Below are 57,671 nucleotides of genomic sequence, written 5' to 3' on the forward strand. Positions count from 1 at the left end.
TTTTACGGCGGAACCAGACACAGCTTCACCAATGCCGGGGCCGACGCGTTCGGAATGGAAGCATTGAAATACGACCCTAAGGCGGATCGCCGATCATGGGGGCACATGAAGCAGTTTTTCGAAGAGATTTTCGAAACGCCGTGAAACGGGGTGATTGAATTCCGGGAGCATCGTTCCTCTTACCCTCGTGCTTTGACTTTTCGTGCAGGCGGTTACCTGAAAAAATAGGGTATTCGCCTGATTCCTTTAACGGAAGATCCATGAGAACATTCGTATACTGCCCATGATCGAAAGTTCCCTTTCCGGTAAAGGAGGAGTGATTACCGATGATATGCGGCACGATGAGGCACGGGATCGGAAAAGCGGACATCTGTGAAAGCGTCGGCGTCGGCTCTGCGCATGCGTCTTTCAGCGATGGTTCGGATACGGGAAAAAGGATGTTCGAAGTGGGAGCGGCCCTTCTGGCCGCCCTCTCGCCTTACCAACGATCGAAAACCCTTTTGCCCGCCGCCAGCGAAGAGCGAACGCACTGGGACTACCGGCCGGGTCAAAGGATCGGTCTTCCACTCAAAGAAATGGAGAGCAGCCAGCAGAAGCGGGCGCTCTCGCTGCTCGCAAGCGGCATGAGCCGCGACGGCTACCGGAAAGCGCTCGCCATCATGAGTCACGAGAAGCTGCTGGGTGAAGTGGAAGGCGCAACTGGTTATCATGTCCGTGACCCCGATCTGTACTTCGTAGTTTTCTTCGGAGAGCCTTCCCTTGAATCCCCCTGGGCATGGAGGATGGAAGGCCACCATGTCTCGGTGAACTTTTTCGTCATGAACACCGGAGAGATCGCTCCCACACCGAATTTCCTGGGAGCGAATCCGGCACGGGTCTTCAATGGTCCGCTCGCGGGCCTGCGAATACTCGCGGCTGAAGAAGACCTGGCCCGCGGACTGGTCAATTCCTTTGAGGGGAATCTTCGTGCACGGGCCCTGGTGGATACCGAAGCTCCGGCGGACATCATCACGGAATGGAAACCCCGAGTGAAACCGGATCTGCCCATAGGATTACCCCTGGCAGAGATGACCGCAGATCAACGGGAATCACTCATGAACCTGGTGTGGCTGTACGTCACCCGATTGCCGGAGGATGTCGCGGATGTTCAGATGAACCGCATCGAAAAGGAAGGGCGCGGCCTCATTCATTTTGCATGGGCCGGATCCACCGCCCCCGGTGAGCCACACTATTACAGAATGCATGGCCCCCGTTTCCTTGTGGAATATGACAATACGCAAAATCACGCCAACCACATTCACACGGTGTGGCGGGATCTCACCAACGATTGGGGCGACGATCTGCTGGAAACTCATTACGCTCGTTCTCACGTTACGAACTGACTATATGTATCCGTCTACGGGATGCTTGGAGAATCCCAGTCGAGAGGAGTTCTTCAAGCATCTCATCCGAATTTTCAGGATGGCGGCCGGACAGGGAGATCAGATCCGAGGAGTTCATCTATGTCGGAATTCACGATAAAGCGTCTTACTGAGGATTCGGTGGAACTCCGATTGGTCGGTCCGGTGAAAGAGGCGCGGGCGGTGCGCGACTTCGCGGAGAAGAACGGATTCGTCTCCGGGGTGCGCGTCATAGACAAGGATTGACTCAGATCCAACTTGCCGCGTTGACCGGGATTCCGCAAAGGCACATTTCGGAGATGGAGAACGGCAAGCGCTCCATCGGCAAAGCGCGCGCCAGAACCCTGGGGAAGGCATTGAACCTGAGTTATCGGGTGTTGTTGTAGCTCACTCCCCCGCATACTGCACCACCGCGTCCTCCAGTACACGCCGGCGAAAATACCGGCTCAGGTCCTCCGGCGTGCGAAGATCGACTTTTCTCCCACCAAGCAAGACTGAAAGTTCGCGTTCCATGCGAGCTATTCCGAAAAGGCCGGGTGTGTGATCCGGTTCGAACTCGACCAGCAGATCGATGTCGCTGTCGTTTCGGAAATCGGATCGAAGCGCCGAGCCGAAGACGGCCAGCCGCCGAATATGATGCTCTCGGCAAAACGAGGCGATCGGTTCTTTGGGGATGTAAAAATCAGTCTTCATTGATTGTGCCGGCTGATCAACTTCTTTCCTATTCCGTTGTGATGAAACGGCGCTCTGCTTCAGGAGCATCAATAATTTCCAGAATAGCATAAATAGTATTTCGTCGCAAAATCGCTAAAATATCTGTTAACGCACGGTGCGCTATCCCATCATTAAAGAGAGGAGGGCAGCCTCTTGTCTTTCATGCTCGGACAGCCGGTCAACCGAGCCGTCCGTTCACCGACTCGCCGTCGTGCGGGCCTTCTCCCCCCCTGTAAACTCGGGGTCCACGGCAGCGGTCGAGGGAGAAGAACCCTCATCCCGGCCGTCTCTCAGAGGGAGAAGGAGTCCGATCCCGGACTCTCGGGCGGACGGATTCGGTTGTTCGACACGGGCGCCCCCTCGTTTAATAGTTCAGCTGGTCGAAGGATGCGGTGAGGGCGACGAACGCGTCGATATCGAGGGATTCGGCCCGGACGCGTCCGTCGATGCCGGCCTGATCGAGGGCTCTCGCGATCCTGTCGGGGTGGGGTGATAGATACGGGCTGTTCATCAGGGCGTTCTTGATCATTTTTCTGCGGCTGCTGAAGGCGCCTTTTACTACGTGTTTGAACAGGGGCTCGTTGCCGCTTCTGCTCGGGTGGGGCCGGCGGAAATCCAGCTGAATCACGGTCGAGTAGACCTTGGGTTTAGGGTAAAAGGCCTCCGGTGGAATGGTCAACAGGCGTTTCGGCGTGGCATGGTATTGCATGAGCACGCTCAGTACGCCATAGGACTTGGTATTGGGATCGGCCAGCACGCGATCCGCCACCTCCTGCTGCACCATTAATGTGGCGTTACGGATCAGAGGTGCGGATTCGATCAGTTTGTACAGAATGGGAGCGGACAGATTATAGGGTATGTTCCCCATCAGGATCAGCCCCTCGGAATCCGACGCAAGAAGGTCCTGCAGATTCAGTTTCAGGAAATCCTTTTGAACCAGGGACAGATTGGACACCCGGGACAGGCGATCTTCGAGGTATTGAATCAGGTCCCGGTCGATCTCGACGGCGGTAACGAAGCGGACCCGCTCACAGAGGCAGGCGGTGAGGGCGCCCTTTCCGGGTCCGATCTCGATGACATGGTCTTCCGGTCCGACGCCACTGCGATCGACAATGGAGCGTATGATACTTCCATCCCTGAGGAAGTGCTGGCCCCACCGTTTCCGTGGCCTGTGCAGCATGGCGGGCGCCGGTTTGCATGGGTCTGTCGACGTCATTTCAGTCCCGTTCAAGGAGTTTCCAGAGAGCCGGAGTCGAAACCGGAATCCTGCGCCTCCCGCGGGATGACGGAGGCTGAAAAGGTTTTGGAAGGGGGGACCCGTGAATGATCCGCATCAAAGGCGCCCCACGGCGCCCCGCGAAGGCATACGCGAATAGGCGTCCATGTCCAGGTCGGAACGTACGCCCCGGCTCAGGAGATGAAATCCCATGGCCGCAACGCCCGCGGCGTTGTCCGTGCACAGTTTCATCTCGGGGATGAACAACCGGATTCCGGCTTCCCGCGTGGCGGTTTGGATCTTCTGTCGAAGACGGCTGTTTGCGGCTACGCCGCCGGCCAGGACCAGGGACCCGGTTCGGTTCATCTCAGCCGCGCGGAGGGATTTGCCCACCAGAACATCCACCACCGCTTCCTGAAACGAGGCCACGAGGTCCGCGGTGCGGCGATCCGCATCCGGACCGTCCAGGGGATGTTTGTTGAGATGAGTGATGACCGCCGTCTTGAGCCCGCTGAAACTGAAGTCCAGGCTGTCCGCGTCCATCATGGCCCTGGGAAAGGCGATGGCCTCCGGGTCGCCCCCCCGGGCCATATGATCGATAATGATGCCGCCCGGGTAGCCCAGACCGAGCAATTTAGCCGTCTTATCAAAAGCTTCGCCCGCGGCGTCGTCCCGGGTCTGGCGCAACAGCATAAAATCGAGGTAGTCCTTGACCAGATACAGGTTGGTGTGCCCGCCGGATACGACCAGGGCCGTAAAAGGGAATGACGGCGGTTCGTTCGAAAGAAAGTTCACGATGACATGCGCTTCTAGTTGTTACTCCGGGCCCCTGGGTGACGGCGATGCCGTGCAGGTCTCTCAGTTCGACTCCCGCCCGTTCCAGAGCCCGATCCAACACGGGCACGATGGCCTTTATGTGGGCCCGGGACGCCAGTTCAGGAACCACGCCGCCGTAAGCGGAGTGGATCTCGTCCTGGCTTGAAACCACGCCGGACAGGACGCGTCCGCCGTCTTCCACCACGGCCGCCGCCGTTTCGTCACATGACGTTTCTATACCCAGTATCAACATAGGCTTTCAGGTCCGAGGAGCGGGAAGGTCAGCGTTTCCCTTGAACGAATTCTTCCGCTTCCAGTACGTCTAATTTGCTTCCGATGTAGATCGGCACCCGCTGGTGAATGCTTTGGGGCTCGAAGTCCAACAATCGGCCTTCCCCGGTGCTGGCGTAACCACCGGCCTGTTCCACTACAAAGGCCAATGGAGCGCATTCGTACAGATATCTCAGCTTTCCGAAGGCCTTTTTGGGGTCTTTCGTGTCCGAAGGGTACATGAAAATACCGCCCTTGAGGAGATTCCGGTGAAAATCGGCCACCAAAGAGCCAACGTACCGGGAAGAGTAGGCTTTTCCTATAGCGTTCTTGGTTCCCTTGAGATAATCGATGTACCCGCGAACGCCTTCGCTCCAATAATTCCAATTCCCTTCATTCACGCTGTATACCTTTGCCCGTTCGGGTGTCTGGATGTTCGGATGCGAGAGGAAGAATTCGCCCACACTGGGGTCCAACGTGAATCCGTTCGCTCCGTTGCCCGTGGTATAGACCAGCATGGTGCTGGAACCGTAAAGAAAGTAGCCGGCGGCCACCTGTTCGTTTCCCCTCTGGAGAAAGTCACTGGTCAGCGGAGCGTTACCATCAGAGCACTTCCGGATCACGGAGAAGATGGTCCCGATGCTGATGTTCACATCGATGTTGGACGAGCCGTCCAACGGATCGAACAAAAGGAGATAATCGCCCGTATCGAAGCGTTCTGGAATCTCCATGATGTCCGCCACTTCCTCGGAGGCCATGCCGCATAGGACGCCGCACCGTTCCAAACGCCTGCAAATCAGGTTGTTGGCGAATTGATCGAGTTTTTGAACTTCTTCACCCTGTATGTTTACGTCGCCCGTGTAACCCATGGATTCGGCGAGTCCGGCCTGATTGACTTCGCGGGAGATGATCTTGGCGGCTACGACAAGTTCATTGATCAGTTTGGTGAAAGCGCCTCTGGCTTCCGGTTTGAGTTTTTCCTGCTCGTGAATGTGTTGCGTTAGTGTCATTCCCCTCTGTGCGGGCATGGCCTGTCCTCCTTTCGTCCTCAAGGTTCCCACGAGAAATTTCGCGGGTGGGATTATTCCAATAATAATCATCCTATCACAACAGGCGCACTTAAAAAAGAGGTCCTTCAGGGGAGGCGGAGCCGTGTTTTGCAGACGGATTCGAACCGTTTCTCATCCGGGGCCGCTGGAACGCACCCGAAACCCGAGGGCCGCCCGGACTCGCTTCGGGTGTTTTTGCTTGACTCAACCTCACAACTTCTAGTAATTAAAAGAAAAATAAAAAATCGAGCCGGAGTTCGGCTCGAAATATTGGGAGTGTCTCGAAGCTCATGGGTAGCATTGCCGCTAATTTTCTATTTGCCCTCGCCAAAGTGCTCGATACCGTGCTCTTTCTCTATATGATCATCGTCATAGCGCGTGCGGTTATTTCCTGGGTGAATCCGGACCCGTACAACCCCATTGTGCGCTTTCTCCATGCGGCCACGGAACCGGTGTTGTATCGCATACGAAGATGGCTGCCGTTCAATTTGGGAGTGATCGATATTTCTCCCATCATTGTGTTTTTGATCATCATATTCCTTCAACATTTTGTAGTTTCCTCGCTTATGGCTCTGGCCGTTCAGATGGGGCAAGGGCCGGTGATTCAGTGAGCAGAGTGGGGAGGACACGATGAGAGACATCACTCCTGAAGTGGTCCGAAGTCATAGATTCAGGACGCGATTCCGCGGCTTCGACGTGAAAGAAGTGCGGACCCTCGTTGAAGAGGTCTGTGACGAAATGGACCGATTGTTCGTGGAGAACAGGGACCTGCACACCCAATGGGCGGAGAAGAATAAGAAACTGGAAGAGATTTCGGAGCACAATCGGAAGCTGAATGCGACTCTGTCCGAAATGAGGGAGACCGCCAAGTCCGTGGAGGAACGAGCCCAAAACCACGCGGACCTCATCATTTCCAAAGCCGAGCTTACCGCAGAAAAAATACTGAACAATGCGCACATGCGAGTGGCCCAGCTCCACGACGATCTGGCGGAACTCAAGAGGCAGAGAACCCATTTCGAGGTGAAGTTGAGATCGTTTATAGAGGCGCACCTCAAATTTCTGGATATGGAGAAAGAGAGTCATCGCCAGGCCGACGAACTGGACGGCAAGCTCCGGTTCTTGAATAAAGGATAGTGGGGCGCCGGGTGTGGAAAACGACAGAGCCGTTTCGCGAGAGGAGATGGGCGAATGTCCGATAAGCAGCTGGATGCCAGGTTGAAGTCGCTCGACGACGTCGTTGTTTCGCAGGTATATCTGGTGGAGGCGATGTTGTTGTTGCTGGAGGAAAAAGGGATCCTGACCACCAAAGAAGTAACGGAAAAGGTAGAAGAAATAAAGAAGAAGCGCTCGGCGTGAATCCGGTGCGCGACCGGATGCCTGCCGTTTGTCCGCCTAGCCGATTCCCCGGAGGGCGTTCGGAGATGGAAAGAGAAGGAACATTTTTTCCAAGGGCCCTGTCCGCACGATCCCGCGGTGGGTGAGCGCCTCCAATAGAAGGACGGACCGAGAACCGGGATCCCCGGAATGTCGGCCCGCCTGCAGCCGGTATGAAGCAAGACCCATCCTCATGTCTGTCCCCATCTCCGGAAGGAACTTCGGTCAAGCTAGTGGTCCATCCGAAGAGTTCGCGAAACTCGATCGACTCCATTCAAGGGAACGCACTGAAGATACATATTACGGCTCCGCCGGTCGAGGGTGCGGCCAATGAAGCCGTCGTTTCATTTCTTGCCAAGACCTGGCGTATTCCCAAGAAGGACGTGAGCCTCGTCCAGGGACTCAAATCCAGGCACAAAGTGATCTTTCTACCCTATGATTTGGACCGGGTCGTGGAACTGATCGAAAAGGCCCTGGACACCCCGCATCGCGGCAAGAGATGATGGCATCCGACACACTCGGCCGTGCGTGTCGGGATAGGCTCTCTCCGTTCGCCAATGCAACCTTCGCGCCGGTGACGCACCATCTCCTCCCGGAGGAGCGCCGGGACGAGGGCATGTCATGCTGCCATTCGGTATCGTATAAGGTATGCCGATGATCGAGGCCTTCCTCGCCGGCGCTCTACTCCTCAAGCCGCGCCCTCATACTGTGCGTCTCATGGCTCCCCGCTTTCGACGCGGCTTACGCGCCACCAATAGGCTCTTCGGCGCGGCGACGCTCGTCATCCTGCTGCTTGCGACCGCCTTTGCGGATTCCGGTCCGTACGTCTCCCTGGAGACACCTCATTTCAAGATCAGATACACTCTCCCTGACCGTAAGACCGCTTTGTACCTGCAAAAGAGGGTCGAACGGGTCGCCACCGAGGTGACTGAAAAAACGGGACTTACGCCGCCCGAGATGACGACCGTGTTGCTGGCTCCGGATTTGGGCGGTTTTCGCGATGCGGTTCCAGGTGAGAGCGCTGTTCCGTATTGGGCCGACGGACTTGCGGTCCCATCCTTGGATCTCATCGTGCTCAAGTCTCCAAAAATACTGCCCAACTCGGACCCTCTCGAGATCTTCATCCATGAATACGTTCATATCCTACTATCATATCATTCCGGAGGAGACGAGATACCAACCTGGCTCAACGAAGGTCTGGCCATGTACCTGTCCGGCGAGTGGGGCTGGTCGCGTTCGATCTATATGACACGAGCGGTGTTGTCGGGCAAAGTGATGCCCCTCCAGGAACTGGAGAGGGGCTTTCCGTCGGACGTCGAGAGAGCTCGAACCGCCTACGCGGAGAGCTACTATGTCATCGCGTTCTTGAGAGAAAACTTCGGAGTGAAAGGGCTGCACGTGTTCATCCGTTTCTATCAGAAGGGTTTCGGTTTTGGAAACGCACTTCACCGGGCCACTGGCCTGCGTTTCGAAGAACTGGAAAACAGGTGGGAACGCTTCCTCAAGTTGAGATTTTCCGTTCTTCCGCTTCTGACCAGTGGCGGCACCCTCTGGTTCGTCATGGCCCTGCTTTTTCTGCTGGCGTATCGAAGAAAACGAAGACGCGCCCGCGCCCTTCTCGATGAGTGGGATAGGGAGGAGATGATGGAGAGGAGGGAATAGCGTTTTCCTGAATCCTGCCCGTCCGCCGAACGTTTCTTCCCCCGGAATTAGGCTGATGAGAGCGCTGTTCAGGCCTTATTCATACAGCAGGCGGTAAGATGGGTAGAACTCTTCTTCTGAGAACGGGACGTTGGTGTACCTGCTCTTGGCGATGGCGCAGTTGATGTTCAGAGCGCACCTGTTGATGCAAACGGCGTCTTGCTGGTCGAAATCTCCGAAACAGTTCAGCCTTCCTTCCATTTCATCTTCCGTAAGAAGCGGCAACATCTTTCTCCTTTTCTCTTTCTAATGACAACTTTTCCGACATCTGTGCATGAATGCGGCCATTGCTGGCCATCGTCCGTCCACCCAAGAGGTCCACGGGATTGCCGTGGAAATCGCTGACCCTTCCGCCGGCCTCTTCCACCAGAAGAATCCCGGCGGCAATATCCCACGGTTTCAACAACTGTTCCCAGAACCCATCGAGCGCACCTGACGCCACGTAGGCGAGATCAAGCGCCGCCGATCCGGCTCTCCGTATGCCTTGACTCGACGAGAGCATGTTCTCGAAACGCCGGATGACCTCGGAGCGGACCGATTCCAGGTCGTAAGGAAAACCGGTGGCAATCAAGGACTTGCGAAGATCGGATGCTTCACTCACGCGGATGCGCCTGTTGTTGAGATAGGCTCCGCAGCCCCTCTCGGCCCAAAAGAACTCATTCAGCATGGGATTATATATCACACCTATATCAATTACATCTTCTTTGAGATGCGCGATGGACACGCATACAAAGGGAAACCGGTGGGCGAAATTGGTGGTCCCGTCCAACGGGTCTATCATCCAAAGATCGTCGCCCCTCTCCTCGGAGAGACCTTCCTCTTCGGCGAGAATCGAATGATCGGGGAATGCGCCACGGATCTCCGCCACGATGATGCGCTGGGATTCCAGATCCGTTTCCGTGACCAGATCCACAGCGCCCTTGAATTGCACGTCATGAACCCGACCCCAGCTCTTCCGTATGCAATCACCGCCTTTTTGAGCGGCCCGACGGGCTACGTCGAGAGCAGAGTTCATAGTGTGCGGGCGCCTCTGTTTTGAAATCTCCGTCGCTTGTTCCCGTGCAAGTGGAACCGCGATCCGGTAGTGACACGTGAAGCCCTCAATGGGAGGGTGTTATTCGTCTTTCCGTTTTGCATCGGTTATTCCATGGAACCACTTAACCATACGTTTTGATGAATTTTCGGAAAGATCGGTCGTATGTACGCTCCACCTCGGGTGGAAACGCGCAAGCGGGAAGCTCTTGATGGGAGAGATGATACTCCAGACATTGGCAGCAGAGACCATGCCGGGGGCAACCGGAATACGTGCAATTGCATTTCGTCAGGTTGGAAGTTCTGCTGGGACATTGTTCGCTGATCTTTTTAAGATCGGCCATGCTTCACTCCTTGCTGGTTTGGTCGGATTGATAGCCCATTTGAGGGGGGCTGTCAACCTCACTAGGCGCTTCGCCGGGAGCCCCGCTCACCATGTCGCCGGCGCGACCTCGCGCCGGAAAGAAGAAGCCCGTCTTGACAGGGTTACGCTTTTGAAGTAGGTTTGAAGTCGTTCATAGAAATACCAACTGTTTCAATCAGTTGCCCGTGATCCCACTGCACGACTGGAGAAACGTTCATGTTGAAACCCGTGTTTGCGAAAGCCAGGGACATCCCGGACGTATGGTTTCGACTGGTGCGCGCCGCCGTTCTCGAGGGCCGCGAGTATCAGGTGACCAAAGGCAGCACCCCCACCAAGCGGTGGGAGTTGGACTTCGTGTCGGCCCACATTCTCTATCCCGGAACACGGCCGTTAGAGCCCGAGATTCCGGTGGGAATCTGCATTCCAAACCCGGTCGAGCCGGGCTATATTGAACAGTACCTGCCCTATTACATGACGGATGTGGCTCAGCCGGGAGAGCATTACACTTATGGAGAAGATCTGAGCTGGCAGATAGAATGGGTGATCAATTACTACCGGGAGCACGGGCCGGGAACCAAGCATTGTTACATGACCGTGGGGCGTCCCGAGAGCCTGTATTTCTATGATACGACCGTAGACGCCGTGGAAACCATAGACGTTCAGGGCCGCGCCGACGGAAAGCGCATCCGGCGTCGCGAGATCGGAAACGCATTCAACAAGAAACAGCCGGGGACCACCCAGTGTCTGAGAGGGGTGGATACGGCCATCAAATACGGCAAGCTTCACTTCAGCATACATTTCAGAAGCTGGAATCTATGGAACGGACTTCCGGCCAACTTGGGCTGTCTTCAGATGGTGAAAGAATACATGGCGTCGCAGATCGGAGTTGAAGACGGCGAGATGTTCATCACCTGTCTGAAATTGGGGCTGGCGGAATCCTACTTCGATATTGCAAAGCTGCGGCTGTATCTCGAGTCAAGGGAGGGTGAACGCGACTGATGACTTCCATCGGCATGCGCCCTGAATGGGACGAATATTTTATGGTCATTGCGAAGATCGTAAGCACGCGATCGACGTGCAACTCCCGTCCCACAGGGGCCGTGGTGGTCCGGGACAAGCATATCCTGACTACGGGGTACAACGGTTCGATGCCCGGAGCGCCCCATTGCAGCGACGAACCTCCGGTCAATGGGAGACCTTTCTGTTATCGGCGGCACATGAACATAGGAGAATACGACAAATACAATTACTGCCGATCCTCGCACGCCGAGGCCAATGCCATTGCCCAGGCGGCCCGCTTCGGCATTTCCCTCGAAGGGGCCACCCTCTATACCACTCTGGCGCCGTGTTATGTCTGCCTGAAACTGGTCGCCGGAGCCCGAATCAGGGCCGTATTTTTTGAATATGCCTACGAATCCTCGGATCCCGAAAGGGACGAGTTCTGGAAGACGGCCGCAAGAGAAGCCAAATTGGAGACGTTCAAACAGCTACAGGTCAGCGACGAGGCGATTGCACGGGTCATCTCGAGCCTCGTATTCCCGACGTCCCGCCGCATGTTGGCTTCCACACTTCCCGACCTGCCTTGCTCCCCCTAACCCCCTAATTGGATGAATGCGGGGCTGCGCCGCCGGTCGCTTGGACGGCGCCCGGAGACGCAAACCATCGGTAAAATCCGACCGTCTGAGGGGTTCCTCCGCCAACGGACAGGACGCCGGACCCCTGCTCGGGATCGGGAAACGTGCATTCCAGCCGGCTGTCGCCACTGATGGAATCCACATTGACGCCGTCCGTTTTATCCGTATCGAAGAACACCTCGAAGGCGCGCGCATCCGATGAAAGGATGGCAACGACGGCCGTATCGTAAGTCTGGGTGTACAGGCTCATGCCGGCGGCCGCATCTCCGGGCGGCGCATTCTTGAAAATGCCCTGATAAACGTCCGCCGGCGCGTAGGCGAACCAGCGATACAGATTGAAATTCCGTACGGATTGTCCCGCGAGGGAGAGCGCCGCCGTACCTTGGCTCTCGTCGATGAAGGTGACGGTGAGGTGGTGACCCTGACTGCCGATATCGTCGACGTCCACTCCGTTGGAGAGGTCCGGATCCAGAAATGCATAGGCGGTTATGCCGTCCGGAGAGACGATGACCAGTATCGAGCCGGCTAGGTAGGTCTGAACGTAGAAATTCATCAACTCCGAAGATCCCGGCATGGGACCGTCTTTCCATATGCCGTCGGGAATTCCGGCGGGAGGGTTCGGGCCCGTGCTTGCCTGCCAGGCGTTCAGGAACACGTTCCCGTACACGATGCTGTTGATGGTCTGTTTGGTTTCGGTATAGAGGAGTGCGTCGTCCTCGAAGAACGGATCCCGGATTCCGGTACGGAACAGTTGCGCCGCCCAATCGAGGTAATGTGGCGTTTCGGTAAGCAGATAGGCATAAGCCAAGGCGTCGGCGCCCAGAAGGAGCCAGTTGTTGATGGAAGGTTCGCTGTTGTCGGCCCGGCCGTCGAACCACCACATATACGGGTAGGCGGCGCGTTCGCCACTACTGATGGAGGTGAGGGGCAGCCACGGGTACTGGTGCAGCCAATCGGCGAATTCCCGAAAGCTGTTTCCGGCGCTGTAGGTATCCGGCAGCCCGAACTCGGATCGCATGTCCAGGTAGGTCGCCAAGGCGCGAAGGTACATGTTGAGCAACCATGGACGCATCTCTTCAGCCTCGCCTGTAATCCCATTGATATAGGGTTGCGAGGCCGACCGGGCCCAATCGACCAGAGCGTCCGCAACGGCCAGATACCTCGAATCGGCTGTTGCCCGATAAGCGGCAACGGCAATGACCAGGCTGTTGGCCGCCAGCCGTTCGCCCGCGGCGTACAAACCTCCCATTAGAGCGTAGCCTTCGCCGCTGCAGTCGGGAAATGCGGAACAGAGTTCACTGTCGTTTCGAAGACGGTACTCCACGCAATCGCTCAATTCCAGGGCGGATTCCAGCGCCTTTTCATAGCCGGTCAGATAGTAGGCGGTCAGCATACCCGGAACACCATAGGCCGTGTCCGTGGATCCGCTGTTCCTGTTCCGGTGGGGGTTGAGGAAACCGGGTTCGTCGTGCTCGCTATGACCGAAAGCAATGCCGTCTCCCCAGTGGCGCGGGGAATGGAGGTTGTGGAGGATGTCGATGTCGGCGAAATGCCGGTCCGCGGCTTCAGCCAGACGGAACCATCTTGCGTCGCCGGAACGGGCCCACTGAATCCACATGCCCAAGTCGTAGTCGTATTTGCAGTTCAGCGGGGCGACTTCGTAACCTTCGTAGTCTATGGGCCAGTCGCCGTAATCGAAGATGCCGTAAAAGTCCGATTGTTCGATGGCGTCGGTTAAGTTCCGGAAATAATGGGACCAATTATCGTCGTGGTCGGGAGAAGTATCCAACTGGTAATCGATGTATTGCTCATGGTCGGGCCAGTCGGCGCCGTTGGGCAGGGCGGTGCGACCGAATCCGCCGCTGTCCACGTACCATTTGGCGGGTGCAAGAGCAAAAAGGGGCTCCAACGCGGCGGGCGCTCCCGACGATCCGAAGGCCAGCCAGAGTTCGTGCGTCTTATGCTCTCCGGCCCGCAAATTGAACGAGTACCCCGAGCCTCCGAACTCGTCAGGGAAAAGACCCAATTCCAGGGTTCCATCCGGGGCGGCGCGCAGGGCTTTGGGAAAGTTGCGCCAGAAATCCCGGACGCCGATGGCGCAGGAACCGCCGCTCCCGGTGACGCTCAACCATCCTGCGGCCTGATCGCCGTTGTTCACCAGAGAACCGCCGGACGTTATACGGTAACCTTTGAAGCTGACATAGGACTGCATTCGAGGTCGTGTGTCCAGAGGGTTCGCGTCCCAATCCGTCATCGTGGGATAACGATTCCAGGAATCCGTGCCGCTGGAGTCCTGATACAGCAGGACGTTCCCAACGAGGTTTCCGGAGACCGGATCTCCCTGTCCGCCCGCCTGATAAGTCAGGCCGGTACCCAGGCTTGCAGGGAAAACGAGTGAGAGATCCTCCAGATCTATGCTTCCGCCGGATCCAATATCAAAACAGGTGAGTTGCTCGTATTCTCCCAGAGGACAGAGGTTGTTGTTTTCCACCGTGTGAAACAGGCGGACCTTGGATTGCCCGGCGTAAAACCAGTAGCGGTTCGTGTATTCCATCAGGGCCTGGCCGGTCGAATCCCGGTACGCGCCCCGGACGTGAACGGACGCGCGCATAGGCCCTTGCAGCACCACCGAAACAGTGACGGGTCCGGTTAACGTATCACTCAGGTCGCTGCCGGCCTTGAGACGCCCGTACATAGGCGACGCCAGTCCGGGCGCGCTTAACCCGCCGTGAGACTTGCTGATACGGAACTCAGCGGCTCCGGTGTTTACCGTGACGGTGTCCGCACCATCGGTAACCGTCAGCGAGGCGGATGGGGAAGGGCCGGGACCGCCCTGTTGCAGCGAATACACGGTTGTACCGGAAGCGGGGATGGATGCCTGGAAATCCAGAAGGACCCATCGGATCGGCTGTGAGGTTTGGGTTGGGGCGCCCCCCCATCGGGCCAGGGGCGTAAATTGCGCAGGTATCGGAACGCCGGTCGAATCCAGCAACCGAAGACCCGATGAGTCCACAACGTTCAGGCGCCGCGGGAGGGGTATGCCCGAGGTGATCGGCTCCATGGTGAGGCTATAAGTGTGAGGGTTCCGTATCTGGAGGGAAACGTTCAGCGCGGCTTGCGACTCGCTTGGCGGCATGCCGGCAAAGAGCAGGTTGAGTCCAACAAAGACCGTTAAGCACGTTTTTACCATGTTGCACCTCCGGCGGAAGTTGGAAACCGGTTGTTTCCTATCCTTGCTTTTATCCGTAAGTTGCTTTGGCGGTCGAATCATCTGATCACGCCCTGGATGAGAAAAGTGGGTAACGGGAATTGGAACATGTGGAACGGCGAGGCGGTTACGTTTTGTCTCTCTTATAACTATGGGCTCAATCCGTGTGACGGGTCAACAAAAAGATCTGTAATCAGTCCGATCCAAATGCGGGGAAGATCCTGGGAAGGGGTCTGGGACGGTTCGTAGCGGTGTGAGGATGAGAAGCTATGATCGAAGCGGAGATTTCAGGGTGCAAGTAACGCCCGGCGCTGACCTATTCCGGGTTCGTGAGGGAGGAGGCGAGGGGCCCGCTTCAGCCCCTCGCGTCGGAAAATGATGCTCGCTCAGAACTCGTTGAAATCCTCTTCCAAGGGGATGACCTCTTCAGGCTTGACTTCTCGAGCCTGAGTCGCAGCTACGGCTTTGCTCTTGCCCTTTTGGGGTGGCACGTGAGCCTCTTTACTTGTTCGTGACCGAGCGGAACGCGGTCCTGATGAACGAGTCGCCGCTGTATGCTTGGCCGAGCCTCCAATGATGGCGACCAGGTCCGCAACAAATCGCTTCATTCGCTCGGCTTGTCCCTTCATCTCCTCGGAGGTGGACGAAGACTCTTCAGCGTTGGCGGCGTTTTGCTGAGTGACTTTATCCATTTCCGCCACGGCTTTGCTGAGCTGGTCGATCCCCATGGCCTGCTCGCGGGAAGCAGCGGATATCTCGCTGACCAGATCGCCTACTTTCGAGGCGCTTCCAGCCACTTGTGCGAAAGCATTGCTGGTCTTGGCTACAAGGTCCGAACCTTCTTTTACTTTCTTAACCGTTCCCTCGATGAGGTCGGCGGTGTTTCTTGCCGCCTCGGCAGCCCGCATGGCCAGGTTTCGGACTTCGTCAGCCACGACCGCGAAGCCGGCTCCGGCCTCTCCGGCCCGGGCCGCCTCGACCGCGGCGTTCAGAGCCAGGAGATTGGTCTGAAAAGCGATCTCGTCAATAGTTTTAATGATTTTCGAGGTTTGTTCACTGGCCTTTCTAATCTCAGCCATGGAAGAGGTCAACTCCGTCATGGACTCGTTGGCCTGTACTACGACCTGGTTGGCCTCTTTCATAAGACTGTCCGCCTGACTTGCGTTCTCCGCGTTCTGTTTGGTCATGGAGGACATCTCTTCGAGGGAGGAAGACGTTTCTTCGATGGATGCCGCTTGCTCGGAGGACCCTTCAGCCAACGATTGGCTCGAAGAAGCGACCTGATTGGAGGCCGAGGCTACCTGTTCCGCGCTATCATTGAGTCCTTGCGCGACACGGTGGAGGGGTCGTGCGATGCCTCGAGCCAACAGCCACAGGAGAATCGTTGCCGCCACGGCGCATGCAACTCCTATCAGAATCATGCTCCACATGTCGCGTATGGCGACCGTCATCTGATTATCCGCTTCCGCAGTGATTCTGGTGGTAGGAATGCTGATACTGACGCTCCAAGGAGTGGTTGTCGCACCTATCCGCACGGGTACGAACGTATCGATCCAGTCATCCCCTTTCTCGGTGACGATCTTCCCTTCTCGAATACCGGGCAAATGCTGTTCCCGGTCTTTGAATGCTTCCTTCATGTGTTTTCCGGCCAGGCCGGGTTTTCTGGTATAGGCGCCCAGGGTCCCATTGTTGCTTATAATTGCGATTTCCGCCGTACCGCCGTATAATTCCTTGGTGTTGTCCACGATTTGCTGGAGAAATTCCAGCTTGAGGTCGATGCCGGCAATTCCATAAAAGACGTCCTTGACCACCACAGGAACCACCAGCGAAGTGATCAGAGTATCCTTTCCTTGTACGGGATAGATGTAAGGGTCGATGATGGCTTCCTTCTTGGTCTTTTTGGGAACCTGATAATAGTCTCCAGGACCCTCTTTTTCGTAGTCCACGAGAGGCTCCACCGCAATCTTGCCCTCCTGGTTTCTGCACCAATAAGGAATGAACCTGCCTGTCGCATCGTGGCCTTTCGCATTGACGTTTCCACTATCCAACCCGTCAAAGGCGTTTGGCTCCCAGAGCGTGTACGTACCCACAAATTGAGGATTTCGGTCCAAAACGATTTTAAGAATGCTGTTTACCTCTTCGCGATCCAGCTCCACAGGGCTCTCTTTGTCCTTAATGCCGGACAGGGCCTGCGCCAATGTGCGCGCACTGTCCAAAGCAATCTCGACTTTCGCTTTGATCTCACCGGCGATGTTTTCGGCGATTTCCGTGGCGCGTGTTTCAGCGGATTGAATGGCCCTCTCGCGGGCCGAACGAGCCACGTCCATCAACGTGTATGTTGAATATATAACGATGATCGCCGCCGTGGCGATCAGACAAGCACCGGACCAGACCGCGATTTTCTGCTGAACAGTCTTCAGCCGCATGCTGCTCTCCTTCCCTGACTTGAAGTTTGGATGACGGGACGCGCCATCGTTTGATGGCCGACATCCTTCAAAACATCATTTGTGCGCCTTCAGAGAGCGGCTCTCTCGTCTCTTCCGTCGAAGGACGCTGAATTTCCCACACGTTCACTGTTTGATTCTCATCGGCCGGAGCAGCAACGCTGTTTTCTCCGGTTTCTCCGTTATGACCTCATCTAACGGCATGAAGAAGCTCATCGAGTCCTTCTCCCGCAGGAAAGAGGTCTTTTGTCGATTTTTTTTTCGCAGGGTGGTCCGAAAGGACCATCTTGAAACGGGGATACTTCCTCGGAGAACTATCCGACCGCTTTGTTTCCTGTTCGCTCCGGTTCCCCATGGAGGCTCGTTTCATCGTGTTTCTAGCCTGATACGGCGCTGTCCGTTCGATATTCCTCGAAATTCACGTCGCTGCGGGATGGCTTATCAGAGTATGGCCGATTGAAAAAGGACCCGCCCCGCAAGCGGCGACTTCTCCGGGTTCAGGGATCTTACGCTTTTTAACTAATCGGCCGGCAATCCCATTTTCTTTAGATCCGTTTCCAATGAATCCGTCTCAGGTTCCATAAGACATGACCACCCGCCGAAAAGCCCTTGCGAACCAGTTATCATACGCCCGCGATCAGCGTTTCGAAGTATTTATTTATCCAACCGATAGGATCTCAGGTGCGTAGCGAACGCGATAGAAGAACCGGATGAAGCAGGGGAAAGAGCCTGGGAAGAGAAACAGAGGTCGTTGGTTTCGCAACATCGCTGCTGTGGCATGAAATAGAGAAACGTCCGGAGTGGTTGCTTAGAGCAGCGTGTCGCAACGGACGCCGGTCATGAGGTGACCATCGGCGGCCCGTGGAGTGGGCCACTGGACCAAATGACCTATCGCCCAACCTGGAGAAAGGAATGATTTCCGCTACTCCGACTTCATACCTTTTTTGAATTCTCGGGCCGCGCTCTTGAATTCCTCGAGGATATTCTTGCCACGCCGTTTGATGATTTCGTTGGCTTCTTCCACAACCGTCCCCGACACCCGGGAAATGGTTTCCTCGTCAGGCGCCGGTTTCCCCTCTTTCTGCATTTTCCACCGCAGAAGGGATTTTGCGAGATCCTTTTCCTTGTCCAAAAACAGCTTTCTGAAATTGCGCATGGTAGGAAGCCTCCTTGTGATCCTCATTGTACTAGTCCATGACGACAGCGTAAAGCATTTGCGATCAGGAGCCAAGCGTTTGAGGAAAACGATCCCTGTGAACGAGGGTAAACCCACGGCAACCAGGCGGCACGGTATACGTTCCGCCCGCCAGGGTTGACTCCGGAGGCCTTTTCCACTACTAAATTTTCAACTCGGCCGATTCCGGACGCGTATTTCGAACAGTTCTCGATGTGGATCCTATCCGGCTGGTTCAGTCGGGAAGCCGGCGTCCGACTCGTCCGTCGGGAAAGAACGAACCGGTTAGGCGAATGACCGGTTCTTGAACAATGCGGCGCACGGTACGCCGCGGATTGCAGGAGACCTCCCTGATGCTCATCGACACTCACGCCCATCTGGACATGGACGATTTTCTGGATGACTTGAGGGATGTACTCGATCGCGCAGAGCGCGGGGGCGTCGGATGGGTGGTGACCGTGGGCTCCGAGATCGCCAAATGGAGCCGTTCCATCCGCATCGCCCATGAAAACGACCGGGTATTCGCCGCGGTGGGGCTGCATCCCCACGAAGCTTCGAGTATGGATCGCGCCCTGGGGCAAATGGAGCCGCTGTTAAACGATGACAGGCTATTGGCCCTCGGCGAAATCGGGCTTGACTATCACTATGAGCACTCACCACGAGAAGAACAGGAACGGGCGTTTCAAATTCAAATCGAGATGGCGCGAGCCGTTCGCAAGCCGATCATCGTCCACGTCAGGGAGGCCCACGACCAGGCCATTCGCATCCTGCGGGAAGGCCGGGCTCACGAGGTGGGCGGCGTGATCCACTGCTTCACGGGAAGTGCGAAAGACGTGAATCCGTATTTGGACTTGGGCTTCCTCATCTCCTTCACGGGCATCCTGACCTTCAAAAAGGCGGACGATGTGCGGTCGGCGGCAGCGAAGGTCCCCTTGGACCGGGTGATGGTCGAAACGGATGCTCCTTATCTGGCGCCGATACCCCATCGAGGAAAGCGAAACGAGCCGGCGTTCGTGGTGCACGTAGCCCGGGCTCTGGCCGAACTCCTCGGGATGTCTCCCGAGCGCGTCTTCGAACAGACTACCCGAAATGCCGTGGCTTTCTTCGGCCTCCCGGAGTTTCCGTGACCGAACACGCGCTTTTCATACTCGCTTCCGAATCTCCGCGCCGACCAGAACTCCTCCGGAGAATGAGATTGACCTTCGACGTGCGTCCCGCGCGCTGTGACGAACGTTTGCACCAGGGCGAGACTCCCGAGGCCTACACCCGCCGCATGGCGCTGGAGAAGGCCGAGGCCGTGGGCGCGGGCGCTCCCGATACGTGGGTGTTGGCAGCGGACACGGTGGTGTTTTCCGACGGACGGATTCTGGGCAAGCCGGGGGACCGGGACGAGGCCCGTCTCATGCTGTCCGCGCTGAGCGGCCGAGTGCATGAGGTAGTGACTTCCTTTTGCTGGTACCACGGCGGCCGGAATATACGGTATGTTCGATCCATTGAAAGTCGAGTGGAATTCAAAGACCTCACCGAGGACGAGATCGAGCGGTACGTCGGATCGGGCGAGCCGATGGACAAAGCAGGCGCATATGCCGTCCAGGGACTGGGTTCATTCATGGTGCGGGCCGTCCACGGTTCTTACACGCGACCGAAGCTGTGCAAGCCGGGGTGAGCATCCTGGGAGAAAACTATCTTCAAGAGGCTCAGGGGAAAATCGACCAATTCGAGCTTCCGGTTTCCTGGCATTTTATTGGACACCTTCAGTCCAAAAAAGCAAAACCGGTAGTGCGCCTGTTCGATCTGGTCCATTCTGTGGACAGTTTCAACCTTGCGCACGAGATTTCCAAACGTGCGGCGATTCTCGACAAAACCGCGGACGTCCTGATTCAGGTAAACGTGAGCGGAGAAGCGTCCAAGTTCGGTATCGTTCCCGAGCAGCTGGAACCGCTGCTGGATCGAATCCAGACCTTGGAGAACGTGCGCGTACGCGGTCTCATGACCATGCCTCCCTACTTCGATCAGCCCGAGCGGGTACGGCCTTTCTTTGCCCGGCTGCGTGAACGTATGGCAAGGGTCAAGAATCGGAGATGGTCTCCGAACATTCGTCTCGAGGAATTATCCATGGGCATGAGCGGCGATTTCGAAACGGCGATCGAAGAGGGCGCCACCCTGGTTCGAGTGGGCACTGCCATTTTTGGCTCCAGGCAATAAAAACGTCCCTTCCAAGATGCCCTTGAGGGGAAGCCCCGATCCGCCGGATGCGCCTTTCACGACGCTCCAATATTCTTTCGAGAATCAAACCCACCAAAAGCACTTCGATGGGCAGGAAAGCAACATCGTGCAGGAGAAAGATGAATATATGGTGGGTGTCCTTGAATATCAGGTAGTGTAGGACCTATATGGATAGGGAGCTAATCAGGAGTGCGACGGCCAGAGCTATGAGCCACCAGCTGCGCTTAACGTTCAAACCTACTCCTCCTTCCGATCGTGAGAAACAGCGTCACGAAGCAACGCAGAATGTTCGCGAGTGAGCTTGGACTTTGCACTTTTTTGTATCATAAGCATGCGTGCCCTTTCACGCCACATGTCTTCAGAAAGGCGTTCAGATCCGTGTCGGTTCGAATGCCGAGCCGGGTCAGGGCAAAGTCGTACCGAACGGGGTCATTGGGGGCGATGGTCCGGAATCCCGCAGTGACTTCGAGAGCCGCCCGGATGTTGGCTTGCTTGCATCCGGTCAATCCTAAGGCCAGGCCGATTCGATACATATGTGTGTCCAAAGGCACGACCAGTTTGGACGGGTCCACCGATTTCCACCCCCCCGGATCCACGGCGTCCCGCCTCACCATCCACCGTAAATACAGGTGCAGCCGTTTGCAGGCGCTTCCCTTGGTGGGCGAAGGCAAAAGAAAGCTCAACGAACGATTCGCCAGTGTGGACAATTCGTCGACAAAGGCGGCCAGCGCTTCGAGCACCGTGTCGTCCTCGTCGTGCAAACCCAGACGAAAGCACGAACTCAGAGAACCGTGACGCTCGACTGCGCGTTTGACCCCAAATAACAGAGCGGCCAGTTCTTCGCCGGTGGTGAACCGGTGTTTGAAGCCCTGAAATGTCTTTTCCAGCGAACGCAAACTTGCCTGCCGAAGAAAGGCATGTGGCGAGGGCATGCGTTCGAGAACGAGACCCACGCTTTTCATAATCTGGTTTACTCTGCCGTAAGCCAAAGCGGACGCGATGAGTCCCACGATTTCGCGGTCACGCACGTCCTCGTAGGGATAGAGGAAGGCCAACGGATCCGGATGCACGAATTCACGACGGTTGTACCGCAGATACAGATCGTCCAGGTGTCTGTCTAGGGACGTTTTCAGGGCGGTTTTTTGCATGTTGGATGTTATTCCTGCGTGATATTCTATGGTACCATTGAGCCGGAGGGTTGAAGAAGGCTACTGCTCAAACAAGTCCTTTGCCTGTTTCGGCCACGGTTTCCAGCCCTTCCCGGTCCAGGATTCGAACGTTTGGACCGTCGATGTCGATCAACCCGTTGCGAACCATTTTGGCCAGAATACGAGACAGAGTTTCGGGTATGGTGCCCAAACGACTGGCCAGCTGCCCCTTGGATATATCCAACTGAAGATCCAGGCCGCCGTCGCGACGGTCGCTCAACCGAAGAAAGTAGGAGGCCAGGCGGCTGGGGACTTCCTTAAGGGAGAGATCATCTATGAGACGAGTGAACGATCGAAGCCGTCTGGCAAGTATGGCCAACATGTTCAAGGCGAGTGAAGGGTTCTTTTCTATCAGCCGGATGAACCCTTTCCGGGGGAAATAATAGGTTTTCGAGTTTTCGAGGGCCTGGGCGTGGGCTGGAAACCGTCCTCCCTCGAATACCGGCACTTCCCCGAAAGGCTCGCCCGGTTCGATGATGTGGAGGATCTGTTCTTTGCCTTCGGAAGAGAGCTTATACACCTTGATGCGTCCCTCGATCACCACGTGGAATCCCGTTCCTTCAGCGCCTTCCGAGAAAACCGTCTGCCCTTTGCGATAGCTCTTCTCCACTACAATGGTCGACAGGTCCTGAAGCTGATTCAAAGGAAGTCCCTGAAACAGCGGGACGGCTGAAATGAGCTGAATTGTGTCCATGGGGGAAAAAACATACCTGCCGTTTTGACTTAAGTCAAAGTATATCCTCTCGTCCTGCTATAAAATGGGTTTGTAGATTCCAAAACCAGACCATGAAGGAGCTTTCAGTATGAAGTGGACCGGACCAGCGGAGGAAGCCGTGTCGAGGGCGCCGTTTTTTGTGCGGAAACGGGTAAGAAGAAAGGTGGAGGAGGAGGCTGTCCGGCAAGGGGCCACGGAGGTTCGTATCGAGCACGTGGAAGCAAGCCGGAAGCGATTTCTGGAAAACATGGAAGACGAGGTCAAGGGCTACCAGGTGGAAAGTTGCTTCGGGAACGGAGAGTGTCCCAACAGGATACGGAACGATGCGGAATTGGTCGGACGGATAGACGAACTGTTAGCTTCCAAGGAGTTGAAATCGTTTCTCAAAGATCGTGTCCAAGGACCGTTGAAACTGCATCACGAGTTTAGAGTCTCCGTTTCCGGATGTCCAAACGCCTGCTCGCGTCCGCAAATCGTGGATGTGGGAATCCTGGGTGCCCGCCGTCCCGCCATCGTTACGGAAGATTGCGACCGGTGTTCCGAATGCGTCGAGACGTGCCGCGAGGGGGCTCTGCTTCTGCCCGAAGACGCACGTGCGCCAATCCTGGATGAGGACGCATGCCTGGCTTGCGGTCGATGTATAGAAGCCTGCCCTGCCGGTGCCCTGGTCGGAAGAGATATCGGATACCGTGTGCTGGTGGGCGGAAAACTGGGACGACATCCCCAATTGGGTATCGAACTCGAGGGCGTTCACCCGGTATCGGAGGTCCTGGAAATTCTTGACGGCTGCTTGGAGGTGTACACGTCTCACTGTCGTGAAGGAGAACGCTTCGGGGAAGTGCTCAACAGGGAAGGGATGGAAGTGTTGGTCGAGAAATTGAGAAAGAAATCAGAAAAAATGACGCTCTTGACTTAGGTCAAGGACGATTCGTTCTTTAGTGGTTAGATTGATGCTCAAGATACGAAATTGAGGCCCGTTCTTCGGGCGATACGACTCCCGAAACATCCATCCATTAACAAGGAGGAACGACATGTTTTGTTATCAATGTGAACAGACGGCCAAGGGCGAAGGATGCGTGAAAGTCGGCGTTTGCGGAAAGCAACCGGAGGTTGCGGCTCTGCAGGATCTCCTGGTTTACGCCTTGACAGGATTGTCCCAGGTGGCGGTTGAAGGCCGCAAGGTGGGTGTCAACGACCACAAGGCCAACGTATTCACGCTAAAAGGGATGTTTTCCACGCTGACCAACGTGAATTTCGACCCTCAGGATATCGCAGGATTCGTCCGCCGCTGTGTGGAAATCCGAGACGCGCTGAAGGTGAAGGTCAGGGCCGCCGGCGGCGCCACGGACTTTGGGGATGGACCCGCCCGTTTCGAACCGGCTTCGACCCTGGAAGGCCTCATCAAGCAGGGAGACTCCGTAGGAGTCAAATCCGATCCTTCGGTGGACCCGGATATTCATTCATTGAAGCAGGTCACGGTGTATGGAATCAAAGGAGTCTGCGCCTACGCCGATCACGCTAGGATCTTAGGGCAAGAAGACGACGGAGTGTATGCCTTTATTCATGAAGCATTGGCGGCCACATTGAACAAGGATCTGGGCTTGAATGACTGGGTCGGTCTGGCGCTCAAGACCGGCGAAGTGAATCTGAAAGCGATGGAATTGCTGGACAAAGCCAATACGGGCACCTATGGCAATCCCGAGCCGACGCAAGTCTCTTTAGGCCACAGGAAAGGCAAAGCCATCCTGGTGTCGGGCCACGATCTCAAGGACCTCGAGGAGTTGCTCAAACAGACGGAAGGCAAGGGCGTCAGTGTTTACACTCATGGTGAAATGCTGCCCACACACGCCTATCCCGAATTGAAGAAGTATGGTCATCTTGCCGGGCATTTCGGTACGGCCTGGCAAAACCAGATTCGCGAGTTCAGCGACTTCCCGGGGGCCATCCTCATGACGACCAACTGCATTCAGAAGCCTCAGGAGTCCTATAAGGACAACATCTTCACCTCGGGGGTGGTCGGCTGGCCCGGCGTCAAGCACATCAGCGATCTCAACTTCGCGGCCGTAATCGAGAAGGCCTTGGCAATGCCCGGTTTTGCCGACAGCACGGACGGCAAGAAGGTGATGTGCGGTTTCGGTCACAATGCGGTAATGAGCGTGGCGGGCAAAGTGATTGAAGCCGTGAAGAGCGGCGCCATCAAGCACTTTTTCCTGGTAGCCGGATGCGACGGAGCCAAACCGGGACGAAACTATTACACCGAGTTTGTCGAGAAGGTACCGAAGGACAGCGTGGTGTTGACCCTGGCTTGTGGCAAGTTCCGCTTTTTCGACAAGGACCTGGGGAACATTGGGGGCATTCCGAGACTACTCGACATCGGGCAGTGTAACGATGCCTACTCGGCGATTCAGATCGCGGTGGCTCTGGCCGGCGCCTTCAACTGCGGCGTAAACGATTTGCCGCTGTCCATGATCCTGTCATGGTACGAACAGAAGGCCGTGGCCATTCTTCTGACTCTGCTGCACTTAGGGATCAAAGACATTCGCCTGGGGCCGTCTTTGCCCGCGTTCGTGACCCCCAACGTGCTCGATGTGCTGGTGAAAAACTTCAATATCATGCCTATCACCACCCCGGAGGGTGACTTGAAGGCCATTCTTGGTTAAGTTCTATGAGCAGGGGGGATTCCCCCCTGCAATCCAACGCCAAGGGCAGGAGAGGTGTTATGAAGTGTCCCGGACAGGAGACCCAATACTGGAAACCCGGAGCCATATTCGAGACCAGGTGTCCCGGATGCGGGAAAGAGATTGAGTTTTTCAAAGACGAGCCGGCGCGTAACTGCAAGGGATGCGGCCGACGCGTGGTGAATCCGAGGATGGATTTCGGATGTGCTTCCTACTGCAAGTATGCGGAACAGTGCCTGGGAAACTTGCCTCCGGAGCTTCTGGCGGAACGGGACGATCTTCTGAAGGACCGGGTCGCCATCGAAATGAAGCGGTATTTCGGAAGGGATTTCAAGAGAATAGGCCATGCGACCAGGGTGGCCAGATACGCGGAGACCATCGGCAAGGAGGAAGGCGGTAATCTGGCGGTGATCCTGTGTGCGGCCTATCTGCATGACATCGGCATTCACGAAGCGGAACGGAAATACCAGAGCACGGCCGCGCGATATCAGCACGAGGAAGGGCCGCCCATTGCCAGGACCATTCTGACCAAGCTGGGCGCCAACGAGCATCTGATCGACGAGGTCTGCGACATCGTAAGCCATCATCATTCGCCGCGGGGTGATGACTCCGTGAATTTCAAAGTGGTATACGACGCGGATCTGATTACCAATCTCGAGGAACAGGCGAAAGATCAATCTCCGGAATCGGAAAAGATGAAAGAACGCATCAATCGGTCGTTCCTCACTGAAAACGGGCGGGAGACCGCGAGGAAAGCGCTTCTAAACCATGGAGCATAGCATAATCCGCTGGATATATTGAAGCCTTGGCCGCGTGAGCATTGTGGGAGGAAGTCATGAAAATAAAAAGAAAAATTGTCGAGATCGACGAATCGTTGTGCGACGGATGCGGGAGTTGCGTTCCGTCTTGCGCTGAAGGCGCTATCGAAGTCCGGGACGGCAAGGCCCGTTTAGTTGCGGAAAAGTTTTGCGACGGACTCGGCGCCTGTTTGGGTGACTGTCCCACCGGAGCCCTTCGGATCATGGAGCGGGAGGCCGAGGATTTTGACGAGCAGGCGGTCGAGCACTACCTGAATGAAAAAGAAACGCGACAACCGCAAGAGGCGCCGCCGGTTGTTTCCAAATGCCCGTCGGCGGGCGTCATGACCTTTCCGTCCGCGAGCGAGTGCAGCCGGGCCAATGCGCCGCGGACAAACGTTTCTTCCGAGTCTCAACTGACCCACTGGCCGGTGCAGATTCGGCTGGTCCCTCCCACGGCTCCGTTTCTCAAAGGAGCGGATCTGCTGGTGGCGGCGGACTGCACCCCGATTGCCTATCCCGCCTTTCACCAGGATCTGTTGAAGGGCAAAGTGGTGTTGATGGGATGTCCCAAATTCGATGACGTGGAGGAATATGTTCAGCGATTTGCGGACATCTTCAAAGCCGCCGATATCAGAAGCGTCACGGTTGTGGACATGGAAGTTCCGTGTTGCTCGGCCCTGCCCATGATCGTCAGAAAGGGAGCCGCAGCCGCCGGCAAACAGATACCCGTGGGAGAGATCGTCATCGGACGTCAAGGCGGGATCGTCCACAGAGATCAATGCGCAGCATGAACGGCCAAGGGAGGAGGAGATCATGAAAAAGGTGGAAGTGTATAAAAACAACGGTTTTTCCGAGAAGGCGTTTACGAGGTTGCTGGTGCATGATTCCCCATATTTTAAGATACTGAATTTCAACTTCAACCCGGGTCAGGAGCTGCCGGTACATTCCCACGACATCGAGGGGCAGGTGAGTATCGCCGTCCTCGAGGGAGAAGGGGAGTTCCTTGGCGAGGACAATGCCGTTCTGCCCGCGGTCGCCGGCGATGTCCTGATTTCCGATATTGCCGAGCCTCACGGCGTCAGAGCGAAAACCGCCCTGCGCATACTGGTGACCATAGCGCCGCCCATTTGAGAAACCCGGCGTTTCCGCCTGCACAAACGCCCTGAATCGATGCCGGGCCGTTTCCCTTGCCGTGAAATAGTCCTTCCGATCCGATTGGAAGCACAGGGGCAGGGGGCGCCCCGGACGTCCCTTCAGGTGTTTACTTCCTCAATACATTTGAATCTTCCATCCCAAGTCTGGTAAAGTCCCCAGGAGCAGGTCAGGGGACTCCCGGTCGAACTTCTCCATCGTCTTCAGCCCTCAGGCGTTTGTCTCACCGGTCATCGGCGGGATGCACAGGTTCGGGTGATCTTGCCGGAGTGATTCGTACTCGGGATGACGGAGGCGACAACACGCCGGGCACCGGAAGCCGACGTAGGTTTTTATCGGCCGCCCCTGGTCCGAAAACTGTTCTGAATGGGTACCCGTTGTGGAACGGGGAATCGGTAGTCCTCTTAATACCGGCGCCGCCTGGAATGTGGACAAAGGGAAGAAGGCGGTTTCCCTGAGTTTCCAAGGTGTCGGCAGGGGAGGTATGCATGCTGAAAGCCAGGTCGATTCTGATCGCTCTCGTGAGTCTATGCCTGGGTACGTGGTGGTCCGCAAGCTTCAGCTGGGCCAAACCGTCCCCGTGCGAAACCTGTCACGAAAAAATCGCGCCCAAGCAGGCCAAGGATTTCAATCGGTCCAAAATGGCTGAAAAACTGGATTGCTCGGATTGTCACGGTCTTGAACACCTGGATTCCGACGACGTGGATAAAGCCAAGCTCCCCACTTTCGAAACGTGTCGCACCTGCCACAAGGCCAGAGTGGAGCAATATTTGGATGGAAAGCACGCGCTGGGGCTTGCGGCCATGCAGGCCATGCCCTATACGCACGCCCAGCCCAAGGTGTTCATAGAAGGGCAGAAGGGTTGCGGGGGATGCCATGCGCTGGGGGTGAAAAGCGACGAGAGTCGGAGGTATTATCCTTACGGTATGGACTGCCAGAGCTGCCATACGCGTCACGCCTTCTCCAAGAAAGAAGCTTTACAGCCCGAAGCCTGCCTGCCCTGCCATATGGGATTTGATCACGCCCAATGGGAAATGTGGTCCGGATCGAAGCACGGTGTCACTTACCTGACCAACCGCGCGATGGGTTCGGAGAACCTTGAAAGGGCCCCCACGTGTCAGACCTGCCACATGCCCGAAGGCAATCACCGAGTGTTCTCCGCCTGGGGTTTTCTGGGTGTGCGCCTTCCTGAGGAGGATGAGGGATGGCTGGCGGATCGCATTACGATCCTCAAAGGTCTGGGAGTATTGGATCCCTCCGGCAACCCGACGCCGCGGCTGGATCTGGTGAAACGCATCAAACTGGCTCGTCTGACGAAAGAGGAATTTGAAGCAGAGCGAAATCGCTACGCCCGGGTCTGCGCCGAGTGCCACTCGGCCGGCTTCTACCAGGAAAACATCCAGAACGGGGATGTCATGCTGCGGGAAGCGGATCGTCTCTTTGCCGAAGCGATTCACATTGTGGGAAGTCTTTATCAAGACGGTATCATCCCGATGCGGGAGGGGTATTTTGCGTATCCCGATTTGCTCTCGTTTTATGAAGTGAACACGAAAATCGAGTTGATCTTGTACGAAATGTTCATGGATCACCGGATGAAAACGTTTCAATCTTCGTTTCACATGAATCCGGATTTCGCCACATGGTACGGCTTTGCCAAGATGAAAAAGGATCTTAAAGAGATTCGTGAGCTGGCTCCGAAGATGAGAATGGAGGCTCAGCGGTAGTAGATGCCGGCGGCGGATTGCATTTAAGACACGCCGCTGAAGCAAACCCTGAATCGGGGGTGTGGTCCGGACTCTTTTCCGCTTAGCCATCTCCGACTCATAAGGAATGATCGCGATGACGCGCGAGCCTCGGGCCGCAACCAACCAATTGACCAAATCCATGCCCGCACCCGGCGATGCGGAAGCCGACCGTGTGCCCGCTTCCGTAACCCGAGTTATGGACTGTCACGTCCATGTGTTTCCCGACAGAATCTTCGAAGCCATACGTAAATGGTTCGACACGCACGCCTGGCCCATAAGGTACAAACTGACGGCTCAAGAGGCGCTCGATTATCTATTCTCGAGGGGGGTCGACCGGATCGCCGCCCTTCAATACGCACACAAGCCGGGAATCGCTCGGGAACTGAACTCTTTTATGGCCCGGTTGTGCCAACGAAACGAAAAGGCGATCGGCATGGCCACCGTGTTTCCCGGCGAGAGGGACGCGCGGAAGATCCTAGAGGAAGCGTTCGGACTCGGCCTGCATGGAGTGAAACTGCATTCCCACGTCCAGTGCTTCGATATGGGAAGCGGGGCTATGAACGAGATCTACGAAGTCTGCGCCGAGCAAGGAAAGCCGCTGATCATGCATGTCGGGCGGGAACCCAAGAGCGAAGCCTATGCGTGTGATCCCTATGACTTGTGCGCTGCAGGGAAGGTGGAAACGGTCCTGCAGAATCATCCCGATCTGAAACTGTGTGTGCCGCATCTGGGTGCGGACGAGTTTTCAGCCTACCGCGGATTGCTCGAATGCTTCGATCATATCTGGGTCGACACCACCATGATGCTGGCGGAATATTTTCCGTATACCATCACGTCCGAATTTGAAGGCATGCGTACCGATCGTATTATGTACGGCACGGATTTTCCGAACATTCCTTACGCCTGGGATCGGGAGATCAAGCGGGTGATGGCTTTCGATCTTTCCGCGGACACGCAAGACCGCATCCTGTTCAGAAACGCCGTCGAATTTTTTTCCGTTCCAGTCTGAAGAACCTCCCGGGCCGCGTCACCCTATTCTTTCCCATTCGGGCGGCCTTTCCCCGCGGCTCAGCCGCCCTTCTCTTCGCGTCTTCATGTTCCAGCCACGCAAGGCAGAAGAAACCATTTCCAGAGAGAAAAGGATCAAGTTAACAGGAATTGTTCCGATAAGATACTAACACACTGGTAAGAGACCGCCTTGGCAAATTGCCATGGCATAGGTTAATTAATTGATATAATAGTACTTTATCGAACAGGATACAGAGTCTTGCTCGGACGGGGAGGCCAGTAGATGTCAAGAACTACCAAAACAATGGATGCGTCGGTCAATGGGATTGTCGACAAGGAAGGAAAATACCTTACGTTCAGTCTGGATGATGAGGAATACGGGATCGGCATCCTTAAGATCAAGGAAATCATTGGGATGATAGAAGTGACTTCCGTACCGCGGACACCGGCATTTGTCAAAGGAGTCATCAATCTGCGCGGGAAAGTGATTCCCGTGATCGATCTCAGGCTGAGGTTCGGCCTGGAATCGGCGGACTATACGGAACGAACCTGCATCATCGTGGTGGAAATATCGGGAACGAGCGGAACGGTCCTTTTCGGAGTCGTGGTGGATTCCGTGTCGGAGGTGTTGAACATCAGGGGTGAAAATATAGAGGAAACGCCTTTGTTCAGCGGCAATGCAGACATGGACTACATTCTAGGCATGGCTAAGATAGAAGGGGGCGTTAAACTCCTGTTGGATATCGATCGGGTTCTATCTTCGAACGAAATGGATATGATCGGGACCGTTCACTAATATTCAGTAGAGAGAGAACCTCCGCTTGCCGGAAGGTTCTCTCCATCTGTCTATTGGGATATGATTCGTGGTCGGCGCGGACAACCGGTTGTCCGCGCCGACTCGCGTTCAGGGCCTGCGATGGATTTTCTCCGGCTATTTTGCGGAAAACAAAGCTATCTCACCTTGTCGGCCGGCATGTAATAGCTGTCCCCCACCGTGTCGGACACAAAGGGGGGCGCCATTTTGACTCCTTTGCCTTCAGCGGTGCGAAGAGTCAGTACGAACACTCTCGCCAGATTCTTGTGATTCTCGCGGTCCAGTTGGACGGCGCCAAGCACCGGCAGCCCGTACATGATGGGTTCCCCCAGGAGATTGGTTTGTTGGACCGACCACGGACCGGTGATCACAACCGCCAGCTGGGTGCGGGGATCTTTATCCTGGGCGTTGACCTGGTTGAAGTAGTCCATGGCAGCTTCGACCAGTTCGTCGGCGTTGTCCGGAGCGTTCGAGGCGTTCTTGGGCCAGGTTCGATCTGCGATTCTCTGTTTGAAGGACGCCGTGTCATCCGCCAGCTTGGGCTCGATGCCGGCCGTGAGCTCTTTAACCATTGGATGGTCCGGGGAGAAGCGTTGAGCCATCTGCAGCCACTGCCGGATGACGTCGTGTTGCTGCAACCGGTTGAAGTCATGGAGGCGGGGAAGGTTTTGCAGCTTGTCCTGGACTCTCTTGGCGAGATCTTCCGCCATAACGGTCCGCGTCAGTCGAACATTCCGTACTCCTTTGACGAGTTCTTCGTACGGAAAAGCGGCCCGACCCTGCCCGGAATACCCTAGTTCCGAAGTTGTCCTCTCGATCTCCTCGCCGGTTGAGCCGTATTTTTCGGCGAAGGCCTCCATCGTCGGCGTGACCTTGGGGAGTTCATTCTTTTCGAAGTCCTCGATGGCCAATATGGTTTCTTCCACCGGCTTGAGGTCATTGTAGTAGATCGGGACGCCCGGAGCTTTGTCGAACACGATTCTCAGGCGTTCGTATTCCAGTCTAAGGGCCTCGACGTCCTTGTTGACTCCTTGACTCTGTTTTTCGGCGATAGCCCCGGTCCGCTCATATTCGGCTACCGATTCATCAACCGATGTTTTCATATTAGCAAGGAGGGCTTCCGCCTGATGAATATCCGGGTGTGAAGTGACCCCTTTCCGGGCGGCAAGTTCCCGGACTTCGGTCAATGTCGTTTCAATATCCGACAAGCTGGAGCGCAAATTCGTGATCACCTGGTCTTTGGAGCCCCTATAATCGGGATCGTTCAGTTTGGCTATCCCGCTTTCGACGGATCTGAAGGAAGCATTGATCTGATCCATGGGCCGACGGGCCTCGTATGGCAGCTTGGCCGTGCCGGCGGCCTTCTCTTGAGCCGTGACGGTCGTCTTGGAGGAAGGGGCTGCGGCTTCGCCCTGACCTGAGGAGGGGGACGCGAGGCGTTCTCTTGCCGCGATCACCTCCGGATGGTTGACATGGTCGGAATATCCTCGTTCGATTTCGCCCATCAAACGCTGCGCCGCTTTCACATCTCCTTTTTTCAGCGCCGCATCCATTTTTTCCAACCTGCTGCTCACTTCCCCGGGAAGCTTGACTCCTGATGCGACCATAGCCGGCTGCTCAACCGCCGATTTTTCGACGGTTTTGACTTCGGGCTTGGGAGGAAGGTTTGTTTCCTTGCTTTCGCTTTGGGCCGTCAGCGCGCCTGCGCCGACGTCTTTTCCCGTGCGCCGTTCGAGATCTTTTATGAACTTGACCATCTTGTTTTCCGTGGTCTTGACGGAGACGTTTCCCGGGTCGGCCGATTTGGCCTGGTCGATGAGGGATTTGATCTTGGGAATGGCGGCGATGGCCTCGTCGGTTTTCCCTTCAAACATAAGTCGTTCAGCGGTTCTCAATTCACTGTTCGCCTCTTTCAGAAGCGACTTGACATCGTCGGCGTGTGCGGGCTCGATCGAGGTCGAGAAGAATCCTGACAAGAAGAGGGACACAAACAGGATTCTCATCCAAATGGACACGGGTTCGGTTCGGTGTAATGACATCGTCCGGTCTCCTTTATTTTTCCTTTAAATTGGGTTCTTCAAAATATCGGGGGGGCGAATCGGAATGTTTGATCGATTTCCTGATAAGGGCGTTCATGTCTCGCAGTTTATAGGGTTTCTTGATGATGTCCAATGCGCCGAGGTTCATCAATTCTTCTTGCTCGATGTGAGTGAAATATCCGCTGGCCACAACCACCTGCACATGGGGGTCCAGTTCTTTCAAAGCCTTCAGGCACTTCTTTCCTCCCATGCCGGGCATGTCGAGATCAAGGATCATGAGATCAATTCCGGCTTTTTCCTTCTGATATATTTCGATCGCCTGTTCCCCTGTTTCGGCCGTGAAGACCGAATAACCCATCTGATGCAGGTAGTCTCGCAGCAGCCTGGCTATGACCGGTTCGTCGTCGACCACCAGGATGGTTTCCTGTCCCGGGGATTCTTCGTCGTCTTGCGGTTGGCTTTCTGTTTTCGAGACGGCGTCGCCGGATCCGGACAATGCCGGCAGCCATATGTCAAAACGGGCTCCTTCGCCGGGGGGGCTAACGGAATCAACGTAGCCTCCATGGGCTTTCACGATGCCGAAAACGGTCGAGAGCCCCAGGCCGGTTCCTTTGCCCAACTCTTTTGTGGTGAAAAAGGGTTCGAAGATGTGGGCGAGGATGTTGGGAGGAATTCCCGGTCCGCTGTCCTGAAAGACGATGCGGACGTAGTCTCCGTCGGGCAAGGGCAGAGGCTGCGGTCTGGTATGCGAATCGATTCGAACGTTCTCACATTCGATGGTGATCCTTCCACCTTCCGGCATGGCGTCGCGTGCGTTGGTGGCCAAATTCAACAGTATCTGCTCCAGTTGAGCCGGGTCGGCTTTCACCTTTAGCAGTCCGCCCGGAAGACGGGCCTCAAGGGCGATCATCTTTGGAATGGTTCGTTCCAACAGCAGCAGGGTTTCCCTGACCACATCATGCAGATCGATGGAAGACAGTTTAGGTTCGATTTTTCTGCTGAAGGTCAGAAGTTGCCGGACCAAAGCGTTTGCGCGTTCCGCCGCCAGCGAGATGCTCGTCAACCGTTCCTCGTTGGCTCGGTCCAGTGAGTGAGAATCCAGCATCAGGTGCGAGTGCCCGCTGATGACCTGCAGGAGATTGTTGAAGTCGTGGGCAATGCCGCCGGCGAGAGTGCCCAACGCCTCCATTTTCTGGGCCTGCTGAAGCTGGTCCTGGAGCAGCTTCATCTTTCTATCGGCCTCGTAGCGTCCCGTAATATCTCGCCCCACGGCGTTGACGAATACATTTCCATCAGGGTCCGTCACCAAGACGCTCCGGTACTCGATCAGGTACCTGGCGCCTTCTCTTGACTCGTAACTGACCACTCCGAATGCTTGGCCTTCTTCCTTGATTTTCTCCAAATAGGATTGAAACAACTCAGGATCGACATCCCGGGCTATGAACTCGGACATATTCCTTCCCGCCACTCCTTCTTCGGCGTAGCCCAGGGCTTCAGCGGCGCTGCGATTTACAGTAAGGATGTTGCCTTCGATATCATGAGTGGAGATCCAGTCATTGATGCCGTTGAACAGATATCGGAAACGCTGTTCCGATTCTTTGAGCGCTTCCTGGGTCATCTCGATTTCGATCAAGCGCTGTTGCAGATCCTCCGCCCTCTGATGGAGCTGTTCCAACAGTTGAGCGTTGTGCAGGGCCAGGGCGACTTCGTTGGCCATAGCCTGCAGGAACGGTTTTTCTTCGTCGAATCGACGATGGGTGAGCGATCCGATGCCGATCAGTCCGATGGCCTGGCCGCGGCTGATCAAAGGTAGAGCAGCGAAGGACTTGAAATGCGCATGCTTGCACTCTTCGCGTATACAGCGCGGATCCGAATGGATGTCGTAGGAAAAAGCCGGTTCCCCATGTTCGGCCGCCAGTCCGCAGAGACATTCCCCCATCAAGTGGATGCCGGGGTCTTTCGGGTCCTCCTCTTTCCCCCCGGACATGGATCCTCGGGTCAGCAATCGGTTCCCATCGCGCAGAAAGAAATACGCCCCGTCCGGGGCCACGGACTCGGCGACCAAGCGTAGGGCAGAGCCGATGACCCCGTCCATGGAAAGATCAAGGCCAACCTGCCGGGCGAACGTATGCAATATATTCAGCTCTCGGATTCTGCTTTGGAGGGCCCGTTTCGCTCCGGCATTTTCCGGGAATTCCAACTGGTTCCGGTCCTGTATTCGGATCGGTCGACGGGAGGCGCCTTCAATCTCGTCTTTCAGCAGGAAGGTTCGAAGAATGGTGGCCACCACGTTGCCGAGCAAGATAGTTTCCCGTTGGCGCGGCCGGTCGAACGGTTTTTCCTCTCCGAAGGAGATGTTCATGACCCCTAGTTTCCGGCCCATGGATTCCAAGGGCAGGGCCGCCAGGGAAATAGGCGTTGAAAGTCCGCTCTCTTTTTTCAGCAGATCGGCGTGGGGGCTTTGGCTGTCCCAGAAAATGGGACGGTTGTCCTTAAAGGCCCGGCCTGCGATACCTTCCCCCGGCCGAAAGGAGAGAGCCCGATTGTAGCCGGCATGATCAAGCCCCAGAAGCTCCATCTGTCCGAAAGCGGCCAGCAATTGAAGACTGTCGGTCTCTTCACGGTATGTCAGCAGTGAGCAGGCAGTCACATCATTCAGTTCCGCAACGATGGTCTCGGTGATGCGTCTGGCGGCAACGTGAAGAGATTCGATTCCGGCCGGAATCGAGGTCAGTGCGGAAATCGAAGATAGAAGACGCACAGAAGATCCGAGCCTTCCACTCATCTCATTCAGCCTCTCGGACAGATTCAGGATCTGTTCGGCAAGTTTATGGTTGTCCGATCCGTTAGGCATGTTGTCCATCAAACAGTCCTTCCTGCCATCCGCCGATCAATTTGGGAAGCGCTTCCTTCGCGTTTCTCGCTACCTCCTCGACCATGTCTTCTTCCAGTCGAGTCTGCTTCAGTATGTAGTCGTTATCAATGGGGCGTGACTTGTGTATTAAGCCGAAGCCTAAACGTTTCACTTCTCTGTCCGCCAGTGCGATCAAAGAGGTCGAAAAAGGGCAATAGTTGTCCGCGAAAGGATTATGGTGGTACCGGATGGCGAGCAGATGAATACTGGGCAAGCCCCACTTCGTGGCCAGCATATAGCCCAACAGCGTATGGGGAACGCCCAATTCTTCCTCGGCCTGGTAGTAGGGTTCCCCGTTGTCCAATTTCTCGATGATCCGGGACAGATCCTCGTGCAAGTGCGTGCTGAGTATCAGCTTGCCGATGTCATGCATCAGCCCGGCCACCAGAATTTCGCCCGGAGAATCGTAGCGCGCTTTTTCCGACAGTTCCCTTGCGAACCAGGAAACGGAGAGGCTGTGAGTCCACAAGCCTTTCGCGTCAAACTGCGGGGGGGTCATGCCGGGATCGAAGACTTTTGTTAGGCAGGTACCCAGGGCCAGGAGTTGCAGTTCTTTGTATCCTAGTGCGACGACGGCCCGTCTTATGGTGGTGATCCGTTGAGAGAAGCCGTAGAAGGGGGAGTTAGCGAGGCTCAACACCTTGGAGGCCAACCCCTGATCGCTCTCGATGATCCTCTCCAGCTTGGCCGCGTCCGTCCTATTGTCACCCACGGCTTCCACCAGTTGATGGAGCACGTGGGGAATGGACGGTAACCGCTCTATTCGGAAAAGACTCTTGGCGATTTCGGAGAGACGGTTTTTGTGTTTCTGATCAACCATAAAGAGAGGACATACATCCGCTTCAAGGGCTTCTACGAGCGTGCACAGAACCCGCCGAAAGCGGAAATGGAACCACGGAGGTGGTGAATCATGAGCGGAGATGGTACGCGCCCGTTTTCGATCGCCTACCGGATCCTTCTCCAGACGTTCCGGAAGGACCGGACTCACCAACGGATCCGACTCGTTGTCCGCTTCATTCGGCGGTGGCGGCCGTCATTGCCCTGGCCATAGCAGCTTCTTCGAGCCAAACCAAAATTTTACCCTATGCTTCGCATCGGCACAACGCCATTCTCTGAAGATGTACATCTTTGACAAGCCGATGCCGACGGCAACGCCTCGCAAAGAATGCATTATATCGGAAAACATCCCCTACGTAAATTCCTTGACGCCTCCGTGTTACCGGACATAGTCTGGGAGTTAATAGGAACCGTGTCTTTTTCCCCGGTGGAACTACGAATGAAAAAAGACGTTGAGCATGCGCCGATTCAAGACCTCCCAACGGGCGATTTCGCCCGGAAGAGGTCTGTTTTTTTGACCGGCCGCAAACGGCCGGCGTGTCGGCGTGGGCTTCGAGGGACGCCCTGCGCCGTGTCGGCCGGTCGTTGGAAAGCTTCCACGTCAGAGGGGAGGGGCGAAATATGAAATCCTGTTTAGCGGTTCTGGCAATCGTTGCCTTGGTGATGTCACAAACAGCCGGGGTCTCTTTCGCGTTCGCGGTTTCTCAAAAAGCCGTCGGCGACCAGAAGGTGCTGGTCATCATGGCCAAATTTCCGGACATTGACCCGTCGTTTTCCATCGAAACGCAAAAACAGAAGTATTTCGATAAACTGAACCGTTACCTGCAAAGCGTATCCTATGAGCAGGCCCGGATCACCGGGAAGGTAACGAACTGGTACACGCTTCCTCATGAGGTGAAAAGCTATCGACTTTCAAAGCATAACCTCGAAGTGGATAACTCGAGAGTCTTACGGTTGATCCAGGACAGCCTGGACCTCGCGGACGAGGACGAAAACCTCTCGGACTACTCGATGGTGTTCATTTCTCTTGGGGCCAAAACCCAAGATTACGGCATGATGGGTTTGTGCGGGTATCCGGGCATGCTGGGTTGGCAAACCGAACTGCCCATAAAAACGAAGAAAAGAGGTCAGGAGATTCCCGGAGGGGTAGCCATATACTGCGAAAACGCCCACGCTGGAGTCGTCTTCCATGACATGGCCCACATTATGGGCGGAGTGCAAGAGGGCAAGCGAATTCTGCCTTGCCTGTATGACCATGACCTTCAGGCTCAGTCCGGACCTTTCCGGGGTTATTACCAGTTCTATTTGATCCATGTGGGCTATTACGATCCCATGTCCTGTCACTTCTACGACCTGAGACAAGGACCCCCGGGCGTATGCGCCTGGACCAAGATGAGACTGAATTGGATCCCTTCCCGAAAGATGACCGATGTGCCGAGAGGTGAGGATAGGACCGTCATCCTGGGGCCGTTGAGCGAGGGACGATCCGGCGTGTTGACGATTCGGGCGCCTATCGATTCGACCGCGTACTACCTGATCGAGAATCGGCAGCCCGTGGGGCCCGATAGAAACCTTCCTTCCCACGGCGTCCTGATCTACTATTGCGACGATAAGGTCTCCGAGTGCCGCCACGGAAGATCTCCCATAAAGGTGATCGACGCCGATCCGGCCGTTCCGGAGTTGAAAGGAGCGCCGTTTACGATAAAAGGAAAATCCACGTTCGAAGATGAGGCTCGGAAGGTTACCGTTAAAATCATCAGCCAGGAGGGATCCGGCCTTAAGGTGTACGTTTCGAACGGCAAATAGGCGTCTGCCTTGCTTATGTTACAGTATTTTGTGTTGATTGCTCCTGTCGATGAATAGAATACGCCTTATATGAATTGTTCGCTTTACTACATGATGTGGCCAATGTAAGCTATGTCAGTATCGATGATGAATAAACTGCATCTAATTTGTATATAAACAACACCCGGATAGACTGTGATTAATATTGTTGTTTTGATATGATCGATCACAAAGATCGTATATTAGTCCTACAACTAATGTTGCCGTGAATTACCTGCCTTGGCATGAATAACGGTACATGAACGTATGGATTGGGCGAGACGGAAAGCGACTTCTCACACGCCAAAAGGGCGGCGGAAGATTTGGCTAAATCCTATTACAGCGATCCCATGCTCCTCAGTTGGTTCAGCAGGGCGTGCGGGTGTTATTCCCCTCACGAAACCGAGTGTTGCGTGGAAGGAAGACCCAGCTGGGTCAGCTATGCCGAATCGCGAGGAGGTAACCTGACGATTGATGTGAATAAGGAAGACTACGTTTTCATTTTTCGCGGTAAACAAGAACTCTCGTGATGGTTTCAGCTCGGAGGGTCGAGATTTCCTCCCTGCCGAGCTGAATGATTTTCCGGTATCGTGGTTACCACGAATTCCCACCCCTCTGAAATTCAGCTTTTTTCGTACACTTTGCTCTTCAACAGATCGATGCTGTCGGCCATGCCCGAGTATATGCGCGCAAGTTCGATGCGCATTCCTGCGAGTTGCGCCAACGCCTGGACAAAGTTCACGTCGTCCATGGTGAACTCCCAGGGATCGGACGTATACACGCGGAGGGCGCCAATAGGATGGTCGCGCACCAGGATCGGTACGGAGAGAATCGAAGCGATGCCTTCGTTTTTCGCCGCCTCCGGGTACTGAATCCGTGGATCATCCGAAACGTCGAAGATGGCGATCGGACCATCCTCCAGGGATTGGGCAATGGAACGTAGAGCACTGATCGGGCCCTTATTCAGATATTCGTCACTCAATCCGGATGATGCGGCGATCTCGAGTTCCTTGGTCTTCCGGTTAAGGAGAAATAATGCGCATCCCTTCGTCTTCAGACTCTTATGAATATTCTCGACGACCAGTTTGACCACCACATCGGGATCTTTTGACATGGAGATTTCTTTGGTGACGGCAAGCATCGTCTCATAATTCCTTATTTTTTCTTCCATTTTTAACTCCTTGTTGTTGGTGTTTGATTGAACACTTCCACTGTCAGAAACGGGGAACAGCGCCATGAGACACCCATGATCACAAAGGCCTGATGCGTGGGCTTCGAGATCGAATCCGCGCGGGAATTGTCGCCGGTGAACCGGATTTCATCACAGCAGTCGAGGAGGATTCGGATGAAGGAAGTGAAGCGGATCTTGGCAGCGTCCGTGCGCTCAGAAAGAGAACAATATTTTATATTATACCATAGATGGTTCCCGAATGGAACCGTTTTCCCCTCGTGGGTCTAGTACGCACTGCCTGTGGGGGGAGCATTTCCTGAAGATTCAAGTCGTGACTTGGGAAACGCGGTTGCCGTAAGGATCCGGTTCTGATACTCCTTACCGAAGGCGTGGAATAGTGGTGCGATGGGAGCAGCCGGACGACTGTCCGGGAAACGGAACCCGGAGCATAACAGGCTGCTGAAAAACGCGATCTGCGGCGTTGCGCTTCATCCCTCGTCACTGCGACGTACTCTATGTACGCCTTTCCTCGGGATTTGTGCGCCTTGCATCTCATCGTTTTCCAACGGCCTGTAATAACCCGGCTTTTTCAACGGGCTGATAAGGATAGCGCCGTCGCTTGACCGGTGTATCGTGATGAGGAAATTCACATGATCAAAGCAAAGGAGGAGCCTCGAATGGGACCGCTCGTCGGAGTGAAGATCATCGAAATGGGCGGCATAGGACCGGGCCCGTTCTGCGCCATGATGCTTGCGGATATGGGCGCGGAAGTCATACGAGTGGATAGAAAGGGTCAGAAGGGCGTCATGTCCGACGCTAAATATGAGATCCTTCATCGGAGTCGCAGGTCCATCGCCATGGATCTGAAGAAACCGGAAGCGGTGCGGGCGCTGCTGAAGCTCATCGAACGTGCGGATGTCCTTCTGGAAGGCTTCAGACCGGGTGTCATGGAACGGCTGGGGCTCGGTCCGGAAGAGTGCCTGAAGCGAAATCCGAAGCTGGTATACGGACGCATGACCGGGTGGGGACAGGAAGGCCCCTTAGCGCAGGCGGCGGGGCATGATATCAATTACATAGCCCTGTCCGGCGCGCTTCATGCCATCGGGAGGCCCGGCGAGAAACCGGTACCGCCTCTAAATCTGGTGGGGGACTTCGGAGGCGGTGGGATGCTGCTCGCCTTCGGCATCGTATGCGCGCTGTACGAATCTGTTAAGTCCGGAAAGGGGCAGGTGATCGACGCGGCCATGGTCGATGGAGCGGCCGTCCTAATGGCGGCTTTTTACGGCCTCAGGGCCGACGGGAAGTGGAAAGACCAACGCGGCGTCAACATGCTCGACGGCGGAGCCCATTTTGGATTTCCGTCGGATCGATCGAACCTCAGTTCTACGAACTGTTGTTGAGACATGCCGGGATCGAGGATGCCGATTTCAAGGACCAGATGGCGCCGCGCAATTGGCCCCGACTTAAGGAGAAAATAGCCGCCATCTTCAAAACAAAGACCCGAGACGAGTGGTGCGGCATCATGGAAGACTCGGACGTCTGTTTTGCCCCTGTGCTGACCTTCGAGGAGGCCGTGAGCCATCCCCATAACGTGGCGAGGAAAACCTTCGTCGAAATCGAGGGCGTTGCGCAGCCCTCTCCGGCGCCCCGCTTCAGCAGAACACGGGCAAAGATCCAGGGGCCGCCTCCGAGGCCCGGCGAGCACACGGACGCTGTGCTTGAAGACTGGGGGCTTTCCCCTCGTGACATCGAGACGCTCAAAACCGCCGGAGCCATCGAATAGCGGAGAGTGGAGAGACATGGGCAATGAGAGCGTCGGGGTGCGAACGATGTATCCTTGATCGTCCCCAGGGTTTGGCGAAGGGGAGGCCGGAACCCCCCTTCGCTGAAGCGCTTAAGGATGCATAAAGATGGCGACGAGAAAGTGTTTGGGATTGGTATTAAAGCTCTGATCGACAAACCCGTTGTCTTTTCCGATCCGGCGAAGACGGTTCGGACGGCGCCGGATGACGCGGCAAAAGCACGCTAGAGGCTTCGCACCTGCTCCCTGACGGCTTCAAACGACAATGTGCTCGCCCTCGATGGTCTCGTCCAGGGTGAGCAGCCCCACCGTTCGCTTGCCAATCCCGTAGAATCGTCCGGCGAAGGCTCCGGGATTGAAGAACAGGATGCCGTCCTCGACGCGGTTGCACGGTTGGTGAGTATGTCCGAATACGATGATGTCCACGTGGTCAAACAGAGTTTTGACCCTTGACTCCATTCCGCCGGGAGCGCCCCATCCGTGAGTGAGTCCTATACGGCGTCCTTCCAGTTCGATCACCCGGATTTTAGGAAGCGTATGTTTGGCTTCGATGGAATCCATGTTCCCATGAACCGCCACCACTTCTTGGCCTGTGAACGCTTCAAGTACGTCCACCTCGACCAGATCTCCGGCGTGAAGGATGAGGTCCGCTCCGGAGAACACGGTCCGGTTCAACTCCTCGAGTTCGGATGTCGGCCTTGTCAAATGCGTATCCGATATGACTCCGATGATCATTGTATGATTCCGTCCGATGTTCCGTTCGATATCCAAAGCGACGGGAGCGCGTTCGAATCCCGCACCACGTCCGTTCGTTCCCAATATACCGGAGGATTTCCGTGTCGGCCACTATTTTCTTCCGGACGAGTCCGTTTAGGACTCCACGGGTGTATTGACTTTCCGAGGCGGTACCGCTAGAGGATCTTCATAGGAATGGAAGGATCCGCTGCGCATACGATTTCCTCTCGCCTGGAGGCGATGGCCATGGACGCTCATACCGTTGTTTTCTTCGCTCCCTACGAGTTCGAGGTCGGACAAAGGATTCATATTCAGGGCGGGCCAAGACGCGGAGATTGGGAAGTGATCGGCCTCACCCAGCGGAGGGTGAAGCTGAGGTGTCCCGTCACGAAAAAAGAAGTTGAATGGGACCGATTCTGCTATTTTGTCGAGGAGCGCCAAGGGGTCGAATGGCCTGAAAAAGACTGAGTTCTTGACCTCATTCACAGTAGCCAAACAAGCGAGGAAAATCATGGAGTTCGTTTCTGGAGCTGAAGCTCGGTACACGGTTCAAACATACGGCGGAACGCTGAAGATCGAAGGGGTGGAATTCATTGACCTGACCCGGCATTCGGACGACGGCGGCGCACTGACGGAATTGGCGCGAATGGTTTCAGGCGGAATTGAAAACCTTCCGGGATTCAGGCCTGCGCAAATCAACTACAGCGAGATGGATCCCGGGGTCATTAAAGCGTTCCATCTGCACCCCGCCCAGACGGACGTATGGTTCGCACCGCCCGACAGCAAGCTCCTGCTGGTGCTGGTGGATGTACGCAAGGAGTCGGCCAGCAGTGGAATCCGGATGCGGGTCGTCATGGGCGACGGCCGTTCCCGGCTGGTTCGGATTCCGCCCGGTGTGGCCCATGGCGTGCGTAACCTGTCCGGAGGGAGGGGGAGGATCATCTACTTCGTGGACCATGTGTTCGATACGAATCCTCAAACCACTCAGGAGGGGAGGCTGCCCTGGGATTTTTGGGGAAGCGAAATCTGGGAGGTCGAACGGAAATAGCCGGATATGTTGGGTTTCGCGGCGCTCAACCCAACCCACGGTCCGCGGCCACAACGGCATCGAGAAGCGGCAAGGGCTCGGAGGCTGGGTTAGGGAGCGAAGCGAGCGTAACCCAGCGAATGCCTGTAAGGGGTCGTAGTTGTTGGGTTTCGCTGCGCTCAACCCAACCTACGGTCTACGGTCTGCGGCCACAACGGCATCGAGAAGCGGTAAGGGCTCGTAGGCTGGGTTAGGGAGCGAAGCGAGCGTAACCCAGCGGATGCCCCCGCGAAATCCGACAACCCCGGTCACGAAAACCATTTCAACATGTCGGAATCGATGAGATCCCTCAGCTCGAGGGCGCGTTGTTGGGTTATTCGCCTGTAATTCAATTCGAGTCGCACGAAATCCGAGAACGAGACGTCCAAACCCAATCTATGCGTGAAAGGCGCGTCCGGCGGGACCGTTGCCGGGTCGGCGTGGAAACGGGCGAGCGTTTTTCGGTAGTCTTCGAATCGTTCCACGAAGCGGGGGGAAGAGATCGTTTCCAGACCAAATTTTCGTTCGATCCGCTCGACGAGATACCGTCGAGCCCCGGGCCGGGGTAACCTGAGAAACGGATACCGTTCAAAAATGAGAGGATCTCGTGCGATTTCGGGTAATTCCTTTTCCGCTATGAACGTCAGCAATTGAGGCCCCCACAGCAGAACGTGGAACAGCGGGTTGCTCCGGGGACTCGAGTACTCGAACGAATCCAGGTCGAGGCACAGCCCGTGCCAAAACGATTGGCGCCTGCCGGCCAATGCCTCGAAATGAACCGCTTCCCTGCACGTCGCCGTCCGGCATTTGCTTCCGTAATCGATCAGGTGGCGCAGATCCGTACCGTTGTTTCGCGCCGGATGCAGAAGACATCCCACCAGTCTGTAATCCGGGTCCAGATAGCCTAGACCCCAACAACTGTACCCTGTTATGGGTTTGACACCAGGGGGGCGTTCCTTCAAGGCGGAGGTGTGCTCCCTCAACTCCCGTTCAACAAAGGACCGATACAATAGATGGTCGTAATCCACGGGGCGAATGGGCGGACAACACCGGAAGCAGGTCTTCAAGCCATCGGGAAAACACAATGTTCTATGGATATCCATGGGTTCCAGGCTTTCGGCGGTTGCGCGTGCTCGGAGTTCGGCGTTTCAAAATAGCCCCGGACGAAGCAGATCCGAGGAAGCTCATGGTGTCCCGCTTTACCACGTAGGCCCCTTGACTTCAAGCGCCTGAAGCGGTAGTGTCTGCCGCCATGTGAAAGGCTTTAATCCCGGTCGGGGGGGTGCATTGCGCGCGATTATTGTCGGCGCCGGTGAGGTTGGTTACCGTATCGCCGAGCGACTATGCAGAGAGAACAAGGACGTGGTGGTCATCGACCAAAACCCGCTGATGATCCGTCGCGTCAAAGACACGCTGGATGTCGAAGCCCTCGAGGGTAAGGGGAGCAGTCCTTCGTTACTGGCCAAGGCCGGAATTCAGCACGCGGACATCGTTGTGGCCGTCACGGACAGCGACGAAGTCAATATCATGGCCTGTCTCTTCGCCAACATGGTGTCTCCGGATACCGTAAAAATCGCACGAATACGCAACTCCGAATACCTCGAGCACCAGCATCTGTTCAAACAGCCCGCCTTTAATATTCACCAGATTATCAACCCTGAATCCGAAGTCGTTAAAAAGGTACTGGCGCTGTTCGAAGCACCGGGCGCCTCCGACGTCCTGCAATTTTGCGAGGGAAAAGTTCATCTGGTAGGGGTCGAGATCAGGGAAGACTCCGCGTTGTCGCACAGGAGGCTGTCCGCGTTCCGTGAAATGGAGCCCAGCGCCAACTTCCTGGTGGCCGCCATCATTCGCGATCAGAAGATGATCGTGCCGGGCGGCGAAGACTACATCCTGCCCGGCGATCTGATCTATGTGGTCAGCGATCGGAAAAGCAAGGAGAGCATGCTCAGGGACCTGGGTCTGGGGATCGAACCGGTAAAGAACATCGTTATCATAGGCGGAGGGCAACTCGGCCGTACCCTGGCTCTGCATCTCGACAAAACGTCTTACCATACTCGAATCATCGACGTGGATGAGTCCCGTTGCCAGGAGATGGCGCGATTGTTGGAACGGGTGGTCGTGCTCCGGGGAGATGCCACGGATCAGGAACTGCTTAGGGACGAGCGTGTTCACGAGGCGGATATCATGGTAGTGGCAACGGGCGACGAGGAACGGAACGTATTGATCTCACTCCTGGCGAAACGGCTGGGCGTGAAACGAACCATCACCCGCGTCCGAACCTTCGGCTACATACCCGTCATTTCCGCCCTGGGAATCGACATGGTGGTGAGCACGCATCTGGCCGCTATCGACGCTACGCTTCAATTCATCCGCAAAGGAAAAGTCCTCTCCGTCGCGGCGCTCAAAGGCGACCATGCGGAAGTGGTTGAGTTCGTGGCTCAGGATTCCTCCCGAATATTGGGAAAGCCCTTGAAGTCGTTGAAATTTCCCAGGGGTGCGCTCATCGGAGCCATTGTGCGCGGCGACCAGGTCATCATACCCAGCGGTTTGACCAGGATCGAGCCGGGGGACCGCATTTTGATTTTCGTTGTACCTGAATCCATATTGGATGTTGAGAAGTTTTTGATGGCGTGAAAGGAACGGCGACGAGTCTGAATGAATGATCTCCGGGCGCGTCCCGCCAGAGCGTCCGAACTGTCCGGCGGAACCCACTTCGGTGGGGCCTGAGTTTCCCGTCCAGCTTCGAATCCTATGAAAATACGACCGGTATTGTATCTTATTTCATACGCATTGCTCTTCATTGCTCTGGCCATGTGTGCCGGCGCGCTTTGGGCCATTTACTTTCACGAAGATCTCATTCCCTTTGTGTATGCCATCGTGATCACACTTATAACGGGCCTTTTCGGCATCATCGTTCTCAGGGAGGAGCATCTGGATCAACAGATCGGGGCCCGGGAAGGATACGGCATCGCTTCTCTGGGCTGGACCGTGATCACCTTGTTCTCGGCGCTGCCGCTGGTGTTCAGCGGTTTTTTCACGCCAACGGACGCGTTTTTCGAGATCATGAGCGGGTATACCACGACCGGGGCCAGTATTCTGACGGACGTCGAAAAGCTCCCCAAAGGCATCTTGTTCTGGCGCAGCTTGACGCATTGGTTCGGAGGTATGGGAATTGTTGTCCTGATGGTGGCGGTGCTTCCGAATCTGGCCGTGGGCGGCCTCCAGATGTTGAAAGGCGAGGTGCCGGGTCCGTCGGTGGACAAGCTGGGGCCGAGAATACGCCGCACGGCCCAATGGCTGTGGGTGGTCTACCTCGCCGTCTCGCTTCTGGAAATCGTACTGCTGCTACTGGGCGGCATGGGTCTGTTTGACGCTTGCACTCATACGTTCGGAACCATGGCTACCGGAGGCTTCTCCACCAAGAACGCCAGCGTGGGCTATTTCAACAGCGTGTACATCGACGGCGTAATCACCTTCTTCATGTTTGTGGCGGGCGTCAACTTTACCTTGCACTATCAGCTCATATTCGGAAAGCGGTTCAACTACTTCAAGAGCAGCGAGTTCGTTTTCTATTCCGCCGTGATACTGGTTTCCTGGATTGCGCTGACCTGGGACACCATGGCCGCGGGTTTGTACACAAGGATCGTCGACGCCGTTCGGTTCGCAGGTTTTCAGACCGTATCCATCGTCACCACAACCGGGTTTTGTACGGCCGACACCAATACCTGGCCGGCATTTTCAAAAATCGTGCTGACCATACTCATGTTTTTGGGTGGGTGCGCCGGATCGACAGGTGGAGGGATAAAGCACGTCCGCATCTTGATTCTCATCAAAACAGCCTACAGAGAATTGTTCAGGGCCGTTCACCCTCGCGTGGTGAGAACGATTCGAGTGGGTAAGCAGGTGATTGATGAGAGCATGGTGAGCTCGATCGTGGGTTTTTTTGTCATCTATCTGGGGGTTTTCACATTGGGAGCCGCGGTGATCGGCATATTCGGATTCGATTTTGTGACCAGCGTGGAAGCGGTGGCCGCCACGTTGAACAACATCGGTCCCGGATTCGGCCTGGTGGGCGCAACGGGTAATTATTCGGCGTTCCCCGATGCGGCCAAGTGGATCTTCAGCTTTCTCATGCTCGCCGGCAGACTCGAAATCTACTCGGTATTGCTGCTGCTCGTGCCTGCCTTCTGGAAACGGTAAACGCCCGGCCCCCCACATACGGCCGAGGAACACCCTCGGAGGGATCGGAAGAAGCTTTCTCTCGAAAGAGGGCGTCACCGATCCCGTCCTCGAGTGGATCGTTGAGTTAAAATTTGGCTACGAAATCGAGCTGCAGCAACTGCTGATCCTGGTCCGAGTCCTCGATCTCTTCCACATGGTAGTAATCGATATCGAGGGTGAAGTGCCTGGTCAAACCAAAGGAAATGATCCCTTCGTGTCCCTGGACCCCTGTGGCTCCGCCGAAGAAGTCCGAATCGGGAAAGGTATCCAGCCAGGCGTCTTTTTCAAGGCGCCGGTAACTGTATTTGGCCTCCCATTTGCCGAATTCGTCCACCTTCTTGGAGCCGAACTTGAGTCCGCCCAGCCAGCCGTATTCGTCTTCATCCGGATCCGGGTTGTAGATGCCTTCGCCGAACAGGGCTACACGTTCCACGAACCCTTCGAGGTTAACGCCGACCTCAGCGCCGACGGATACCGAGTTGTACTCGTATAGCAGGGTGTCGGAGCCGTCGTCTTTTCGCGTGTTGGTATCAGCCGAAAACTCGAGCGGGGATTTGGTGATGTCCGAGAACCAGTACCCGGTTGCGGCCAGTTTGAAATCCACCATACCGACGTCGAATTTGGCTCCCGGCTGGAAGGTGACCATGAAAGGATCGTTGGAGTCACCGCTATGCTCGTCCAGGACAAAGAAACCCATATTGGCGAAGAAGGGTCCAAAGGCTAGTTTGGCCGCGGCTCCCTCGGGGGTAATGTCGCTGTCCCAGAGCAGATCCGAGGGCGTCCACAGCGGATTGTCGAACTTGCCGCCAACCAGGGACATGGAGTCCAGCGGCTTCCATTTGAGGTAAGCCTGATCCAGGCGGAAGTCCTTGGTGTCGAAGAAGTTATCAAGGGTCTGATTGGTGGATCGGGGGTCCGAACCGCCGCTGGCCATGCGGAGGCCCGCCTCGACGCCGCCGGCCACTTCCACTTTGGAGCCGACCCGCTGGCGGTTTCGTCTTGGCCTGATCGAGAGCTTCTTCCAGTGCCTTGATTCTGTTTTCGAGCTGCTGCTGATGGGCAAGGGCCGACTCCAGCGAGCGAATCTTGTCCTCGAGTTCGGCCTGGGTTGCCGCCTCGACCTGCTTCGAGCAGCTCAGAAAACTGAACGCCAAAGCCAGGGAAAGCAGTACAATAGTTGCCGGTTTAAACTCTTTTCTCATAAATGAAACCTCCCTCTTTTTTCTCCTTGTTGTTTTCTGTTTTCGTACTCGCCGCCCTCATCCATGCGGTCCTATTCCTTGGATAGGCTCGTGCTTGACAATCTGCAGGGAAGACGGCGGCGGGTTCCCAAGGGCCGAAAAGATCCGGTCCGACTCGGCCGGTTATCTTTACATGCGTCTGAATAGACCTTTGGTGTTGAGAAAGTGAGGCGAATTGACGAAGAAAGGGGTTCAATTTCCGGGCTCAGGGCTCTTCGGTCACTTGAATCCGCCTCAGAGTCACCCCCGGATGCGGCCCGTCTGTCCGTCGGCGAAGGCCGTAACGACTCCATTCGCGCGGTTTCCGGAAGTGGGCCGATTCAAAGGTGGGAAGCGGGATAGGCGGAGGTTCGGAGCAGGACGGAGGACTCCCGCGCCGCCGGACGTCAGTCTTCCCGGATGGGCGGTCAGCGGCGAATTTCGAGCTCACCGGCAGGAATAGGAATAGTAGAGCCGGTCCCTTTTGTAATTATTTTGTCAAAATTTTCTCAAAAGTGCCGATATAGGATTAGACGGGTCAACATGCGGCGGTTCCAGGCCGGCTATCTTGGAAACCCCGAGCCTCGGTTGAAAACCCTTCTGTTGTATAACCGTCGTTTCTGAACCTGTGGGAAATCCGACGTAAACATGTATCTTGAAAAAAATCACAAGTTCGAAAGTATCGGGAAGGCATGATCAAGGCCGAAAGGGAGATGCATGGCTGACATACTAGTGGTTGACGACGAAGCTAGCGTCTGTCGTTTGCTCGGACGGATCCTTGGAAGCAACGGACACGCGTGTACATTTGCATACAGTGCGGCAGAGGCGCGGGATTCCTTGAAGGTGCTGGACTTCGAGCTGGTCCTTTGCGATATCCGGATGCCCGGCGAGTCCGGCCTGGATTTCATTGAGTATGCGTTGAGCGTGCATCCGGACATGGCCGCCGTCATCGTATCCGGCGTGGACGAACGCGATGTGGCGGACAGCGCTCTGAAAATGGGTGTGTACGGATATCTCATCAAACCCTTTAAACCAAGTGAAGTCATGGTCAGCGTGACCAACGCCTTGCTCCGCCGCCGGCTGGAAATGGAAAACCGGGCTCATCGCGACAAACTCGAACATCTGGTGGAGGAACGCACGGCGGAACTCAGTGCGGTGATAAGCAGGCTCCAAAGAGCGGAAAGGGGGCTTCGCCGTGGCGAAGAGAAATACCGCCGCCTGGTGGACAATCTTCCCGGCGTCGTGTACACGAGCTACAAGGACCGCTCGCTTCTGTTCGCGGACGAAAAGATCGAAAACCTGACCTATTACAATTCCTCCGATCTCAGGACCAGGAAAGTGAAATGGTCGGACGTCATCCACGAGGACGACGTCGAAACCACCAGGCGGCAGTTCGAGAAAGCCTTCGCCACCACACGGTCTTTCGTCATGGAGTATCGAATAAAGAGGCCCATCGGGGACACCATTTGGGTTCAGGACAGGGGGGCCATCATCTGTAACGCCGGGGGAGAACTCGAATACGTCAGCGGCGTCCTGTTTGACATAACGCATCAAAAACGGGCTGAGGAAGCCCTCGAGACCGAACGGGAGCGATTCAGAAAGCTGGTGGAGAACGCTCCGATCGGAGTTTCCCTGATCACCCGCGACGGAGTGTTAAAGTATGTCAATCCCGAGTTCGTTCGACTTCTCGGCTACACCCTCGACGATATCTCGGATGGAACAAGATGGTTCAAGAGCGCGTTTCCGGAGCATAAGTACCGGACGGTGGTCATGGACATATTGAAAAACGATCTAAAAAACGCGGAGCCGACGAAACGCACGTTATCCATGCTGGATGTTGTGTGCAAGGATGGATCGGAAAAGGTGATTCTAGTAAACACGGTTCCAATAGACAGCGAGAATCGAGTGGTCATTTTCAGCGACATTACGGAACAAAAGAAGGCGGAGTGTGAATTGAAGGAGTCCCATACCGAGATGGAGCAGTTATTCGATTCCATCTCATCCATCCTGATCGGCATAGACGGCGAGAATCGAGTAATACGGTGGAACCGGGTGGCTGAGGACATCTTTGGATGTACGGAACAAGAAACCATAGGGAAGTTGTTTCTCGAAGTCCCCATTTCCTGGGACTGGGATCAGGTGTTAAAGGGGATGTTCGTTTGCCAGAGAAAAAACAGGCCGATTCGTATGGACGATATTCGATTTACGCAGCGTAACGGGAAGGACGGGTTTCTGGGTATTTCCTTCAATCCCATCCTTTCCCGGGGCGTGGAATCCGAGGGCGTTCTGATACTCGCCGCGGACATCACGGAGCGCAGACTCCTGGAAAGCCAACTGACCCAGGCCCAGAAGCTCGAATCCATCGGACAACTGGCCGCGGGCATCGCCCATGAAATCAATACGCCCACTCAGTACGTGGGTGACAATCTGCGCTTCCTGAACGAGGGATTCGACGACCTGTTGCGACTCATCGAGGCCTATCGAGGGCTCGTTCAAGATCACGGCCAAGGAATCCCCATCGATGGACGCGTGCAGGAAATTGCAGACCTCGCAGAAGAAATCGATCTCGAGTACCTGATGGAAGAACTGCCCAAATCCGTGGCGGAAAGCCTCGAAGGAGTGGGGCGGGTCGCAAAGATCGTTCTGTCCATGAAGGAGTTTTCTCATCCGGGTTCGGAAGACAAGTCCCTCACGGACATCAACAGGGCCATAGAAAGCACCATCACGGTCGCCAGAAACGAGTGGAAATACGTATCCGACATGGTGATGGACCTCGATCCGTCCTTGCCCCTTGTTTCGTGCATTCCAGGAGAACTCAACCAGGTGATCCTGAATATCATCATCAACGCCGCTCACGCCATTAAAGACAAGCTGGGGGAGCACTCCGACACCAAGGGCGCCATCACCGTCGCCACCCGGAGGAAAGACGAAACCTGCGAAATCCGCATCTCGGACACGGGTCCGGGAATCCCGGAAAAGATACGGGACCGGATATTCGATCCGTTCTTCACGACCAAAGAGGTCGGGAGAGGAACCGGCCAGGGATTGGCCATCTCTCATACCGCCATCGTGGAAAAACACGGCGGAAGCATTTCATTTGAAACCGAGATGGGAAAGGGCACGACTTTCATCATCCGTTTGCCCATGGTAGAAAACCTCCACCAGGAAGCACACGAATGAAAAGAAAGGTAATGTTCGTGGACGATGAGGCCAAGGTTCTGAAGGGTCTCGAGCGAATGCTGAGAAACATGCGCCGCGAATGGGATATGGTGTTCGTCGCCGGCGGCCCGGAAGCGCTCGAGATCCTGGATGACGAACCCTTCGACGTGGTCGTCACGGATATGCGTATGCCCATTATGGATGGGGCCCAGCTCCTGCAGAAAGTGAGACACCGTCATCCTCAAACCGTCCGGATCGTGCTTTCCGGTCAGGCGGAACGAGGTTTGACCATGAAAACCGTCAAGTTGGCGCATCAATACCTGGCCAAACCCTGCGAAGCGACTACGTTGATTTCCACCATCGAGCGGACCTGCTTGCTCCAGGGCATGTTGACGGACAGTTCGTTGCGGCGGGTGGTGTCCAAGCTCGAGACCCTGCCCTGCATGCCGGCCCTGTACAACGAGATTGTCCAAGAACTGGAATCAGCGGAAGCATCCGTTCAGAAGGTGGGCCGCATCGTCTCAAGAGACCTCGGGATGACGGCCAAGATCCTCCAACTGGTGAACTCCGCCTTCTTCGGCCTGAGCCGCCCCATGGTCGACGCGGCGCAAGCGGTTACGTTCCTGGGGCTCGAGACGGTGAAGTCGCTGGTTTTAGGACTGCAGATCTTTTCGCAGTTCGAAGACCCGAATGTGCCTGGATTTTCACTGGACGCCCTTTGGAGCCACAGTTTTTCCGTCGCGGCCTTTGCCAAGGCCATCGCGGAGGAGGAGAAACTGGATCCTGCGGCCGTGGATCAGGCGTTCATGGCGGGTTTGCTTCATGATCTCGGAAAACTGATATTCGTGGTTAATTTCGGCAGGTACGCCGAACTCATCTCCCTGTCGGCGGAGAGCGGCCTGATATGGAAACTGGAGGAACGGGTTTTTCAAACCACGCATTCCGAGGTCGGCGCCTACTTGCTGGGTATCTGGGGCTTACCGGAAGCCATCATCGAGGGTGTGGCTTTTCACCACTACCCGCAACAGCATTTGGAAAAGCGTCTTGGCGTCGTCGGTGTGGTTCATGCGGCGGATGCGTTGGCGCACGAGGTATTGGAACGGCGGAACGGCCGCTTGGAGGTGTCCTATTTCAAGGAGTTGGGCCTGGATGTTAGGATCGACGTGTGGCGGCGGATTTGTACTCAGCGGTCGGGCGAGACCGGCTAAACCATTATGGCGGGGACCCGCCGGTTGCACAGCGGATGGCCTTGTCCGACGAAAGTGTTTAGTCGCGGGGTCGGCTTTAAAACCCTTAAGTTTTCCGTCGTGCCGGCGAAAGAGGCGTCGCGGCCTATTTCAGGACGTCATTCCGGACGAACGCAGTGAGATCCGGAATCCGGAAGGATCGAATGAATGCAAAGGATTCCGGATCCCCCGCTGGGTGTTGGAGGGAAGGATCCATAATGACATACTCTCGGAAGCCCGGAATCCGGGCCATTAAGGCAGCGCGGATCTTTCCCGGTCGGTCGGCCTTTCCACCGGCTGTGTAGCGGAGGTCAAACAATGAAATATAGAATGCTGCTCGTGGACGACGACAAGAACCTACTGGCCGCCTACCAGCGCGGGCTCAGAAAGACGTTCGAAACGGACGTGGCGATCACCGGAGCGAACGCCCTGGAACTAATCGCGGAGCGCGGTCCCTATTGTATCGTTGTTTCGGACTATCGGATGCCCGGAATGGACGGTATCCAGTTTCTTTCACGCGTGCGGGAGGTTACTCCCGATACGGTTCGGATTCTTCTCACCGGATATGCGGATCTGGAAACCTCCACGAGGGCCGTTAACGAGACCAATGTGTTTCGGCTGCTCACCAAACCCTGCCCGCCGGACGTGATGTCCCAGGCGTTGGTGTCCGGTCTCCGGCAGTACCAGCTGGTGACCGGCGAGCGCGAACTCCTGGAAAAGACCCTGAACGGCTCCATACGGGTCATGACCGAACTGCTGGCGTTGGCCAAGCCGCAAGCGTTCGACCGGGCATCCCGCATATCGCGGTATGTGTCCCTCTTATGCAGAACCGTGAACGATCCGGAGCCGTGGCAGGCTGAAACCGCGGCCCGGCTGTCTCAGATCGGTCTCATTCTACTTCCGGACGAAACCCTCGATAAGGTCAACCGGGGTCGCACTCTGTCCACGAGCGAGAAAGAATCCATTGACGAACATCCCGCCATGGCGGCCAAACTGCTGGCCAATATCCCGAGGATGGAAGCCATAGCCGACATCGTGGCGTGCCAGAAGAAGCACTTCGACGGCACGGGTATTCCCTCGGACGACCGGCAGGGCGAGGAACTCCCCCTCGGAGCGCGCATACTCCATGTGGCCGTTGATTTCGACGCGTTGACGTCCGCCGGCAAATCCAAGGGCGAGTCGTACGCGGAAATGAGGCGTCACCCGAAGTGGTATGATCCGAAAGTGCTCAACGCCCTGTCGCTGGTGCTGGGAGACGAAGCCAAATTCAGCATCAAGAGCGTGGAGGTCGTCGGCCTCCGGGAGGGAATGATCCTGGCCGAGGATGTGTTCTCGCTCAACAACTCGAAACTGCTCCTGGCCAAAGGTCACGAGCTTACCGAACCGATCGTCGAGCAGTTTCGCAGGTATAAGGCCATATTCAACATCAAGGAACCCATCAAGATCATACAGCCGCTCAATCTACTCTGACAGGCTGTTGAAAAACGCGATCTGCGGCGTTGCGCTTCATCCCTCGTCACTGCGACGTACTCTATGTACGCCTCATTCCTAGGGATTTGCGCGCCTTGCATCTCATCGTTTCTCATCGGCCTGTAACAACCCGGCTTTTTCAACGGGCTGCTGATGGTAAAGGTCAGGTTTAACCCTCGCCCCGTATCGCGGCGAGCAGTCGTTCCTTGGTATCCGTCTTGGACCGGAAGGCGGACGCCCCGGCCTCGATCATGGCGTCGGCCAGTTCGCTCTCGTCATACGCGGACAAGCCGACGATGCGGATGTGGGGAAATTCCGAATGAATGATCCGGGTGGCTTCCAGACCGTTCATCTTCGGCATGTTGATGTCCATGAGAATGACGTCCGGAACCAGTTCCCGGACCAACCGGACGGCTTCTTCTCCGTCCAACGCCCGGCCCACGAGCTCGATGTCGGGTTGCGGGCCGAGCATCCTGGACAGTCCGTCCAGTATGACCGGATGATCGTCCACCAGCATTACGCGGAGCTTTTTCCCAGGTCCCTGCGCGACGGGCTGCGCCATGGACGGCTCTTCGGTCGCGGCGCTGACCGAGCCCTGCGGCTCTTCAGCGGATGCTTTCTCATCCAAAGGGATTGTCAGGGAAATGGTCGATCCCGCATTCGACGCGCTTTGGATCTCGAAGCGGCCGCCAAGGTGAGCGAAGCGCTCTCGGATACCGATCAGCCCGAATTTTTGATCGTGGCCTGTATCCTCTAGTATGGCATCCGCATCGAATCCCGCTCCACAATCGCTGACCACAATGCGCAACTGACCGTTTGCTCTCTCCATTTTCAGAGTCGCCGCTTTCACTCCCGAGTGCTTGACCGCGTTAAACAGCAACTCCCGTATGGACTGGAACACCAGCACGTTGACATCTTGCCGATCCAGAGTGATTTCGGCCGCGACGTCCAAGGTAATCTCGAACCCGTAATTTTCGCGCATCCATCGGGCCAGCCACTGCAGGGATGCTGATAGATCTCCGGACTGGAGGACCGGCGGCGACAGTTCGGCGTTGAGGGAACGCATGGCCCGGATCGACCGGTTGATCAAATCCAGGACGTGCGCGGCGTCCGGTTTCAGGCCGTCGTGAATGTCCGGCATCAGCAGTTCCTGGCCCATCTTGGCGCCCACCATGAGCTGCTGGATATGGTCGTGCAGAATCTCGGCGATTCGCCGGCGTTCGCGCTGCTCAGTCAATGTCAGTTGGGACGATAACCGGGCGAGTTGTTCGGTTTTGCGGTTGAGTTCCTCCGTTCGATCCCGGACGCGCTGTTCCAACTCGCGGGTCAATGCCTCGAGTTTTCGTTCCGCCTGGGTGCGCCTGGTGATATCCACCAGGGCCAGGCGCCAATGCTTCGTACCCTCTTTCTCGTCGATTTTTGCCGTGGTTTCCATGTGCACGTGGACAGGTCCGCTTTTTCCGCCCTTGAGCCGCAACTCGGCGGGCCCCGATGATCGGGCTAAAGCGAGCCTCCTCAACAGGGAATAAAAGATGTGAATATCGTCCGGATACACCCATAACATGAACGAAGATCCGTGTAGGATTTCTCGAGTCCCTTTGAGCATTCGCGCGGCGGCCTCGTTGACCTTTTCGATCATGCCCTTTTCGTTCAACGTCACATAGGCTACGGGCGCGGAGTTGTACAGATCGAAAAACTCGTTTCGAGAGGCCTCGAGTTCCTCCTTGGCAAACCGCAGCTCCTCGTTTTGAAGCTCGAGTTCGATCTGATAGACCTCGAGTTCATGGGCCAAACGCAAAAGGTCCTCTTCTTGGATATCCGGTTTTACGACTCCATTGTTTTCCAGGAGCCGTTCCGCTTCTTTTCGCAACTTGAAAAAGGCTTGATTTGACGAGGCACGGTTCACTTTTCCACCTCCGGGGAAGGAGCGGGAATTCCGGTGACATCCTCTATGGCAAGCAGTATTCGGTCTTGATCTCTTTCTCGCTCCCGAAGCATCCGGGCGTTCAGCAGCATCCGCTTGAATCCGATTTCCGGAAACCGGTGCTCGACCAGGTAATCCTGAAAGCATTGGTTGTGCTCGATGACTTCTTGCAGGAGTTTGTTCAGTTCGGGGATGTCCCACTGACGGTTGCCCAGCTCGAAGAGCCTTTTTCCCTCCGTCTCATCCGCAGTCGTCCGGAAGGTATCGTAAAAGCTGCGGTTGCTCGAGACCACCCGCATTTGGCTGTCCAGCACCAGCAGGGATTCCCGCACCGTATCCACGATGAGTTCCGCGTACTGTTTCGCCGACGAGAGGGCCTTGGCGCTCATCTCTTCCAGTTCCTTCTGAACCTTCTTTTGAGCGTCGATATTGATAAAGGTCAGCACCACGCCGTCGATGATATGTTCCTCCTCGCGGTGCACCATGATGCGCATGCGATACCAGTGTCCTTCCTTGGTGCGGACGTCCTCATCGACGTTCGAGAGGGTTTTCAGAACCTGACGGACCCTTCCAGGCATATTGTCGTATTCCAGGTTGTGAGCGAAGTGCTCGACAGGACGTCCGAGGTCGGAATCCATCAAGTTGAGGAGCTGGGTGGCCTCGGGAGTAAAACGCTTCACCTTGAGCTCGTTGTCCAGAAACACGATGGCGACGTGGGTGCTGTTAAGCACGGAACTGATGGCGTTGTACGCGTCTGTCAGCTCCCCCATCTTGCTGTTCAGTTCATTGTTGACCGTGTTGAGTTCTTCGTTGAGGGACTGAAGCTCTTCTCTGGAGGATTCCAACTCCTCGTTGGTGCTCTGCAACTCCTCGTTGGACGAGTGCAGCTCCTCGTTGGTCGACCGGAGCTCCTCGTTGGACGTCTGAAGCTCCTCCATGGCGCTTCGGTAATCCTGTCGCACCCGCATCAATTCCTGTTCGAGGTCCGCTTCCCGCCGGCTCGCATCCTCATCCGCCCGGCGGTCTTCCTTCTGTTGCCGGGGATGGGCCGGTTCCGGCGTTTCCTCGAAAATCACCATGCGGCAATCTCGTAAGCGAGGCTCGCTGAAACGCTTTACCACCAGATCGATGCGCTGGTACTCGTGGTTGGTCTTGACCCGAACGTCCGTTTCCCGGATTTCGCCCTCGGCTTTATCCACCCGGCGCAGGGCGGAGAGCAGGGGAAAACGCAGGCCTTCCCGGGCCATGTCCCCGATCTGCATGGAGGGTTCGCCCGGAGCGGGCTCGAGGTATTTGCCCGTACGCCCGTGAAAAAAGAG

General features: G+C 55.9%; 51 protein-coding genes and 2 pseudogenes (1 of these 53 running past the window's edge). 32 read left to right on the forward strand and 21 right to left on the reverse strand.

What is annotated here, in order from left to right; translation table 11 throughout:
- From HY788_13435 to HY788_13450, 4 genes are all read left to right on the forward strand, one after another.
- Positions 1-144 (forward strand): dienelactone hydrolase family protein (locus HY788_13435; protein ID MBI4775153.1); only part of this gene is annotated, 144 nt, incomplete at its 5' end.
- 182 nt (positions 145-326) lie between these two features.
- Positions 327-1,382 (forward strand): DUF3500 domain-containing protein, encoded by a 1,056-nt coding sequence (locus tag HY788_13440; protein ID MBI4775154.1) that lies wholly within the window; start codon positions 327-329, stop codon positions 1,380-1,382.
- A gap of 120 nt (positions 1,383-1,502) precedes the next feature.
- The gene (locus tag HY788_13445) at positions 1,503-1,646 is read left to right on the forward strand and encodes a hypothetical protein (protein ID MBI4775155.1); all 144 of its coding nucleotides are present in this window, start codon (positions 1,503-1,505) and stop codon (positions 1,644-1,646) included.
- Positions 1,610-1,786, forward strand: coding sequence for a helix-turn-helix transcriptional regulator (locus HY788_13450; protein ID MBI4775156.1), 177 nt, complete (start codon positions 1,610-1,612; stop codon positions 1,784-1,786). Before HY788_13445 ends, HY788_13450 begins: the two co-directional genes overlap by 37 nt.
- 1 nt (position 1,787) lies before the next feature.
- On the opposite strand, the gene HY788_13455 is transcribed toward HY788_13450, so the two are convergent.
- From HY788_13455 to fbp, 4 genes and pseudogenes are all read right to left on the reverse strand, one after another.
- Entirely contained in the window at positions 1,788-2,093 is a 306-nt protein-coding gene (locus HY788_13455) for a nucleotidyltransferase family protein (GenBank protein MBI4775157.1), read from the reverse strand.
- A gap of 385 nt (positions 2,094-2,478) precedes the next feature.
- Positions 2,479-3,330: a ribosomal RNA small subunit methyltransferase A gene (rsmA, locus tag HY788_13460; GenBank protein ID MBI4775158.1), complete on the reverse strand. Its 852-nt coding sequence runs from the start codon at positions 3,328-3,330 to the stop codon at positions 2,479-2,481.
- 117 nt (positions 3,331-3,447) lie between these two features.
- A pseudogene (locus HY788_13465) lies at positions 3,448-4,399 on the reverse strand (tRNA (adenosine(37)-N6)-threonylcarbamoyltransferase complex transferase subunit TsaD).
- Between the two features lie 28 nt (positions 4,400-4,427).
- Complete coding sequence (fbp, locus tag HY788_13470; GenBank protein ID MBI4775159.1) at positions 4,428-5,444, reverse strand: class 1 fructose-bisphosphatase; 1,017 nt, start codon at positions 5,442-5,444, stop codon at positions 4,428-4,430.
- Between the two features lie 311 nt (positions 5,445-5,755).
- On the opposite strand from fbp, the gene HY788_13475 reads away from it, so the two are divergent.
- The 5 genes from HY788_13475 to HY788_13495 all read left to right on the forward strand — a co-directional run bounded on the left by HY788_13475 (position 5,756) and on the right by HY788_13495 (position 8,501).
- Positions 5,756-6,076, forward strand: coding sequence for a YggT family protein (locus HY788_13475; GenBank protein ID MBI4775160.1), 321 nt, complete (start codon positions 5,756-5,758; stop codon positions 6,074-6,076).
- A gap of 19 nt (positions 6,077-6,095) precedes the next feature.
- Positions 6,096-6,599, forward strand: a complete 504-nt coding sequence (locus HY788_13480) for a DivIVA domain-containing protein (protein MBI4775161.1) — start codon at positions 6,096-6,098, stop codon at positions 6,597-6,599.
- Between the two features lie 54 nt (positions 6,600-6,653).
- A complete protein-coding gene (locus HY788_13485; protein MBI4775162.1) occupies positions 6,654-6,821 on the forward strand; it encodes a hypothetical protein in 168 nt (55 codons plus the stop codon).
- 251 nt (positions 6,822-7,072) lie between these two features.
- On the forward strand, positions 7,073-7,342 hold the full coding sequence (locus tag HY788_13490; protein MBI4775163.1) for a YggU family protein: 270 nt from the start codon (positions 7,073-7,075) through the stop codon (positions 7,340-7,342).
- 151 nt (positions 7,343-7,493) lie between these two features.
- Positions 7,494-8,501: a hypothetical protein gene (locus tag HY788_13495; GenBank protein MBI4775164.1), complete on the forward strand. Its 1,008-nt coding sequence runs from the start codon at positions 7,494-7,496 to the stop codon at positions 8,499-8,501.
- Positions 8,502-8,576: 75 nt separating this feature from the next.
- Here HY788_13495 and HY788_13500 read toward each other — a convergent pair whose 3' ends face one another.
- The 3 genes from HY788_13500 to HY788_13510 all read right to left on the reverse strand — a co-directional run bounded on the left by HY788_13500 (position 8,577) and on the right by HY788_13510 (position 9,916).
- The gene (locus HY788_13500) at positions 8,577-8,741 is read right to left on the reverse strand and encodes a hypothetical protein (GenBank protein ID MBI4775165.1); all 165 of its coding nucleotides are present in this window, start codon (positions 8,739-8,741) and stop codon (positions 8,577-8,579) included.
- A gap of 1 nt (position 8,742) precedes the next feature.
- Positions 8,743-9,555 carry an inositol monophosphatase gene (locus HY788_13505; protein ID MBI4775166.1) on the reverse strand — a complete coding sequence of 271 codons (813 nt, stop codon included), beginning with the start codon at positions 9,553-9,555 and terminating at the stop codon, positions 8,743-8,745.
- A gap of 142 nt (positions 9,556-9,697) precedes the next feature.
- Positions 9,698-9,916, reverse strand: coding sequence for a hypothetical protein (locus tag HY788_13510; GenBank protein MBI4775167.1), 219 nt, complete (start codon positions 9,914-9,916; stop codon positions 9,698-9,700).
- 236 nt (positions 9,917-10,152) lie between these two features.
- Here HY788_13510 and HY788_13515 point away from each other — a divergent pair, with 236 nt between their 5' ends.
- Positions 10,153-10,935, forward strand: a complete 783-nt coding sequence (locus HY788_13515) for a thymidylate synthase (protein MBI4775168.1) — start codon at positions 10,153-10,155, stop codon at positions 10,933-10,935.
- A 14-nt stretch (positions 10,936-10,949) separates the two neighbouring features.
- Positions 10,950-11,531, forward strand: coding sequence for a dCMP deaminase family protein (locus HY788_13520; GenBank protein ID MBI4775169.1), 582 nt, complete (start codon positions 10,950-10,952; stop codon positions 11,529-11,531).
- Positions 11,532-11,535: 4 nt separating this feature from the next.
- Here HY788_13520 and HY788_13525 read toward each other — a convergent pair whose 3' ends face one another.
- From HY788_13525 to HY788_13535, 3 genes are all read right to left on the reverse strand, one after another.
- Entirely contained in the window at positions 11,536-14,760 is a 3,225-nt protein-coding gene (locus HY788_13525) for a hypothetical protein (GenBank protein ID MBI4775170.1), read from the reverse strand.
- A 404-nt stretch (positions 14,761-15,164) separates the two neighbouring features.
- A complete protein-coding gene (locus HY788_13530) occupies positions 15,165-17,204 on the reverse strand; it encodes a methyl-accepting chemotaxis protein (GenBank protein MBI4775171.1) in 2,040 nt (679 codons plus the stop codon).
- A 940-nt stretch (positions 17,205-18,144) separates the two neighbouring features.
- On the reverse strand, positions 18,145-18,378 hold the full coding sequence (locus tag HY788_13535) for a hypothetical protein (GenBank protein MBI4775172.1): 234 nt from the start codon (positions 18,376-18,378) through the stop codon (positions 18,145-18,147).
- Positions 18,379-18,749: 371 nt separating this feature from the next.
- Between HY788_13535 and HY788_13540 the strand changes: the two genes are divergently transcribed.
- The 3 genes from HY788_13540 to HY788_13550 are packed head-to-tail and all read left to right on the forward strand — an operon-like array spanning position 18,750 to position 20,601.
- Complete coding sequence (locus tag HY788_13540) at positions 18,750-19,523, forward strand: TatD family hydrolase (GenBank protein ID MBI4775173.1); 774 nt, start codon at positions 18,750-18,752, stop codon at positions 19,521-19,523.
- The gene (gene maf / locus HY788_13545; protein ID MBI4775174.1) at positions 19,520-20,062 is read left to right on the forward strand and encodes a septum formation protein Maf; all 543 of its coding nucleotides are present in this window, start codon (positions 19,520-19,522) and stop codon (positions 20,060-20,062) included. The genes HY788_13540 and maf overlap by 4 nt, the downstream gene beginning before the upstream one ends.
- Positions 19,948-20,601 carry a YggS family pyridoxal phosphate-dependent enzyme gene (locus HY788_13550; GenBank protein MBI4775175.1) on the forward strand — a complete coding sequence of 218 codons (654 nt, stop codon included), beginning with the start codon at positions 19,948-19,950 and terminating at the stop codon, positions 20,599-20,601. Before maf ends, HY788_13550 begins: the two co-directional genes overlap by 115 nt.
- A 344-nt stretch (positions 20,602-20,945) precedes the next feature.
- On the opposite strand, the gene HY788_13555 is transcribed toward HY788_13550, so the two are convergent.
- Both HY788_13555 and HY788_13560 read right to left on the reverse strand, forming a co-directional pair.
- A complete protein-coding gene (locus HY788_13555) occupies positions 20,946-21,770 on the reverse strand; it encodes a TIGR02757 family protein (GenBank protein ID MBI4775176.1) in 825 nt (274 codons plus the stop codon).
- 67 nt (positions 21,771-21,837) lie between these two features.
- Positions 21,838-22,524 (reverse strand): Crp/Fnr family transcriptional regulator, encoded by a 687-nt coding sequence (locus tag HY788_13560; protein ID MBI4775177.1) that lies wholly within the window; start codon positions 22,522-22,524, stop codon positions 21,838-21,840.
- A gap of 109 nt (positions 22,525-22,633) precedes the next feature.
- On the opposite strand from HY788_13560, the gene HY788_13565 reads away from it, so the two are divergent.
- The 8 genes from HY788_13565 (at position 22,634) to HY788_13600 (ending at position 30,724) form a co-directional block, all read left to right on the forward strand.
- Positions 22,634-23,461, forward strand: a complete 828-nt coding sequence (locus HY788_13565; protein ID MBI4775178.1) for a 4Fe-4S binding protein — start codon at positions 22,634-22,636, stop codon at positions 23,459-23,461.
- 115 nt (positions 23,462-23,576) lie between these two features.
- Complete coding sequence (hcp, locus tag HY788_13570; GenBank protein MBI4775179.1) at positions 23,577-25,205, forward strand: hydroxylamine reductase; 1,629 nt, start codon at positions 23,577-23,579, stop codon at positions 25,203-25,205.
- 59 nt (positions 25,206-25,264) lie between these two features.
- A complete protein-coding gene (locus HY788_13575; protein ID MBI4775180.1) occupies positions 25,265-26,002 on the forward strand; it encodes an HD domain-containing protein in 738 nt (245 codons plus the stop codon).
- Between the two features lie 56 nt (positions 26,003-26,058).
- Complete coding sequence (locus HY788_13580) at positions 26,059-26,814, forward strand: 4Fe-4S binding protein (protein ID MBI4775181.1); 756 nt, start codon at positions 26,059-26,061, stop codon at positions 26,812-26,814.
- A 22-nt stretch (positions 26,815-26,836) separates the two neighbouring features.
- The gene (locus tag HY788_13585; GenBank protein MBI4775182.1) at positions 26,837-27,154 is read left to right on the forward strand and encodes a cupin domain-containing protein; all 318 of its coding nucleotides are present in this window, start codon (positions 26,837-26,839) and stop codon (positions 27,152-27,154) included.
- 509 nt (positions 27,155-27,663) lie between these two features.
- Entirely contained in the window at positions 27,664-28,899 is a 1,236-nt protein-coding gene (locus HY788_13590; GenBank protein ID MBI4775183.1) for a cytochrome c3 family protein, read from the forward strand.
- 160 nt (positions 28,900-29,059) lie between these two features.
- On the forward strand, positions 29,060-29,929 hold the full coding sequence (locus tag HY788_13595; GenBank protein ID MBI4775184.1) for an amidohydrolase: 870 nt from the start codon (positions 29,060-29,062) through the stop codon (positions 29,927-29,929).
- Positions 29,930-30,211: 282 nt separating this feature from the next.
- Entirely contained in the window at positions 30,212-30,724 is a 513-nt protein-coding gene (locus HY788_13600; GenBank protein ID MBI4775185.1) for a purine-binding chemotaxis protein CheW, read from the forward strand.
- A 155-nt stretch (positions 30,725-30,879) separates the two neighbouring features.
- Here the strand turns inward: HY788_13600 and HY788_13605 are convergent, their stop codons facing one another.
- From HY788_13605 to HY788_13615, 3 genes are read right to left on the reverse strand one after another with little or no spacing between them, the layout of a single operon-like run.
- Positions 30,880-32,781, reverse strand: coding sequence for a hypothetical protein (locus HY788_13605; GenBank protein ID MBI4775186.1), 1,902 nt, complete (start codon positions 32,779-32,781; stop codon positions 30,880-30,882).
- Positions 32,782-32,794: 13 nt separating this feature from the next.
- Positions 32,795-35,644 (reverse strand): GAF domain-containing protein, encoded by a 2,850-nt coding sequence (locus tag HY788_13610; protein ID MBI4775187.1) that lies wholly within the window; start codon positions 35,642-35,644, stop codon positions 32,795-32,797.
- Positions 35,628-36,515 (reverse strand): HDOD domain-containing protein, encoded by an 888-nt coding sequence (locus tag HY788_13615; GenBank protein MBI4775188.1) that lies wholly within the window; start codon positions 36,513-36,515, stop codon positions 35,628-35,630. Before HY788_13615 ends, HY788_13610 begins: the two co-directional genes overlap by 17 nt.
- Positions 36,516-37,153: 638 nt before the next feature.
- Here HY788_13615 and HY788_13620 point away from each other — a divergent pair.
- Positions 37,154-38,338, forward strand: a complete 1,185-nt coding sequence (locus tag HY788_13620) for a hypothetical protein (GenBank protein ID MBI4775189.1) — start codon at positions 37,154-37,156, stop codon at positions 38,336-38,338.
- Between the two features lie 290 nt (positions 38,339-38,628).
- Positions 38,629-38,886, forward strand: a complete 258-nt coding sequence (locus HY788_13625) for an AF1514 family protein (GenBank protein ID MBI4775190.1) — start codon at positions 38,629-38,631, stop codon at positions 38,884-38,886.
- Positions 38,887-38,978: 92 nt separating this feature from the next.
- Here HY788_13625 and HY788_13630 read toward each other — a convergent pair whose 3' ends face one another.
- A complete protein-coding gene (locus HY788_13630; GenBank protein MBI4775191.1) occupies positions 38,979-39,527 on the reverse strand; it encodes a GAF domain-containing protein in 549 nt (182 codons plus the stop codon).
- A gap of 677 nt (positions 39,528-40,204) precedes the next feature.
- Between HY788_13630 and HY788_13635 the strand changes: the two are divergent.
- Positions 40,205-41,310, forward strand: a pseudogene (locus HY788_13635) (CoA transferase).
- Positions 41,311-41,583: 273 nt separating this feature from the next.
- On the opposite strand, the gene HY788_13640 reads toward HY788_13635, so the two are convergent.
- Positions 41,584-42,147 carry a metallophosphoesterase family protein gene (locus tag HY788_13640; GenBank protein MBI4775192.1) on the reverse strand — a complete coding sequence of 188 codons (564 nt, stop codon included), beginning with the start codon at positions 42,145-42,147 and terminating at the stop codon, positions 41,584-41,586.
- Positions 42,148-42,309: 162 nt separating this feature from the next.
- On the opposite strand from HY788_13640, the gene HY788_13645 reads away from it, so the two are divergent.
- Positions 42,310-42,531, forward strand: coding sequence for a hypothetical protein (locus HY788_13645; GenBank protein MBI4775193.1), 222 nt, complete (start codon positions 42,310-42,312; stop codon positions 42,529-42,531).
- A 43-nt stretch (positions 42,532-42,574) separates the two neighbouring features.
- A complete protein-coding gene (locus HY788_13650) occupies positions 42,575-43,111 on the forward strand; it encodes a dTDP-4-dehydrorhamnose 3,5-epimerase family protein (GenBank protein MBI4775194.1) in 537 nt (178 codons plus the stop codon).
- Between the two features lie 287 nt (positions 43,112-43,398).
- On the opposite strand, the gene HY788_13655 is transcribed toward HY788_13650, so the two are convergent.
- Positions 43,399-44,232, reverse strand: coding sequence for a hypothetical protein (locus HY788_13655; GenBank protein ID MBI4775195.1), 834 nt, complete (start codon positions 44,230-44,232; stop codon positions 43,399-43,401).
- 184 nt (positions 44,233-44,416) lie between these two features.
- On the opposite strand from HY788_13655, the gene trkA reads away from it, so the two are divergent.
- Positions 44,417-45,766 (forward strand): Trk system potassium transporter TrkA, encoded by a 1,350-nt coding sequence (gene trkA / locus HY788_13660; protein ID MBI4775196.1) that lies wholly within the window; start codon positions 44,417-44,419, stop codon positions 45,764-45,766.
- 117 nt (positions 45,767-45,883) lie between these two features.
- A complete protein-coding gene (locus HY788_13665) occupies positions 45,884-47,332 on the forward strand; it encodes a TrkH family potassium uptake protein (GenBank protein ID MBI4775197.1) in 1,449 nt (482 codons plus the stop codon).
- Positions 47,333-47,438: 106 nt separating this feature from the next.
- Here HY788_13665 and HY788_13670 read toward each other — a convergent pair whose 3' ends face one another.
- Complete coding sequence (locus tag HY788_13670; GenBank protein MBI4775198.1) at positions 47,439-48,416, reverse strand: putative porin; 978 nt, start codon at positions 48,414-48,416, stop codon at positions 47,439-47,441.
- 874 nt (positions 48,417-49,290) lie between these two features.
- Between HY788_13670 and HY788_13675 the strand changes: the two genes are divergently transcribed.
- The 3 genes from HY788_13675 (at position 49,291) to HY788_13685 (ending at position 54,428) form a co-directional block, all read left to right on the forward strand.
- The gene (locus HY788_13675) at positions 49,291-51,753 is read left to right on the forward strand and encodes a PAS domain S-box protein (GenBank protein MBI4775199.1); all 2,463 of its coding nucleotides are present in this window, start codon (positions 49,291-49,293) and stop codon (positions 51,751-51,753) included.
- Positions 51,750-52,940 (forward strand): HDOD domain-containing protein, encoded by a 1,191-nt coding sequence (locus HY788_13680; GenBank protein ID MBI4775200.1) that lies wholly within the window; start codon positions 51,750-51,752, stop codon positions 52,938-52,940. Before HY788_13675 ends, HY788_13680 begins: the two co-directional genes overlap by 4 nt.
- Positions 52,941-53,276: 336 nt before the next feature.
- A complete protein-coding gene (locus HY788_13685; protein MBI4775201.1) occupies positions 53,277-54,428 on the forward strand; it encodes a response regulator in 1,152 nt (383 codons plus the stop codon).
- A gap of 169 nt (positions 54,429-54,597) precedes the next feature.
- Here HY788_13685 and HY788_13690 read toward each other — a convergent pair whose 3' ends face one another.
- Together HY788_13690 and HY788_13695 are read right to left on the reverse strand one after the other, a co-directional pair.
- Positions 54,598-56,334, reverse strand: coding sequence for a response regulator (locus HY788_13690; GenBank protein ID MBI4775202.1), 1,737 nt, complete (start codon positions 56,332-56,334; stop codon positions 54,598-54,600).
- Positions 56,331-57,671: the end of a PAS domain-containing protein gene (locus HY788_13695; protein ID MBI4775203.1), read on the reverse strand. The gene runs 1,839 nt beyond the window's last position; the window shows 1,341 of its 3,180 coding nt (coding positions 1,840-3,180); its start codon lies beyond the right edge, outside the window; the stop codon is at positions 56,331-56,333. Before HY788_13695 ends, HY788_13690 begins: the two co-directional genes overlap by 4 nt.

The sequence above is a fragment of the Deltaproteobacteria bacterium genome (assembly GCA_016208165.1).
Lineage (GTDB): Bacteria > Desulfobacterota > Desulfarculia > JACQYL01 > JACQYL01 > JACQYL01.

Coding starts and splice junctions, on each gene's coding strand:
- HY788_13610 (MBI4775187.1), bottom strand. CDS start 35,644: ATGGACAACATGCCTAACGGATCGGACAACCATAAACTTGCCGAACAG.
- HY788_13575 (MBI4775180.1), top strand. CDS start 25,265: ATGAAGTGTCCCGGACAGGAGACCCAATACTGGAAACCCGGAGCCATA.
- HY788_13630 (MBI4775191.1), bottom strand. CDS start 39,527: ATGGAAGAAAAAATAAGGAATTATGAGACGATGCTTGCCGTCACCAAA.
- hcp (MBI4775179.1), top strand. CDS start 23,577: ATGTTTTGTTATCAATGTGAACAGACGGCCAAGGGCGAAGGATGCGTG.
- HY788_13475 (MBI4775160.1), top strand. CDS start 5,756: ATGGGTAGCATTGCCGCTAATTTTCTATTTGCCCTCGCCAAAGTGCTC.
- rsmA (MBI4775158.1), bottom strand. CDS start 3,330: ATGACGTCGACAGACCCATGCAAACCGGCGCCCGCCATGCTGCACAGG.
- HY788_13675 (MBI4775199.1), top strand. CDS start 49,291: ATGGCTGACATACTAGTGGTTGACGACGAAGCTAGCGTCTGTCGTTTG.
- HY788_13495 (MBI4775164.1), top strand. CDS start 7,494: ATGATCGAGGCCTTCCTCGCCGGCGCTCTACTCCTCAAGCCGCGCCCT.
- HY788_13510 (MBI4775167.1), bottom strand. CDS start 9,916: ATGGCCGATCTTAAAAAGATCAGCGAACAATGTCCCAGCAGAACTTCC.
- HY788_13485 (MBI4775162.1), top strand. CDS start 6,654: ATGTCCGATAAGCAGCTGGATGCCAGGTTGAAGTCGCTCGACGACGTC.
- HY788_13455 (MBI4775157.1), bottom strand. CDS start 2,093: ATGAAGACTGATTTTTACATCCCCAAAGAACCGATCGCCTCGTTTTGC.
- HY788_13600 (MBI4775185.1), top strand. CDS start 30,212: ATGTCAAGAACTACCAAAACAATGGATGCGTCGGTCAATGGGATTGTC.
- HY788_13445 (MBI4775155.1), top strand. CDS start 1,503: ATGTCGGAATTCACGATAAAGCGTCTTACTGAGGATTCGGTGGAACTC.
- HY788_13555 (MBI4775176.1), bottom strand. CDS start 21,770: ATGCAAAAAACCGCCCTGAAAACGTCCCTAGACAGACACCTGGACGAT.
- HY788_13680 (MBI4775200.1), top strand. CDS start 51,750: ATGAAAAGAAAGGTAATGTTCGTGGACGATGAGGCCAAGGTTCTGAAG.
- HY788_13440 (MBI4775154.1), top strand. CDS start 327: ATGATATGCGGCACGATGAGGCACGGGATCGGAAAAGCGGACATCTGT.
- HY788_13540 (MBI4775173.1), top strand. CDS start 18,750: ATGCTCATCGACACTCACGCCCATCTGGACATGGACGATTTTCTGGAT.
- HY788_13655 (MBI4775195.1), bottom strand. CDS start 44,232: ATGGATATCCATAGAACATTGTGTTTTCCCGATGGCTTGAAGACCTGC.
- HY788_13520 (MBI4775169.1), top strand. CDS start 10,950: ATGCGCCCTGAATGGGACGAATATTTTATGGTCATTGCGAAGATCGTA.
- HY788_13620 (MBI4775189.1), top strand. CDS start 37,154: ATGAAATCCTGTTTAGCGGTTCTGGCAATCGTTGCCTTGGTGATGTCA.
- HY788_13615 (MBI4775188.1), bottom strand. CDS start 36,515: ATGGTTGATCAGAAACACAAAAACCGTCTCTCCGAAATCGCCAAGAGT.
- HY788_13685 (MBI4775201.1), top strand. CDS start 53,277: ATGAAATATAGAATGCTGCTCGTGGACGACGACAAGAACCTACTGGCC.
- HY788_13590 (MBI4775183.1), top strand. CDS start 27,664: ATGCTGAAAGCCAGGTCGATTCTGATCGCTCTCGTGAGTCTATGCCTG.
- fbp (MBI4775159.1), bottom strand. CDS start 5,444: ATGCCCGCACAGAGGGGAATGACACTAACGCAACACATTCACGAGCAG.
- HY788_13645 (MBI4775193.1), top strand. CDS start 42,310: ATGGACGCTCATACCGTTGTTTTCTTCGCTCCCTACGAGTTCGAGGTC.
- HY788_13560 (MBI4775177.1), bottom strand. CDS start 22,524: ATGGACACAATTCAGCTCATTTCAGCCGTCCCGCTGTTTCAGGGACTT.
- HY788_13480 (MBI4775161.1), top strand. CDS start 6,096: ATGAGAGACATCACTCCTGAAGTGGTCCGAAGTCATAGATTCAGGACG.
- HY788_13535 (MBI4775172.1), bottom strand. CDS start 18,378: ATGCGCAATTTCAGAAAGCTGTTTTTGGACAAGGAAAAGGATCTCGCA.
- HY788_13580 (MBI4775181.1), top strand. CDS start 26,059: ATGAAAATAAAAAGAAAAATTGTCGAGATCGACGAATCGTTGTGCGAC.
- HY788_13650 (MBI4775194.1), top strand. CDS start 42,575: ATGGAGTTCGTTTCTGGAGCTGAAGCTCGGTACACGGTTCAAACATAC.
- HY788_13595 (MBI4775184.1), top strand. CDS start 29,060: ATGCCCGCACCCGGCGATGCGGAAGCCGACCGTGTGCCCGCTTCCGTA.
- HY788_13530 (MBI4775171.1), bottom strand. CDS start 17,204: ATGCGGCTGAAGACTGTTCAGCAGAAAATCGCGGTCTGGTCCGGTGCT.
- HY788_13585 (MBI4775182.1), top strand. CDS start 26,837: ATGAAAAAGGTGGAAGTGTATAAAAACAACGGTTTTTCCGAGAAGGCG.
- HY788_13665 (MBI4775197.1), top strand. CDS start 45,884: ATGAAAATACGACCGGTATTGTATCTTATTTCATACGCATTGCTCTTC.
- HY788_13515 (MBI4775168.1), top strand. CDS start 10,153: ATGTTGAAACCCGTGTTTGCGAAAGCCAGGGACATCCCGGACGTATGG.
- HY788_13505 (MBI4775166.1), bottom strand. CDS start 9,555: ATGAACTCTGCTCTCGACGTAGCCCGTCGGGCCGCTCAAAAAGGCGGT.
- HY788_13525 (MBI4775170.1), bottom strand. CDS start 14,760: ATGGTAAAAACGTGCTTAACGGTCTTTGTTGGACTCAACCTGCTCTTT.
- HY788_13565 (MBI4775178.1), top strand. CDS start 22,634: ATGAAGTGGACCGGACCAGCGGAGGAAGCCGTGTCGAGGGCGCCGTTT.
- HY788_13500 (MBI4775165.1), bottom strand. CDS start 8,741: ATGGAAGGAAGGCTGAACTGTTTCGGAGATTTCGACCAGCAAGACGCC.
- HY788_13605 (MBI4775186.1), bottom strand. CDS start 32,781: ATGTCATTACACCGAACCGAACCCGTGTCCATTTGGATGAGAATCCTG.